We start from the raw sequence: 40551 nt of genomic DNA on the forward strand, positions 1-40551 counted from the left end.
TGAAAGGCACGCCGCTTACTTATAATAAAGATATGCAGGAAGATAAAGAAGGCATGTTTGACACCCTTCAAACGATTGTAGGTTCTTTGAAAATCTTTGAAGGTATGGTCCGCACGATGACAGTCAATACGGAGCGCTTAAATCAAGCTGTGCATAGCGACTTCTCCAATGCGACAGAACTGGCCGATTATCTTGCCACAAAAGGCATGCCGTTTAGAAAAGCCCATGAAGTGACAGGAAAATTGGTGTTTAAATGCATTCAAAAAGGCATCTTCCTGCAAGATTTAACATTGGATGAAATGAAAGAAGAAAGCGAATTGATCGAAGAAGATGTGTATGCTGTGTTGAAACCTGAAAACGCGGTGGCCCGTCGTCTTTCCCAAGGCGGCACGGGATTTGAACAAGTGAAAAAACAAATTGAAAAAGCAAAAGCTTGCTTGCAATAAACTTGACATGGAACTGCCAAATGACGGCAGTTCTTTTTTGTTGGAATAACCTCCTTTCCATTGAAAAAACTAAATTGAAAGGAGGTTGCGACATTGAGATTATTTGTGTCCTTTGTTTTAATTGCTTCCACGATTTTTATTGGAACTTTCATGTCTGATGCTTCGGAATCCCGCGCCCAACAGCAATCGGCCCCTGCCTATGCCAAATGGGGAAGAATCGCCATGGAGAAGGTGAAAGAGAGATATCAAACCGCGGATATTATTGATTATCTCCATATCGGAAGAAGTGTGGGAAACAAAACTTCCACGGAAAAATTCAAACTTTGGCTGAAGGAAGGGAATCGCGAATTCGGCGTTTTTGTGGACATTACGTTTGATAATGAAACAGAAGAAATTGTGAATATCGAATTTAAGGAAACAGACCGTTAAGAATCCAGGAAATGTGGCTGGAAAAGCCTTGGGATGGTGAGCGAGCATTCGGACATGCAGGGAAGGGATCAGTTTGAATGATCGGCATTAAAAAACCTATCAATACTTTTTTCTGTATTGATAGGTTTTTTTTACTATTATTACCCTCTGATTTGGCCATTCCCGCGGATGTAGTATTTCGTCGATGTTAATGCAGGGAGTCCCATTGGACCTCTTGCATGAAGTTTTTGTGTGCTGATGCCGATTTCGGCCCCATAGCCAAACTCAAAACCATCCGTAAAACGGGTGGAAGCATTCACATAGACGCTTGTCGCATCGACACGATTTAAAAATTTCTCCGCATTCCGCTCATCATTGGTAATGATGGCTTCTGAATGTTTCGTGCCAAAATGATTGATATGGTCAATCGCTTCATCTACATCTTTTACGATTTTCACGCTGATTGTCAAACTTAAAAATTCCGTTGCATAATCTTCTTCTGTTGCAGGAGAAGCGCCTGGAAGCACTTTGCAAACCTTTTCGTCCCCAATGATTTTGACCCCTGCGTCTTGTAAACTTTCCAATAACTTTTTCCCATGTTCATTGAACCAATCTTCCTGGATCAATAAGCTTTCAGCCGCATTGCATACGGATGGTCTTTGGGTTTTTGCATTGATGACCACTTTATCAGCAATATCATAGTCTGCAGATTGGTCGACATAGACGTGGCAGTTTCCTGCTCCCGTTTCAAGTACCGGAACAGAAGCTTCCCGTACGACCAAATCGATCAATTTTTTTCCACCCCGAGGAATCAATACGTCAATATATTCTTTTAGATGAAATAGTTCGGATGCTGTTTCATGGCTTGTGTCTTCTATCAGCTGTACCGCATCGACAGGCAATGAAGTCTTTTCCAGTGCCCGGTGGATACAGGAAACAAGGGCAATATTGGATTCTTTTGCCGATGAGCTTCCGCGTAAGATCACCGCATTACCGGTTTTTAAACAGAGGGTGGCGGCATCAACTGTCACATTTGGGCGGGCTTCATAAATCATGCATACTACACCGAGCGGTACACGTCTTTTTTCGATTTGTAAACCATTTTCTTTCGTAAAGCTTTCAAGCACCTCTCCAACTGGATCCGGCAGTTCTATCAATTGATGAATGGCATCCACCATCGCTTGGATGCGTTGTTCGTTCAACATGATCCGGTCAAGGATAGCATCCGATAAGCCTTGTTTTTTCCCGTTTTCCAAATCTTTTTTATTTGCTTCGATGATCTCTTCCTTTTCGAGAAGCAGCTGTTCTGCAATTTTTGCCAGTGCTTCGTTCTTTTCTTCCGTTGTCTTCAAATTCATTAAATAGCTTGAGAACTTGGCCAATTTTCCTTTTGTTTGCACTTCTGAGCCGGCAATATGTTGTTTCATAAGAATACCTCCTGCTATGAAATAGAATTTATATTTTCACCCATTTATCCCGGTGGATGACCTCGATAAAACCGTCATGGAGCTCATCGGTTTTTTTCCCGCAGGCATAAGCGATTTCGTCACTGGAGTATAGCACTTCTCCCCGACCGATGAGGCCGGATTCCCCGTATACTTCAACCACATCTCCCCGTTCAAAAACGCCTTCCACTTTATAAATCCCTGCAGGCAACAAGCTTTTGCCTCTCCGCAGCAATGCATCTTCCGCCCCTTTATCAATGAACAATTTCCCTTTGGCTTCCGTAAAGGAAATCCATTGTTTTTGGCTTGGGAGCACCGGCAGTTCGTCACGTTCAATATAAGTTCCATCACCCCGGCCTTCCAAAATGTCCATGAGTTTTTCCGGTCCGCTGCCTTTTCCGATGAACACTTTCACCCCGGCTTTTAATGCTGTGCGGGCGGCAAGGAGCTTCGATTGCATTCCGCCGGTGCCGACTTTTGAACCTGCGCCTTGTGCCAGCTGGAGCATGTCATCGGTGATTTCCGTTAAACGGCTAATCCGCTTGGCGTTCGGATTTTTCTGAGGATTATCATCATAGAAGCCGTTGATATCCGTTAAAATGATCAGCTGGTCTGCATGCACCAATCCGCTGACTAGTGCGGAAAGCATGTCATTGTCGCCAAAGGTGAGTTCTGTCACTGAGACGGTGTCATTTTCATTGATGATTGGCAAAATGGAGCGTTCCAGCAATTCGCTGAAAGTGGCAAAGGCATTTTTATAGCGCTCTTTGTTGGAGAAATCGGTACGGGTTAACAGCACTTGGGCTGTAGTGATGTTGTATTTGGCAAATTGTTCCGCGTACAATTGAATGAGCAGGCTTTGACCGACAGCAGCAGCAGCTTGTTTTCCTTTCAATGTGACCGGGCGGGTAGGGTAGCCGAGTTTCCGGAATCCCGCCGCCACAGCGCCGGAAGAAACAAGCAGCACCTCATGTCCTTGTTCCACGACTTTCGCAATGGCTTCCACATGATCCTGCAATTTTTCAAAGTCGATTTCGCCTTTTGAATTTGTTAGTGAACTTGAACCAATTTTAACGACAATTCGTTTCTTCTCCATCGATAACCATCCTTAAACGTTGTTTATAAAAAAAACCTTTTCCACCCTGGTTTTAGGGCGAAAAAGGTTTCCGCGGTACCACCTAAATTGGATTAATTATAATCCCACTTTATCCCAATAACGCTTGGGATGCGTCCAGTTTTGGCTGGAAGCTGACGAAGCAGGTTCAGCAGCTCTTGTTTGTACGATGTCTTTCAGCCCATGGACATCGCTCTCTTTCCAACAGTGTGCCGCTTACTGGTCTTCGCTGCGCCGATGTCGATATGTCCGACACTTGTTCTATCAATTAAAAATATGCATGATATTTTGAAAAGTGTCAACAATTCGGCATGAATTAATAATCAGTAAACTCTGGTGAATAAGGTGTATGTTTAGCTCTATAATATAAAATAGTTTAGAAAAAATAAAGGGGTATATAATCATGTTCATAAATATAGACAAAGGAGTAGACATAGTAGGAGATATACATGCCTGTTTCGATGAATGGCTCGAAATGCTCGATCGATTGGGTTATCAAAAAAATGAACAGGGGCTTTATGTGCATCCGAAGGGGAGAAAAATGGTTTCTCCTGGGGATGTGATGAGCCGGGGGCCAAAATCCATTGAAACGATGGTATTTTTTTTAAAACATCGGCATTTAATGTATATGATCGATAGCAATCATGGCTGGAAAATTGCCCGATGGCTTGATGGAAGAAAAGTTCAGCTGAAACACGGGGATGAAAAAGTGGAGGAAGAATTTATTGAATTCGAAAGGGAAAAATGGAAAAGAAAAAACCGTACAGTTAAAAAAAGAATTGAGAGACATGTTGATTAATTTACCCTCCCACTATATACTTTCTGAAAAAGGGCAGCCGAAGCTTGTTTGCGTTCATGCGGGAATCCGTGAAGAATTTATTGGCAAAGAATCGGAAAGAATCAAAAATTTTTGCCGCTATGGCGATGTAGCAGGGGTTGATCAACAGGGAAAGCCGATACGCCGGGACTGGTATAAGCAATATAAAGGCGATTTGCTTGTTGTATGGGGACACGATCCAAAGCCGGAGCCGCTGATGGTGAATAATACCATCAACATTGACCAGGGAGTTGTATTTGGAGGGAAACTGACGGCCTACCGTTATCCGGAAAACGAATTCGTATTTGTGGACGCAAAAAAAGATTATGCGGGAGTGAAAGATAATCCGTTGAAAAGATAAAAAAATAATACCCGTCAAACCTTGTGCCACAAGGTTTTGAGGGTATTTCATCCAACCATTTCAGGAAAAGATCAGGAGATCGATTGGCAGAGTTATGCCGCTTCTTTAGTATATTTATTGAGCAGATGGTCCAACTGTTGGCTGCAATTTACAACTTCCGGATGTGTGAAACCAAGTTCTTGTGCTTTCCGGTACATATCTTTTCTTTTTATTTCTATCACAACTTTTAACATTTTTTTGTATAGTGTGTTAAACATTTTTACTCCTCCAGTAAATTTGTTCATGATATTTTTTGTTTATTGCTGTAGAAGCTCCTTCATTGTATACCATTTTTTTTGAAAAAAATGTCGGATTGTGGAGGAAACTATATATTTTCACAAATTTGTCACAATTTAATAGGATTAATTAATAGAAAAAATGGGTATATATTTTTGTTGTTTGTAAATAATAGGGCAAAATCAGTTGATAGAATAGAAAAAATAAAGCATTTCGAGAAGAAAAAAACGAGAGGGTAAATGGAATGTAAGCGCTTTGAAAATGGCGGTTGCATAGCTGATTCCAATACAATATCGGGGTAAAAGTTTAAAAAAAATTATCATCCAAGGCCGGATGATAATTTTTTTATGGATGGGGAACAAGCGGTACTCTTATTTTGTGAAAGATAAGATGGCATTGTTTTTGTAAGTTTGCAACGCACGGACAGCTTCTTCTTTTGTATCGTATTCAAAGCAGCGGAAAGTGCCCGTTTCAAAAACTGTAACAACCCACATTCAGAATTCCTCCTTCATGTTTTTTTCACCGAAAACTTTTATATCTATCGCCACTGTTTTTCATTTCAATTATTTTGTAAAGGACAAAAATGCGGATTTACCGAATTTTTGAAGTGCCATTGTAGCTTCGCTTTTTTCCACAAATTCAAAGATTCGATAAGAATTTTTTTCAAATACAGTAAGTACCCACATCGAGGGATCAAACTCCTTCAATATAATTTTGTTATATAACAATTCCTTTGGTTTTTGTTATCCAAGAAATTGTTATATATCAATTTCAAGTTCATTGTACACCCTGAAAACCAAAAAGAAAATAGTTAGTGAAACTTTTCACATTTTGTTCAAGATGATTGCGTTTTCAAATTCAACAAATCTTCACAACTGTTTTTTATTATTTTTATAAAATATATATAAAGGGGAAAATCCAGCGAAAAAATTTGTTTTCGCTGGATTTTTCGTTTATTCGATTAAATGTTTATAATGATGTTTTGGAAATTCGATTCCGATTTGTTCAAATTCTTTTTCCGCTTCTTCAAGGAGTTGCTTCACTTTTTCTTTCGTTTCATCATTTAATTCTTGTCTCTTTGGCAATTCGATCCCCAATTCTTTGAATTTTTCATCGGCTTTTTCCCGGGTGATGGCACCACTTTTCAGTTCTTTCATAATTTCTTTTCCCTTTTCTTTTGTTTCATCATCAAGATTTTCAAAGATTTTACAATTTTCTTTTTTAGGCAGCACCCCTAATTGTTCGAGTTTTTTATCCGCTTCTTCTGATGTGATTTTGCCTTCATCCAAATCTTTGATAATGGCTTTGACCTGTTGTTGTGTCTCTTCATCTAACCTTGAAATGATTTCATGAACATTCGGATGATCAATTTTTACTCCCAATTTTTCAAGTTCTTCATGTAAATGATTTAAAATTTGATCCACTTGTTGTTTCTTTTCATCATCCAACTGTTCGTATTCTTTAATAAAGGATGAATGATAGTGCGCTTCGATTTCGGAAGGCACAAGGACAAATCCAAAGGCGAATAAGCATATGAAAAAGGAGAACAGTTTTTTCATCAATATCACCTCATCCAATGTGTTTTTCACTAATTCTTATACTTCCCAAAAATCACGAAGAAAAAAGTGAAGAATATTGGCAGTTCCGACAGAAAAATCTAGTGAAATCAAAAAAAATAAGGAGCAATAAATGCTCCTTGAATGTATGGCCAAAAGTCTGTTTGAAAGGGGGTTAAGCAACCAAAGTCAAGTTTGTGTAAGAAAGGATGGCTGGCAGTTGTATTTCTTCCATTACTTTCATTGCTTCTTCTTTCGTTTCGAACTCATAAATCCGGAATGTTTCGCCATCAAAAACTGTTAGCACCCACATGGTTTACGCCTCCTAATTCCATAAATTTGTTATATAACACCGCAATCGGTCATTTCCATTGTTATATATCAATCTTTTCAATTACATTGTACGCTTAATGTTGAAAAAAAGAAAGAGTTAGTGAATTTTTTCACATTTTATTCAAAAACTTTTTTGCAAAAAGTTTATAGAAATGTCACGGAAAGTTATTTTTTAAAACGATCAATGGGTATGACCTTATCCGAAACAGGTTGCGCTGTTTCAAGTTCTTTAAAAAAATCTTGATCTCCTTTGTTGCCGATGTACAAATTAAAATTTTTGTGGGTGCGGTTCAGAAAAATGACTTGTTTTTTATTCATTGGATTACCTCCAAAAAAACGGGGATTCAATGAAAAGGTTAAGCATCCTTGTTGGATTTTTGGTTTTTATCATGATTCGTTTTATTGTTCTTGTTTTTTGCTTTTGAATCAAACTCCTCCGAAATTTCCGCGGTATTGTCTTCCGGATTATTCTTGTTGCTTGTCGTATTTTGGTGCAAATGTTTATATGTTTCAAATGGGTTGTGGGTACGTTCATTCAAAGTTTTCTTATTATTTTTGCTCAAAATTCTCACCTCCTGCCCTCCATGTGCACTTATTATTCTCAAAAGCCTTCCGCAAATTACGTAAAAAAAACAGCCAAATATATAAATGGACGCTCATTTCATCCACCAAAGGAAGAAATGAACTTTTATATATCCGGGCATAAAAACAGCTGAAAGGAAAATACCTAAGGTGATGAAGAATAACCATTTTTCATTTTTTCTCTTCGCTTTTCATTTTTAGTTTGCGAAAAGAAGGGTTTTTTATCCGACAGGAAACATTCGGATCTTCATAGGATTCCGCTTTTTGGACAATCTAAAATGAAAAGGGGGGAGAGAACCATGATGATTGAAAAATCCTCCGGCTGGAAGGAAGAATTTGCGCGACGATTAAATGAAGGCGGTCCATGGGATGATTGGACATTATACAAAATGGCCTATGATGTCGTGAAAGACCAATTGATTACCGATTTTTCAGGATTGCAGGCGCCAAAGTTTTTGACTAATATTCAATTTCTTGACCATCAAATTGACGCTGCCCGGACGGTCATTGAAAAAATGAACGGAAAGGCGATTTTGGCGGATGAAGTGGGTCTCGGTAAAACCATTGAAGCCGGTTTGATTTTGAAGGAATACATTTTAAGGGGGCTTGTAAAAAAGGCATTAATATTGGTGCCGGCATCTTTGCTTACCCAGTGGGTCGATGAATTGAACGGGAAATTTTCCATTCCTGCCATTGGATGCCGGAAAAAGAACGTGCCTTTTGAACAATATGATTTTGTCGTGATGAGCATGGATATGGCAAAACGCAGTCTATATCGGGAAAAAATTTATGAACAGGATTATGATATGATTATTATTGATGAGGCCCATAAATTAAAAAACAACAAAACCCAAACGTACCAATTTGTACAGGGATTAAAAAAGAAGTTTTGCCTGCTGTTGACGGCAACCCCAATTCAAAATAATATTTTCGAGATTTTCTATCTTGTATCCTTGTTAAAACCTGGGCATTTAGGAAACATCGAAAGTTTCCAGGCCTATTTTAGAAAAGGGAAAAACGGTTTACAGGAAGACGAATATTTAAAAGAACTGGTGAATCAGGTGATGATCCGGAACCGCAGACAAGATACGGGCATTGAATGGGTGGGCAGACATGTCGAAACGATTCCGATTCAATTGACGGAAGAGGAACAAGAGGTCTACGGAATGATCGAGCATCTAAAAGAACGGATAAATCTATACAGCAATTCCTTTGTCATGACCACCTTATTAAAAGAAATGTGTTCCAGCAAAGAAGCGGCTTATTTAACATTGATCAAACTGAAAGAAAAAGTGCAGTCGCGGGAAGAAAGGGAATATATTGATGAAATCATAGAGAAAATGTCCCAATTGGATGTCAATTCAAAGGCGGAAAAAACTTACGAAATCATTCAAAAAGCAAAAGAGAAGGTCATTATCTTCACCGAATATCGTGCCACCCAACTTTATTTGCAATGGTATTTATATCAAAAAGGGATCAAAAGTGTCCTGTTTAATGGAAAATTCAGCAAAAATAAGCGGGATTGGATGAGAAAATTGTTCCAGGATTATGCGGATGTGCTCATCGCAACGGAATCAGGCGGGGAAGGGATCAACCTGCAATTTTGCCATCATGTCATCAATTTTGATTTGCCATGGAATCCGATGAAAATTGAGCAGCGAATCGGCCGTGTGCACCGATTTGGCCAACAATCGGATGTATATATTTATAATCTTGCCATTCAAAACACGATAGAAGACCGGATCATCGATTTATTGACGAACAAAATCGATGTATTTGAAAAAATTGTAGGGGACTTGGACGATATTTTAACGAACAAAGTGGAAGAACGAATATACAATTCTCCTAACTTTGTATCAAATTTCCATTTCGAGGATTATGGCTTGGAAGACCAGCTCGGATTCACCTGAACCATCATCTTGAAAGGGGCTGAAAGATGTTAGCAGAGCAAATCCATGACTATTTGCGGACTTTTTTTAGTGTAACAGATTGCGAAATTTTGGAGGATACACCCAATCATCTGACGGTACAGTTAACCTCCGACATCGATAAGCGAATCATGAATCGCCCTTTTTATTGGCAATTTGTTGAAAGCACAAATGCACAACCCAACCCTTTAAAGGTGACCTTCATAACGAAAAGGCCGGAAAATCAAGAGATCCGTGGCGAATATATTCATTATGGTTCGACGAGGATGCATCAAATATTTCAGGCGACAAAAGATTTGGGTTCCTTTGTCCAACTGTATGAAAATGAAGAAGGGGCCAGCTTATTTCCATGGATTGGCGCAAATTTTAAAGTTTCTTATCATACGGATCAGACAAAGGAAATGCTATTTTCTTTGGGGATCAATTTGATTCATGGAAGCGTCAAAAGCAATTTTCAAGACTTATTGATTGGACTGAAGTTGACGAATGAACTCCCGAGAAACGCCTATTGCCTTCCTTATATCGTTTCGCCGATGAGAGCGATTGAAAGATTGGAGACAGCCATTGAAAACTATATTGCCAATGATGATATGACGTGGGCGGATGAGGCGAAAAAACGATGGGAAAGGGAACAAGAAATTTTGGATCACTTTTATGTCGGTGTTGAAGAAAAACCTGAAATTTATGAGCTTGAGAAAAAAGCGTTGGAAGAACGGTTTCAGCCGAGAATCAAAATTGAAATCGTCAGCGGGGGGCTGTTTTATCTGAAATAGTCGTATCAATATAGATACGGCTTTTTTATTGATAAATTTTTTCAATACTTGATAAAATATATAGATTGTTGTACGGTAAAATATAGTGCAATACAATAAATGTTACCTATTGGTCAGTGGTTGGGAAAGAGGAGATGCACAAGGGTGAAGGATAGAACATTAGGGAAATTGGGAACGCGTTTGTTGCATTCCATCATTGTAACAGCAAGCATTATTTTTATTATTATATTACTGGCGATTATCTCGATTCGCCTGTTTTTAAATGAAAATATTAAAGGGCAACGTTCATTGGATGCGATCGATGAAACCGCCACTCAAATTTATCAGGCAGTCAATGATCAAATCATCGGGCAAAGGGGATATTGTATAACGGGCGACACATATTATTTGGATACATATGATCTTGGAGTGGAAAAATATAAAAAGAATGCGGAAGACATTCGGATGCAAACGAAGATTTTTCCTCTATTGGTACATAAAACGGATGAATTCGTGAAAAAGGGACAATACATACAAGATGAGCTGATCGCCCCGCTCATTTTTTTGACAGATAAAGATCAAGGGGTCAACACGGCATTGCTGCAACAAAGCGAAAAAGCATTGGAAGAATTTCGGCAAATGTACAGCGAGTATTATTGGTTGGTGGAAGAACAAAGAACCATTGTAAGAAACACAATGAGAAGAAAGATCAATACAATCCTGATTTCCGTCGTCATTGCCGTTTTCTTCACCATTGTTGTTGCTGTCATCATCGAAATTAAAATATTAAAAAAGGTCATCCAACCGATCATTCAATTAAGCAACAGTGTGAAAGCTTATACGGAGCATGATTTTACAAAAAATGTCCCCGCATATAAAAAACGGGATGAATTATCCGAATTAATTGGAAACATTGATATTATGCGCAGCCAACTGGCCAATAACATACAATCTTTGGAATATATAGCCAATATGGATGCATTAACGGGACTATATAACAGGAGATACTTCAATCAACATATAGAGGAGCAATGGAAAAGGGCGATAGCGCGTTCAGAGCCGATTTCCCTTATTCTCTTGGATATTGACCATTACAAAAAGTTTAATGATACATATGGTCATGTCAAGGGGGATGAATGCTTGCAAAAAATAGCCGACTGTTTGAAACAGCATAATCAGTTTCCGGATAAAATTGTATGCAGATATGGAGGAGAGGAATTTTGTCTGCTCTTGAATTCCTCCAATGAACATGAAGCGGAAAAACTTTCGGAGGAAATTCGGAAGGATGTTCTCGGATTAAAGCTGCCCCATGAATCATCTCCTACCCATGAATTTGTTACGGTGAGTGTCGGTGTAGCCACTGTCGTACCGAAGAAAGGATCCAATCCAAACGATCTCATTTTAATGGCGGATGAAGCATTGTATCATTCAAAAAATAATGGACGAAATCAAGTCACTTTATATAAAAACGAAGGTGTTGGTGAGTAAACCAGCACTTTTTTATTGAAAAGTAAAAGGTTGGAAGTATAAAAAAGGAAAGATTCTGGTTAAGTTAAATAACAAAAAATGAAAGGAAATCCCGATGAAAATCAGACATTTAATCCTCCTTTTGACGTTCTTTTCATTTTTAAGCGCAACGGCGTATTTTTCTCATCAAATGACGTCGCCAAAACAACTGACTGGAAACCATGAAGAAACAATCACCAAAAAGGAAGTATCCTATTTCGAAGATGAAACGGTATACGCTGAGGAAAAAGCCTGTGAAAAGGGGACGATGCAATCGCCAATCCAAATTGAATCGGCTGATGTCGTCCGCAAACAAGCTCCAAGCATCCGATTTTCTTATGGCGAGGAACAGCTGGGGCTGGTAAAACAAAAGCATACGTTGGAAGCTGTTTCAAAATCCAATTTGAATTTTATTACGATCGACAACGAGCAATACAAATTCGAATCATTCCATTTCCACCAGCCAAGCGAGCATCAGATAGAAGGTCAAAGCCATGACATGGAATTGCATCTAGTCCATAAAAATGAAAAAGGGGAACTGGCAGTCGTAGCGGTTTTTATTCAATCGGGCAAAGAAAACGATATGATAAAAGAAGTATGGAAATTTTTAAAGGATGAAACATTGAAAGAAAAAGAATATGAAGCCTTCAATCTTTTGCAATTCATCCCCGAAGAAAAAACAGCTTATTATTATGAGGGGTCATTGACGACTCCGCCATGTACAGAGGGGGTCCGGTGGATTATATTTGAAAATCCTATTGAATTTTCCAAGGATCAGATCGCCTTATTCAGCAAATTTTATGGCAATAATAACCGCCCGCTTCAACCGGCAAATGGCAGGGAGATTATCAAGATTTCTGTAAAGTGATATATACACGAACTTCATCCGTTCAATTCCAAAATGAAAAAGCTTGAGCCTGAAATGTCTCTCAGGCCCAAGCTTTTTCTTATTGCAAATTGACAATTTTTAGATTTTGTTGTTTTAAATAATCGATAATGGTTGGTAACGCCTCAACGACTTGTGCCGATTCATGAAAAGTAATAATCGAAGAGGATGTCGGTTCACTTTTTATCTTTTCCACAATTTCTTCCGCTTTTTCCGATTCCCAATCCCTTGGATCAAGATTCCATAAAATGATTTGGGTTTGTTCTTTTTCCGCCGCCGCTTGGGTCGTTTCGTTGATTAAACCGTTTGGCGGTCTGAAAAATTTTACCGGCTGGCCGATGATTTCTTCTATGACTTTTTTGGATTCGCTGATTTCATATTGTTGTTCCTCCAACGTTTGCTCATTCATGGCTGCGTGAGTCATTGAATGGCTGCCGATGGAAAACCCGTTGGTATGAACATACTCAACAATGTCCGGATGTTTTTGGACATTGTAACCAATGAAGAAAAATGTTCCGCCCACTTCTTTTTCCTTTAATACATCCACAATCGCCTGTGTATATTTAGTTGGACCGTCGTTAAACGTCAATGCAACATTACCATCCGGAATACTGAAAGTCAAAAAGTCATCAATCTGAAGTGAAGGTATGCCACCCTCTGATGGATCGGTACTTTCATCGGCGGTACTTGAATTGTCTTCGCTAATTGTGGATGAAGAATCGGCATTTTCAACGGTTTTGGATTTTGGACTGGATAAAACGTCAAAAATAATAATAAAAACAATCAATAAGATCGCGCATATTAATGAAGCGGTCAATAGATGTTGGGGGAATCCTTTATTGGAACGGAATCGCCTTTTCAATTGCGGCAGCTTCGAAAATATGTATGTATGGGCAACAGAATCAGACTTCTGTTCTTTTGCCGGTTCATTCACCGAATCCTTTTCAGGTATGTTATCTTGAACACCGGAATCTTCAATCTTTTCTTCCGGATCGACTGAAATTTTTTCCTCTTCTTCCGTAAGAATTTCCGATTCAACCGTTTCCTCTTTGATTTCGGTTTCATTCTGAATATCATTTGAATCAGCGATTGCTTCGATTGTTTCCTCAACAAGGGCAGTTTCCTCAACATCGGAGGCAGTCCCGGTTGAATCATGGATATCCTCTTCGACATTTTCCAGCACATTGAGGGTTTCTTCCTTCGGCAAATTCGGGAATAAAAAATCAAAAGACAATAAACTTGTAATACTTTGGCAATTTTTTATTCTTTCCAGCTGCCGATGGAACTTGGCTGAACAGTGGAAGTTCATTTTTTGGCTCGAATCGCGGTAGGTTTTTGTCACAAAACTGGTATACCGTTGCGTTTGGGCATTGAAAGAGGTCTGCAAAGATAAACGGTAGCGCTCGGCACCACGGAATTTGCAAATCTCTTGCAAGGCATTGCCGGTTTCATGATCGATAAGCCAGTAAAGTTCCATTTGATCTTTGAAAGAAAAGACTTTCAATTTAAGCAAGCTATATCCGTTAACTTCATGAATCGACAACAATTCGAGAATTTTAACATTATGGACAGACATTCCTTACTCCTTTCTCCTGGGAAAAAGTAAATAGGGCATTTAATCGTTTTGTTTTGGTGAAAAGGAGAAAGACATTCTTTCTGTAAAATCTGAGATTGTTTTCATTAGTTGCGCCTTTTCTTCAACAATTTTTTCATATTGTTCCAAATATCTTTGATTTTCAATCTCTAGTGTACGGATGCGCTCTTCCAGTTCATTAATTTTTTGTACTTGTTGTGATTGGATTCTTGCAGATTCTTCAAAGAGTTTATTGTATTTCGCTTTTTCGGTTTCCAGCTGGTTCGTCAATTTGTCATATTCCAAATTGTGTTTCAGCTGATATTCTTTATAGTCTTCAAGCAATTGATCATAGCTCATTTGCTTATTGGTCAAGCTGATTTCCAAGTCCCGAATTTCCTTTGTTTTTTCCTGGATGATTTGATCTTTTTTCAATTGATCGCGCTTTAGGCGATTGATGATTTGGTTCGCATTTTCCAATTGTTCTACCAGCGCATTATATTTATAGGAAAGCAATTGGCGGTCTTTAATGATATTTTCAATTGAAACAATGACATCCATTGCCACTTTGTCTTGCTGATCCCTTGAAAAAATGAAAGACTCTTCTTCAGCTTTAATCGGTTGAACCGTTTCTTGTTCTTCCACTTTTTCATTTTCTGCAGGCAAATCTTCTACAACCATTTCGGGAGATTCTTCCCGTTGTTCCATCTCACTCTGATTCGATAAAGGATTTTTAAACCATCCCAATCTCTTTTTTTCCATTTCATTAGCCAAAATATCATCTCCTAATATCTTGTAAAAAAAAATAAACGAAATTTCCTATTAATATAGAAAAAGGGTTACAATTATATACAAATTCCTACTTTCATTTTATATCTAAGTCGAAGAATGTCAATAACTCGTTGGTGAACATATGAAGGCGGGGAAAGGATATTTCGTATCTTTGTCGTCCAATTGAAAATACTATTGTAGAAAATAGGGAAAAGGAAGGGGTCTTTTTGAAAATCACAATCGAATGGACGTATCACCACAAGGGTGTGGAAACGGTTTTTCGTTCGGAAGAAATGCCTCCAGCCCACGCCCTTTCCGTCGCGGAAGAGCTGATGAAAACCGGAAGAACAAAAAACATTCTTTTTTTGGATGAACATGATTCGACTTGGACATTGAAAGAAATAAAAAAATATATAAAAGAGATGGAAACGGAACCTTCGAATGTGACGGTTTATTTTGATGGCGGATTTAATCTTGAAAGCCGCATATCCGGGTTGGGTTGTGTCATTTATTTTGAGCAAAACGGAAAGAAATATCGGTTGCGGAAAAATTTGACTTTGAATGGTCTTTCTTCCAATAATGAAGCGGAATACGCAGCGCTTCATTTTTCTGTCCAAGAATTGGAGTCTCTTGGCGTCCATCACCAAACGGTCCGATTTATCGGCGATTCGCAAGTGGTGATCAATCAAATGAGCGGTGAATGGCCGGTTTATGAAAAAGAGTTGATGAATTGGGCGGATCGAATTGATGAATCTTTGAACCGGCTTGGCATCAAACCCGAATTTGAACCGGTTTCCCGAAAAGAAAATGAAGAAGCGGACCGGTTGGCAAACCAAGCTTTGGATGATATCGAAATAGACGGGAAAATCGAACTGCAATGAATAAATGAATCGAAATAACCAAGTTTGTTAGTTTTATAAAATCATGTAAAATTGAAAAATCCATATGGTATAATGTAGGAAACAACAGAATTATTATGTTTTTTTGCAGGGGTGGCCGAGTGCCTGAGAAGGTGAAAACACCTAACCCTTTGAACTTGATGCAGCCAGTACTGCCGTAGGGAGCAATCCATGAATTCATAGATGGATATTGTGAATTTTTTGCTCTCCAATTACTGGAGAGCTTTTTAATTACATAGGGAATTTTGGAAATTGCAGGGGTGGCCTGGTGCCTGAGAAGGTGGAAACACCTAACCCTTTGAACCTGATGCAGTTAGCACTGCCGTAGGGAGCAATTGAAGATACTTGCAGTCTTTTCAATGCTCTTTTGCGCCGTGCAAAAGAGCATTTTTAAGTTTCAAAAGATTAATCCGGATTGAAAGGAGAAAACAAATGAGCTTATACAAAATCAGACAAAAGAATCCATTGATTCATTGCATTACCAATACCGTGGTGACAAATTTTACAGCAAACGGCTTGCTTGCCATTGGCGCTTCACCTGTCATGTCGGATGAGCCATTGGATGTTGAAGATATGACATCGATTTCCGATGCATTGTTAATCAATATTGGCACATTGAATAAAAATTCAGTGGAAGCCATGTTTTTAGCCGGAAAAAAAGCGAATGAATTGAATATTCCTGTTGTATTGGATCCGGTGGGGGCAGGTGCCACGAAATATCGTAAAGAAGTGTCTGAAAATCTGTTGAGAGAAATCAAGTTTGATTTAATCCGTTGCAATGCCGGTGAATTGGCTGCAATCGCCGGAATCGATTGGCAGGCAAAAGGTGTGGACAGCGGAGAAGGGGAGATGGATATTGTCCTTGTGGCAAAGGATACGGCCAAGAAATTTGGAACAATGGTTGCGGTTTCAGGAAAAGAAGATGTTGTAACGGATGGGGAATGGATTCTTTTTGTCCGCGGCGGCCATGAGTGGATGACGCAGGTGACGGGGACGGGCTGTTTATTGAGCGCCATTTGCGCGGGAGCATTATGTTTGGAAGGGGACAGACTCGAAAATATCCGGAACGTGTTGGCCGATTATAAAAAAGTGGCCGAATTTGCTTCGAAAGAAAAATACCTTGGTTCATTCCAAGTGGAAATCATAAACGGTCTACATCAAATTTCAAGAGGTGAATTATAATGAATATCGTTATGACGATTGCAGGCTCGGACAGCGGTGGAGGCGCCGGCATTCAGGCGGATTTGAAAACATTCCAGGAGCTGAAGGTTTTTGGCACATCCGTCATTACGGCATTGACGGCCCAAAATACGTTGGGTGTGGAAGGGATTTATCCAACAACTCCTGATTTTGTCGAACTTCAAATGAAGGCGGTTTTCGAAGATTTTGATGTAAAAGCCTTGAAAACGGGAATGTTGTTTTCTGCGGATATTATTCAAAGAATCGCGAAAAGCTTGAGGGATCAAGAAGTTCAAATCGTTGTCGATCCGGTTATGATTGCGAAGGGCGGACAAGCGTTGCTGCAAGAAGATGCCGTGCGGGCCATGAAAAAGGAATTGCTGCCGATTGCGAACATTGTCACCCCAAACATCCCGGAAGCGGAAACCATCACCGGCATGAACATTCATACTGCGGAAGAGATCCGGGAAGCGGCGGAGAAGATTTTGCAGCTTGGAGTTGATTGCGTCGTCATGAAAGGGGGGCATTTGGACGGGCCATCCGCGGTTGATACGGTGTTTTTCAAAGACGGGTCTTCATTCAAAATGAGATCAAAAAGAATCAATACGAAACATACCCATGGGACAGGATGCACTTTTTCGGCAGCCATTACCGCCCATTTGGGAAGAGGGCTGTCTTTGAAGGAAGCCATTATTGAAGCGAAAAAATTTGTCCAAGGGGCTATCGAAAATCCGCTCAATATCGGCCATGGCCATGGACCGACGAATCACTTTGCCCATCGGTTGGGATATGAAGCGGAGGTGGAAATCATTGAATAGAAAAGAGTTGGCGGTTTATTTCATTATGGGAACGGAAAATTGCAAGAGCGAACATCCCCTTGAAGTATTGAAAGATGCATTGCAAGCGGGAATTACTTTTTTTCAACTGAGAGAAAAAGGGAAACAACCGTTAACCGGTGGGGAGCTTGAACAATTTGCCAGGGAATGCCAATCCTTATGCAAACAGTATCAGGTGCCATTTATCATTAACGATGATGTGGAACTTGCGTTAAAAATTGATGCCGATGGTGTTCATGTGGGACAAGACGATACACCGATCCAAGAAATTCGGGAAAAGTTTCAAAATAAAGTTATCGGTGTTTCCGTCCACAATGAAGAAGAATTGGTGAAAGCCGTCCAAAGCGGCGCCGATTATGTGGGCATCGGTCCAATCTATGAAACGAAATCAAAGCCGGATGCAAAAAAGCCTGCGGGAGTGACATTTTTAAGGAAGGCTCGTGAAATGTATCCGAATTTCCCCATTGTGGCAATTGGCGGCATCACACCAGCGAACGCACAAAAAGTGAAAGAAGCCGGAGCGGATGGGGTGGCGGTGATTTCCGCCATTTGCGAAAGCGATGATCGGCATAAAACTGTGCAATTATTGAAAGGGAAATAAAGGAATTTTAAATAAACTGAAAAAAAGGAATTTACACAATAATAAAATTCGATTATAATTGAATTCGTAATTAAATAGGGAGCGGAAACATGGTGGAGTCTGTCAAAAGGGCTCCACCATGTCTTTTTTTGGCTTCCTTTCATAGAAAATTGACAACAGGGGGTTACAAAGGTGGATGTTTTTGACTTTATTTTACAGATTGTTCTCGTGCTACTTGTTGCCAAAATAGCGGGTCAAATCAGCCTTCGCTTTGGTCAACCGTCCGTCCTCGGAAAAATCATTGCCGGGATTATCCTGGGTCCAGCTGTTCTCGGTTGGATTGAGCAAACGGAACTGATTCATGTTTTCAGTGAAATCGGCGTTTTATTATTGATGTTCCTCGCCGGACTTGAAACGGATTTGGAGAGTTTGAACAAAAATATGAAGGCGGCAACCCTTGTAGCCGTTTTAGGGGTGGTTATGCCGATCATCATGGGATGGGCTGCATCTCCTCTATTCCATATCCCTACATCCGAGGGTGTATTCTTAGGGTTATTGCTCGCTGCAACTAGCGTAAGTATATCCGTTCAAACATTGCGGGAAATCGGCTGGTTGAACAGCAGGGAAGGTGCGACTCTGCTTGGGGCAGCGGTATTGGATGATGTCATCGTTGTCATTCTCATCGCGGTTGCCATCGGCTTCTTTATGGGGACGGATACAAATATCGCATGGGTCGTTGCCCAACAAATTATTTTCTTTATCATCATTTACATTGTTGGAAAATATATTGTTCCAAAATTCATGCATCTGTTTGGAGGCATGCAGATTACAGAACCGGTTGTTACAGCCGGATTGATTTTATTATTCGCTGCGGCGTATTTCGCTGATTTCCTCGGTGTATCAGGAATCATTGGTACATATTTCATGGGGGTTGCCATCAGCAGAACAAAATATGCAAAAGAAATTGAACACGGAATTTCCCCGATTGCCTATGGCATATTTGTTCCGTTCTTCTTTATCAACATCGGATTGCCTATGAGCTTTGATGGTATAGGGGATCAAATCGTATTTATCATTGCCTTCTCATTGATTGCTGTGCTTTCCAAATTTATTGGCTGCGGACTTGGGGCAAAAGTTTGCGGATTTGGATGGAAATCCTCTGCGGGCATTGGCGCAGGAATGATTTCCCGCGGGGAAGTGGCGTTAATTTTGGCTTCCATCGGACTGTCTGGCGGCATATTATCCCATGAGTTCTATGGAGCCATGATTGTCGTCATCATCATTACTACTTTGGTTACTCCGCCGTTATTGAAGCTGATCTTCGGCAAACGCTTGGAAACTCAAGAAGATGCATAAATGATTTGGAAACAATGAATGGGCCGACTGGATTCCAGTCAGCCCATTTTTTTGATTAAATTTTAAATTTGCTTACGGTTTCCGATAACTCTTTGCTTAAATGGTTCAGTTCTTCGGAAGCTTCAGCCACTGAATGGATGGCATTTAGCTGCTCGTCGCTTGCCGCGCTCACTTCTTCGCAAGCTGCAGCCGTTGATTGAGCCGTCATGGACATTTCTTCAATCGTTTGAACGACACGGTCTTTGTATTTGATAATGCCGTCTATTTCTTCAATCACGTTTTTGAATGTATTTTCCATATTTTGAATCAACGTTGAAAGGTTCTGGAATAGGTTTCCTGTATCTTCAACCACTTTTTCCTGATCTTTGAAAGTCTCTTGCATTTCATTCATTTCATCGACAACCGTATTTGCTTCCTGTTGCAATTGTTGGATGGTCGATTTGACGTGTTCTGTCGCTTTTGCGGATTGTTCCGCAAGTTTCCGGACTTCATCGGCCACAACGGCAAATCCTTTACCGTGTTCCCCTGCACGGGCCGCCTCAATGCTCGCATTTAAAGCGAGAAGATTTGTTTGTTCAGAGATTTCAGAGATGGTATCCATAATCGATTCAATGGCTTCGATTTTTCCTTCTAGGGAAGTTACGGCGCGGGCCATATTCTCCAATTCCGCTTTCGAGTTTTCAAAGGAATTCAATAAGCTATACATTTTATCTTGCCCTTCTTGATTCAGATCGTTGGCTTCATTTGTAATTCCTTTGAGCGCTTTTGATTGTTCCGTCATTTGGTTGATTTTTTCTCCCAATTTTGCTGAGGATACTGTAACTTGATCCGCATTTTCACTTGATTGAGTTGCTCCGATGGCAATGTCTCTTACCGCTTTTGTCACTTCAACACTGGATGCATTCGTTTCTTCCGCAAGGGCGCTCAAATGATGGGAACGGTCTTCGACTTGCCGGGATGAGTCTTGAACAACCCCGATGATTTTTTTCATTTCTTTTAGCATTTTATTGAAATGCTGGGCTAATTGGCCGATTTCATCATTTCTTTTCGTATCGATATGTACAGTTAAATCGCCTTGTGCAACCTTTTCCATGGAAGAGCTCAATGTATGTAGCGGTTTAATCGTTTTTGTGATTGTGAAATACAGAATGATCGCAGTTGCCACAAGTATCATCAAAGCAAACAAAATAATCATATGCTGTATGCTTTTGGCGGTGCTATGCAATTGGTCCACATTATAAACGGCGCCGACAGTCCAGCCTAATGAAGGAATTTTTTCATAAACGACAACAGATTGTTGATCTCCTATTTTCGTTTTTATTGCATCTTTTTGTTTTTCATCCTTCAGAATTTCTTCCACATATCCCACAGAGCTCAAATCATCGCCTGTTTGTGTCGGGTGGACGATTGCCATGCCGGAAGAATCCAACACAATCGGATATCCTTCAAACCCCAAATCTATTTTTGAAATTTCCTCTGTTAAACTGGATAATAATATGTCAACTCCCAAAACGCCGATGACTTCATTTCCTTCTTTCACCGCTTTTGACCCGGCAATGGCATATTCTCCCGATTGGGCATCCACATACGGTGGTGACCATAACACTTCATCCGGATTTTTTCTTGCTTCCGTATACCATGCGCGGGAATTCACATCCAAATCAAAAATTTCGTCAAAATGAGGCTCCGTAATAATTTTATTGCCATCAGTAAAGTAAATGTTTGCGGCGGAATCATAAATGTCCAAATATTTTTTCAATTGTTGACGGAATGCCTGATCCCCTTCATCATTATAGGTTGTTGAATGATGATAGTAATCTTTGACATCCTGGTCTGAAGTGATTTTTAAAATGCTTTTTTCATAACCATCAATAAAATTTGAGATTGAATTGGTCAACTCACTGACAAGGTTCTCACTTTGATCAATGACCGTTTCTTCTGTTTTCGATGAAATTAGGATGGAACTGGCGGTGGATAGGGCACCAAGTCCTATCATGATAATCAGGAGCACTACCACAATAATTTTCCATCGTATGGAAACTTTCATTTTGCAACCTCCATTTTATTATTTTCAACAAACTTAATATTAGTAAAAAAAGGGGAGGTTGTCTAATTTCTCAGTAAACTTTGAGTATTAATAAAAGAATGGATTTTAGGATTTTTGAAATATTTTTTCCGAATTATTTTCTATCATAATAGATGGATTATGGAAGGAGATATCAAAAAAATATCAATTTTCGATTGATTTATAATAATTTTTTTTGAGAAATTTATTACATTACTCTATTTTTTTTGAAAATTCTTTCGGGTTATATCCCTTATTATTTATGGGATATGACCTTCATTAGGAGCATTTGCCGCAAATATCAACGGAACAATTATATGTAAATTTTTATATAGGAATTGTATTTATTGCTTGAATTTGGTACATTATATTAGAAATAGATATTCGTATACAAAACAATCCAAAGTGTGAATGGAATAAATAGCATTCGCTGAGAGCTATATCGCCACCGGAAACCATGAATATTAATTGATGGTCAAAATGATTCCATATGCCTTTTTGGTGGTTACACGACTATTCAGCGTAAAGGCGTCCAAAGAAGGGCATCTTTACGCTATTTTGTTGCGAGGAGGATGACTATGTCACAACAAACGAATGATTTTACAAAGTGGTATATTGACACAATTCAAAAAGCGGATTTGATGGATTACACGCCAGTGCGCGGCTGTATCGCATTCAAACCGGATGGATATGAAATTTGGGAACATATTCAGTCGGAAATGGACCGGCGTTTCAAGGAAACAGGGCATCGCAATGCATATTTCCCAATGCTGATTCCTGAGTCTTTCTTCCAAAAAGAAAAAGAACACGTGGAAGGATTTTCTCCGGAGCTTCCATGGGTGACGGAAGCGGCAGGGGAAAAATTGGAAGAACGTTTGGCGCTCCGTCCTACTTCCGAAACAATGATTGGTTATTTATATTCCAACTGGATCAAATCTTATCGTGATCTCCCTGTACTGATCAACCAGTGGGCAAACGTATTCCGTTGGGAAAAGAAAACTCTTCCATTTATCCGCACTTCCGAGTTTTTGTGGCAAGAAGGGCACACAGCTCATGAAAATGAAGAAGATGCACGAAAAGAAACGATGCAAATGCTCAATATCTATAAAGATGTGGTAGAAAACGTATTGGCGATTCCGGTGTATGATGGACAAAAAACGCCATCTGAACGCTTCGCCGGCGCTGTGGATACTTACTCCATCGAAGCGATGATGAAAGACGGAAAAGCCGTACAAGCCGGGACAAGCCACTATTTAGGTACAAAATTCGCAGAAGCGTTCAACATTAAATATTTGAACCGTGAAAACAAACACGTTCATGTTCATACAACTTCATGGGGTACGTCAACACGTTTGATCGGTTCGGTCATTATGGTGCATGGGGATGAAAAAGGATTGGTTCTTCCTCCAAAAATTGCACCGACACAAGTGATCTTAATTCCTGTCGGCCCATGGAAAAAAACGCCTGCCATCATCGAAAAATTGGAAGAAATCCAAAAAGCTTTAAAAGAAAAAGGAATTCGTGTACGCATCGACGATTCAGACCAATCTCCAGGATTTAAATTCAATGAATGGGAATTAAAAGGAGTGCCAGTCCGTATTGAACTTGGACCTCGCGATTTGGAAAACAATCAAGTCATCTTGAAAGCCCGCGATGAAGATGAAAAAATCACTGTTTCCATTGAATCCGTTGTGGAAGCGGTGGAAAAAGAATTGGAAACAATGCAACAACGTCTATATGAAAAAGCAAAAGCATTCCGCGATGCAAACTCTCATACAGATATTGATACATTAGACCAATTAAAAGAACATATCGCAAATTGTGAGAAAAACGGTACGATCCCAGGTTGGATTCTTGGCGGTTGGTGCGGCGACGATGCATGTGAAGCGAAAGTGAAGGAAGAAACGAAATTCACATCGCGCAATATTCCGTTTAATCCGCCAACAACGAAACATACTTGCATCACATGCGGAAAAGAAGCAAAACATACTGTTTGGTTCGGTAGAGCTTATTAATTAATCTAACAAACTTCAACAAAGAAAAGACTGTTGGAAAATATATCCAACAGTCTTTTTCATTTTTCATCTTATTATGAAGGATTCATAAAGCGCACTTGCATGTGAATTTTCACAAATACTTTGCAAAATAAATTTGTCTATTATATATTCTAATTAAACATGGTTCTAATTAAACCACCATCTTGGTCAAAAAATTCTCGCGCCATGTATTTTCATAAAAACCTATCAATCCACGTACAGCACTTAAGGAGTTGTAAATGAATGAGGAAGAATACCTTCATCATAAAACAGCGGGCTTTTTTGAAACTGTACATGCTTCATGAAGCAGAGAAGGGAAGGCTGTATGGTCTTCAAATTCTTGAAAATCTGCAAAATTATTTTAAAGATCTTGGTTATAAACCGACCAAATCGGAAGTGTATAAATCCCTTCATGAGTTGCTGAAAGATGGATATGTCACGAGGGAACCGATAATTAAAGAAGGTGCAGAGATGCAAACATTGTATATCTATCGAATTGGTGACCGGGAGAAAGTGAAAGCTTATAAAGATACGGTGAAAGCGGATCTTGACCGTTCGATTGCATTGCTTCAGCGAGCCCTTAAAGATAACTATTCCCAAAAGAGGGGATAAAATTTTCTTTTTTTAACATTTCAGGTTCTGATTGGTTTGCCGATTCGATAAAAAAGAGGCATCAATCATTGATGCCCCTTTGTCATTCTTTTATTGATGTTTCTTTTGGAAATCGTACATGAAATCTCTTAAAGCGATGCAAGCTTCCACAGGCACAGCGTTGTAAGTTGAAGCACGGCATCCTCCAACGGAACGGTGGCCGTTTAGTCCTACGAAACCAGCCGCTTTTGCTTCAGCCAGGAATTGTTTTTCCAATTCTTCATCAGCCAAACGGAATGTGATGTTCATAAGTGAACGGCTGTTTGGTTCTGCATGTCCTTTGTAGAATCCGTTGCTTTCATCGATCACATCATAAATATATTTCGCTTTCTCCACATTGCGTTGTTGAATGGCTTCAAGGCCGCCTTGTTCTTCAACCCAACGCAACACTTCGCCCAACATATAAATGCCGAATGTTGGAGGAGTATTGTATAAAGAGTTTTTAACTGCATGTGTTTTATATTTTAACATTGTCGGAATATCTGTATTTGCTTTTTCAATCAAGTCTTTGCGGATGATGACTACAGTAACCCCGGATGGTCCAAGATTTTTTTGGGCTCCAGCATAAATGATGCCGAACTGGTTTACATCGATTGGGCGGGATAAAATGTCACTGGACATATCTGCAACCAATGGAACATCTCCGGTATTAGGGAATTCTTTCCATTCAGTGCCGTAAATAGTATTATTGGAAGTAATATGAACATACGCATCGTCCGCATTGAATTGAATTTCATCCAGGTTCGGAATATTGCGATATTCATTTTCTTTCGTGCTTGCTGCTACCACTGCATTACCAAAAAGTTTTGCTTCTTTATGAGCTTTTTCTGACCAAGAACCAGTCAACACATAGCTTGCTGTTTTGTCTTTTGTCAAAAAGTTCATTGGCACCATTGCAAATTGCAAGCTTGCCCCGCCTTGCAAGAAGAGCACGTCATAGTTGTCTGGAACGGATAAGATTTTTTTCAATCGGTTGATTGCATTGTTATGAACTTCATCATAGTCTTTGCTGCGGTGGCTCATTTCCATAATGGACATGCCTGATCCATTAAAGTCTACCAATTCTTTTTGAGCTCTTTCCAATACTTCAAGAGGTAATGCGGATGGTCCTGCATTAAAATTGTATGCACGTTTATTTGTACTCACTTCAAACACTCCTTGAATATTTCAATATATTTTGATTATATACTCTTTTTTTGAAAATCGAACAATATTTTTAAAAGAAATAGTGAAAATTTCCGAATTCCATAAAATTCGTGCCGATTTCACTGAAAAACTTACGGTTTTTACAAATGCCACATTTTATTTATTAGGATAACAAACGATTTGTAAAGGGGAATAGTATGGCCAGTTATTACGAAAAAAATAAAGAACATGGGATGAAGTATTTAAGAGAATTGGTACCGGAACCATTCAAAGCATTTGCCCAATTCGACAGAAAGGTGTTTAAACCGGGAGCTTTGACGAAGAAGGAAAAGGAAATACTTGCTGTCGCCATTGCCCACGCAACAAAGTGTCCTTATTGCATTGATGTTCATACAAAAAAAGCGAAAAGAGCAGGTGCAAGCCTGGAAGAACTGGTGGAAGCCGTGTTTGTGGTTTCCGCAATGGAAGCGGGAGTTGCCGCAAATTCCAATGAGATGAGAGACAATGGATTTTCTCAAGGATATACCGATTTTTCCCATAGTGTCCTGGAAGCGGGGCATTTAAGCCGGGCTTATAAAGAGTTAATTGCAGCTGCAGTGGCATTTGCAATCCAATGTCCCGGTTTGGCCGATCGCCATATGAAAAATGCTATGGAACTTGGAATCACCAATGAACAATTGGATGAAGCGATTTCCGTTGCCTCCGCCTTAAAGGCGGGAAGCGCTTATGCACATTTGTTGCAAGTACTGGACAGCTATATGGAGTAAGCATGTAATAATGGATGTCATTCACAACAGTTCCATGCGAAGACAAGTGATGGAATGGGGCACCGGACACCCCTGTTCCTCTTCCAAACAAATTATTTGGAATAAAATAGGGATGGATTATTGAAAAATTTAACAACTTTATCTTCATACTTTCTACAAAAAAAGAAACCATCCGCCTATGATCGTTAAATGGAACTGTATTCGCATATAAAGAAATATAGTAGCATCGATCAGTTTATATAAAAAGTGTGCCGCACGAAGTATATAAAAAATGGAAATGGGGGAAGTGCAATGTCAATATTCGTATCCGTTTTGTTCTATGTCGTTCCAGCTTTGATGATCATTTGGTTTATGGTGAGTGTGGTTTCCGCATTAAGAAGAAAAAATAAAATTTTGGAAGCGATCTTGGAAGAAATGAAGAAGAAAAATTGAACCGGACTGCTATCATTCTTCTTTGGGAAATGGGACCAGCGATGATAAACTATTGATAGAAATAATGAAAAAAGGGTTGGGAGTATGTGTTTAATTCATTTTCAATATGGGGAACATCCAATATTTCAATTAATCGTTGTAGCAAATCGGGATGAAATTTATGACCGTCCGGCGGAACCTGCCCATTTTTGGGAGGATGAACCGGAGATTCTGGCGGGAAGGGACCTGCTTGAAATGGGCACGTGGCTGGGAATATCAAAAAACGGACGATTCGCAGCCTTAACGAATTTCCGCGATCCGTCTTTACCAAAAAGACCGCGTTCCCGTGGGGAAATTGTGAGAAATTTTTTGAAAGAATCCGTTCATCCAAGCGAGTTTATTGATGAATTGGCAAAAATGAAAGATTGTTATGGAGGATTTAACGTAATCGTCGGAGATCAAAACCGTTTAATGCATTATAATAATATTTTTGATGAAAAAAATGAGATTTTCCCCGGCGTCCATAGTGTCAGCAATCATACATTAAATACTCCATGGCCGAAAGTGGTGAAAGGGAAAAAACGCATGGTTGAATATTTGAAAAATAATCCTGGACAAGTGGATATTGATGAATTATTTGAAATTGTCATGGATCGTGAAATCGCACCGGATGAAGAGTTGCCAGATACAGGTGTCGGTTTGGAAATGGAGAGAAATTTATCCCCGGCGTTTATTCAATTGCCACACTACGGCACCCGTTGTTCAACAGTATTGTTGATTGATAGGGTAGGGAACGTCACTTTTGTAGAAAGAACTTTTAATAGCGGGCATTTTAAGTTTGAAAAAAGTTTTCGATTCAAAATACAAAAATGATAAAAATTATAGAAATTATGCTATTGTCCTGACACCCTCCTTTATAAAAGCATACACTAGAGTACCATCAATGAGGGAGGGATTATTCATGGGCTATGGCTATGGAGGATACAGCTATTGCGGAAATAGCTTTGCGTTAATCGTTGTATTGTTCATCCTTTTAATCATTGTAGGTACACATTTTAAATATTCGTGTTAATTCACCATGTAAGAGCCTGGGACATAAACAAAAAATTAAAGGGACAGTTGAAAGAGTTTTGATAACAAATTGATATAACTAAAAAATGATTAGAGTGACGTGGCGACTCCTGCGGGAACAGCTCGTGTCTAGAGAACCCGCAGGAGCGAAGGAGTGAGATCCAAGGAGGCTCGTTCCGGGCCCGCGGAAAGCGTCCCCGGAACGGAAATCAATTATTAATAACAAATCAAAAAAACATCATTTTTTCCAAGAAGAAAATGATGTTTTTTTGATTTGTCCCAACCTCTTATTTTTTTTGATGCGAACAGATTCTAAAGCGCATCGTGCAAGAATAAATAGAATTGAACCTTTGAATATGAATCATTGACAAATTCATTGAAGGGATTCTATTTTTCATGGACAATATTCATAAAAAAGTAAAGGAGAAGAATGAATGGATTTGGGTTTGCAAGATAAAGTTGCTCTCATCACCGGGGCAAGTAAAGGAATTGGGTTACATACGGCCCTCCAACTTGCCAAGGAGGGGGCAAAAGTGGCCATTTGCGGCCGCAATAAGGATTCATTGAAAGAAGCAAAGGAATGGATTCAGGGCCAAACCGGTAAGGAGATTCTTACGGTTGCAGCGGATGTGACAAAAGAAGAGGATTGCAAACGGTTGATTGAGGAGACGGTATCCCACTACGGAAGATTAGATATTCTGGTGAACAATGCCGGCACATCCTCTGCCCATTCTTTTGAAGAAGTGGATTCCGAATTATGGCATGCGGATTTGAATTTAAAATTATTCGGTGCCATCCATTGCTCAAAATATGCACTTCCGCATTTAAAAGAGAGTGGAGGTGGAGCAATCGTCAATGTGACTGCTTCCATTGCAAAAACACCGGGTGAAAACAGCCTTCCGACAACGGTGAGCCGCTCTGCCGGTATGGCACTCACAAAAGCGATGAGCAAAGATTTAGGAAAATATAATATTCGAGTAAATACTGTATGTATTGGACTAATCCGAAGCAGACAAATCGAAGCGAAATGGAAGAGGGAAATGCCGGCTTCCACTTGGGAAGAATATTCGAGAGAAGTCGGAAAAAAGATTCCCCTTGGAAGAATCGGGGAAACGGATGAAGCGGCAAAAGTCATCACTTTTCTCGTTTCCGATGCCGCCTCTTACGTTACGGGCACTTCCATAAACATTGACGGTGGTTCAGCCGGAACATTGTAAGACCGCTTTTTATCTTTTTCCTCACGCTGTTCTAAAATATTATCCTTCATTCATATAAAATAATATGAGAAAATTGATAGAAAAGTGGGGAAGAATGATGGGTATGTATGATGAACAATGGTCTTATTTGGAAAAGCCGAAACTAGAAGAAATTCCGTCTGAGCTGCAAGCGTATTTTGAGGAAAACGTCCGTAAACAGGAAGAAAAATTGGGGGTTGTAAACACCTTATTCAATATTTTGCCTTTGAACCCCATCCAATTCAAAGCTTTCCTCGACTTCATGTATTCCTTGTTTAATACGAAAAACACGTACTTGGATTTGGTTGACAAAGAAATGATCGGTCTTGTTGTGTCTTCTGTGAATTGCTGCAATTATTGTTTGACCACTCATAGTGATACATTGAGAAGACTTACAGGAGATCCGGTATGGGTCGATACATTGACGTATAACTACAGAAGTGCAGAATTGACAAAAAAACAGCGGGCACTATGCGACTATGCATTCCGTGCGACAAAGTATCCGGATGAACTTACAACAAAAGAAGTGGATTTGCTGAGGGAAGCGGGGTTCAATGATCATGAAATCCTGGAAGCTGCCTTTGTTGTCGGTTTCTTTAATTACACGAATCGTTGGGTCAGCACAATTGGGGCGATACCAAATCCGAAACATAATCAAAATCATCGTTAAACCGTTTCTGTTTAAAATGTCCACGTTCGATGGGAACGTGGTCTTTTTTATCTGCCTAAGTTTTATGTTGTGGAAAGGATTTTTTCATGGGTAAAAATTGAAACTTTCTTTATCAATCAATCGTATGCTAACTATCGAAATTAGTGTAAACTATAAACAATAAATGACGCATGAAGAACGGAGGATTGCCATGTCAGAAACGAAAAACCCGTTGTTTGAAGATTTGGATGCAAAATTGAATGAAGAAAAACATGAAATTGTTGAAGCGCCTCCACAACTTGTAACGGAAGAAGAGATGTCTCAATTGCGTAAGCGGCAATTGGAATTGAAAAAAGATCCGGCTGTCCTCGCGCTTGCCGAAAAAATAGACGTCAAAAATCAAATCGCCGTTTTGGAATTCGGGAAGGAAACCGCAAATTCGATTTCCAAGTTTTCCGACCGGATGTTATCTTCCATAAAACAAAGCAAATTGGAAAAATCGAGCGAGTTGATCAATCATTTAAATAAAATCATGGCCCGCTTCGATCCGGAAGATTTTAAAGAAGAAAAGAAAGGATTTTTGGCGCGTCTTTTTGGAAAAGGAAAAGAGCAGCTTCAGAAGATTTTATCGAAATACGAATCGATGAATAAAGAGATCGATGCCATCTATCAAGAGATTACAAAATACGAGCAGGAAATGAAGAAAAATACGGTCGAACTTGAACAAATGTACGATCAAAATCTTGAATATTTCAAAACATTGAGTGAATATATCGCTGCGATCGAAGTAAAAGTGGAGGAGCTGAAACCGGAACTTGCCAATTTGGAAGCCCGTGCCAACGAAGGGGATCAGGAAGCGCTGATGGAACTGGAATCATTGCAGCGGGCAATCGAATTGCTGGAACAGCGCCGCTACGATTTGGAAATGGCGCAACAAGTATCCTTCCAGGCAGCACCGCAAATCCGGTTAATGCAGCAGGGGAACAACCACTTGATTGCCAAAATCAATTCCGCTTTTGTAACGACAATCCCTATTTTTAAACAGGGACTAATTCATGCCGTGACGATTCAACGTCAAAAATTGATTTCTGATTCGATGCAGGAATTGGATAAACGGACGAACGAAATGTTGATGAGAAACGCAGAAAATATCCGCCGCAACAGTGTGGATATCGCCCGCACGGCAAGTCAGCCGGGCATCAAGATTGAAACCCTTGAAAATACTTGGAGAACCATTTTGGCAGGCATTGAAGAAACAAAACAAATCCAGGCGGAAACCGTTCGAAACCGGGAAGAAGGAAGAAAGCGGCTTGAACAACTGCAAATTGAATATGAAAAATTGAAAAAAATGTAAAAAAACAACTGCACCACGTTCAACAAAATGGTGGTGCAGTTGTTTTTTAATTAAAATCCGAATCTTCTTTGTTGCATTGGGAAACATTGCGGATTTGGATTTCGTTGATCGCCGCATTGCTGGGACATTTGGTAATATTCATTCACTTCGGAATACGTTCTAGGAAAATAGTGTTGATGGTGATAGATATGCCGGTTGACAGTAGTTGTATGCACTGGATGAAAGTGTGGAACAATTGTATTGAAAACGTTTGTTTTAACCACTTCTTGCGTTGGTGAAACTTGTGCAGGTGCAATCTGTGTTGGCATAATATTCGGTGGACAACAAATAGGTCTTGGTCTCATTTGATGATGTTTTCTACCATACATTTATTTTCACCTCCTTGCAAATCACTGTTCATCAATAGCATATGGGAGATTGAAATGCTCGATTAGATAAACACCTAGTGAAAAAAAAATAAAACGGAACGGTTAGAAAAGAGTTTTGGGGTTCTATTATTTCTAAGGATTGAAAGATATGACCGAACGCCGGTCTTTGAGGGAGATAGATGGGGTTTTTACTTTTATGAGGAAGTTTCTAAATTTCAAATTCCATCTTTTGAAATTTTAGAGCGCCATCAAGGCTTTTCATATAAAGTTGTTTATTTGGAAAGTTTTTTGTTGAAAGTGGGGCTCGTTAGGTATACAATTAAAACATAGTAAACGAATAAGAATTATAAGAAAAGGGATGATCCTCAATGTCCTATTTATTGTCCAATACAATCGAATATTTAAAAGAAGCGAATCAACAACCCCCTTTATATACAATGGATCCAGCCGAAGAAAGAAATAGAAGGGAAATTGCTTTAAAATTGAAAACCAAAACCCGTTCCAGTTTTATAAAGAAGAAAGACCAATTGATTCCTGTCAGAGATGGAAGCAAGATAAAGGTTCGCATATATACGCCGAAAGGAAATGGCCCATTTCCCATCATCATCTATTATCATGGCGGTGGCTGGGTATTGAACAGTATTGAAACCTGCGATGAGTCGTGTCAGTTGTTGGCAGAGTCAACGAACTCCGTTGTCGTTTCTGTAAATTACCGTTTGGCTCCTGAATACAAATTCCCGACACCGGTTTATGATGCATATGATGCGTTCCTATGGACAGTGAAAAACAACAATCGATTAAACGGCAACAAGAAAATTATTGTGGCGGGAGACAGCGCAGGCGGCAATTTGGCTACAGTTGTAACATTGTTAAACCGGGACTTGCAAGGGCCTGAAATCCATGCGCAAATTTTGTTATATCCCGTAACCGATTTAACTTTCAGTACGCCATCTTATGAAGAATTCGCAGTCGGATTTGGCCTGTTGAAAGAAGACATGGCGTGGTTTAGAAAACACTATTTGAACAATGTGAATGAAACTTTCCACCAATATGCTTCCCCTTTATTGGCGGACGATTTGTCGAATCTGCCTCCTGCATTCATTGTTGTTGCGGAAAATGATGTATTAAGGGATGAAGGAATCCGTTACGCAAACAAATTGATTGAATTTGGAGGAAAGGTTGAATTGACCGTTGCCCGTGGACTTGTTCATAGCTATTTCACAAAAAATCAATTCTTCGATGAAAATATCAAGGATACTATTTTTCAAATTCGCGCTTTTTTATCAACAATCACTACTAAAGGAGAAATCAACGCTTCTTGATGGCCGACTTTTCAAAGTTGGCCATTTTTTTGTCTCTGTTATAGCCTTTCTTGATCATTTAATTGATAGAAGGTTAAGTGGATTAAGCTATGAGCCCTTCTCCGATTTTGGATGCAACGTACTATAAAGTGTAAGATTTTTTAATAAGTCTTTATATGTTTGGAGGTGAAATCATGAGTTCTATTGCAATCAGTCCAGGGCATTTCGGCGTTGGCAGTGGTGCAAGAGATATCATAGATGAAGTGACGGAAGCAAGAAAAGTGGTAGATCGGGTTGCCTATTTATTGCAGCAGGAAGGAATAACGGTCCACAAAATTGTGGATGATCGTTCGAAAAAGCAGAGTGACAACCTGAATTATTTGATACGTGAACATAACTCCAAAAACAGGAAGCTGGATGTGAGTATTCATTTCAACTCTTCCGGCAAAAGAACAGACCAGCCATTGGGCACAGAAGTTTTGTATCTTAATGATTCACTTCAGGCCTTTGCGGCGAGAATGAGTCAGGCCATTGCCAAAGCAAGCGGATTAAAAAATAGAGGTGCCAAAAAAAGAAGTGAGCTCGCTTTTTTGAAAGGGACAAATCAACCTGCCGTTCTCATTGAAGTATGTTTCGTTAACTCAGTGCAAGATGTGAAAATCTATCAATCGAAATTCAATGAAATCTGCGAGGCGATTGCAAAAGAGTGCATTGCGTATGTTGCACCAAACCCGGCCAATAAAGAAAGCGATCTGGAAAACGTTGAGGGCGAAATTCAAAAGACGTTGCCTTCCGTTGGTACAAAAGGAGAATTTACTAGTCCGGAATTAAAAAAACGGCTTGATGCGATATTAAAAGACCAAAAAATGATTGAAGCCATTGTCCGAAAAGGGATTGATGAACAGGCCATCCATGGGGTTTGGCTCGAAAAACTGCGCGATGGCACGTTATCTTCCGCTGATTTGTTGGGTATCAGCACTTTAATTATCGAGCATCAGATAAAAAATGCGGGTAAAAAGTGAGCTGAGACAATGGCCACTTTTATAAAAAAATAACGTTTTAATTTTTTTTGCGCTCTTTCGAAAGGGGATTTATGTTACTTTTGGAAAATCATTCTAAATGATCGTTTGGTTTTTACATTTACTTCCCTATTTTCCATCGTTATAATTTTTATAATATCTTATATTTCAAAAATGATTGAAAGGCATGGTTAAAATTTTATGACTGAAGAGAAAAAAGGCATGCTTAATGCCATTCTAGCTTATACCATCTGGGGATTCTTTCCCGTTTATTGGAAAGTTCTCGAACATGTAAATAGCATGGAAATATTGTTAAACCGGATTATTTGGTCTTTTGTATTTACAACCCTTTTTATATTAATCATTGGCCAAAAGAATAAATTGGCCGCTGACTTGAAATATCTTTGGCACAATAAAAAGATCTTTTTCTCATTGATGCTGGCTTCTTTTGTCATCTCATGCAATTGGTTTTTGTACATATGGGCGGTAACGAATGATCATGTGGTGGAGACAAGCCTTGGGTACTATATTAACCCGTTGATCACCGTATTGTTTGGCGTATTTCTATTCAAAGAACAATTGTCGAAAGCCCAAATCCTTTCCGTGATACTTGCATTTTGTGGAGTCGCATTGATGGCGGTGCGTTACGGGAAAATCCCATGGGTCGCATTGTGCATCGCCCTGTCATTTGCCATCTATGGCGCATTAAAGAAAAAAATTCAACTGGATGCCACCAGGGGGTTGGCAATTGAAACATTGTTCATTTTGCCTGTTGCAATAGTTTATTATATTTTTCTTATGTCAACTACTGATATTTCATTTTTACATATTGATTGGAAAACGGATCTGTTTCTTATTTTAGGAGGCTTAGTGACAGCATATCCTTTAATTTTATTCGCAAAGGGAGCGAAAGCTTTGCCCCAATCCATTTTAGGCTTTATCCAATATGTTTCCCCGACGATTCTATTGATTTTGGGGGCTGCGGTTTACGGTGAACCGTTTACAAGTGTGGAATTGATTTCTTTTGGTTTCATATGGATGGCCATCATCATATTCAGTTTATCCGCCATTTTGGAAAATCGGAAAAAACGTACCCTGACATAAAAGGATTTTTTAAAATTTTATAGAAATATCAAAAATTGTGATATTTTCTATCTCTTTCTTGAATATCCGATTTTTTAGATGAGTGGAGGGGGAGTGTTCATGTATGTGAAAATGAATGGTAAGGAGTTCCATTTCCATCGGGTTCGAATTGATCTTTTGGAAACGGATATACGTGAACCATTTCGTTTCTTTGATAAGAAAACGATTCGCGATCTTCTCCGGCATAACCGTTACCAACATCTGAGAGAGAAGGTGATGAATGAATATGAAGAAATTTTGGATGTGCCTGCTGGTCCCGCCCTTTATAACTTGAAAAAAAAGAACGACCCATTTTACAAAGAATTTCTGAATAATTACGGTGATTTGGCTTATTGCCAATTCGTCGTAAAGGGCAATGAGACATTACTAAATAAAAAGGGCGTATATACGATTATCATGAACGATAAAATTGTATTTGCAGGAATTTGCAATAATAAATTCAAGTTGAGATTTAATCAGCATATCGGAAATGTCTCTCCAAAGTCATGTTTCCGTGATGGCACCGCGACCCACTGTCATATCAATTCAAAAATAGCCCGGCACATCTTGGATTCAAATATCTATTTCCAAGTGTGTCCATTGAATGATTTGGAGGAAATGAAATCAGTAAAAAACTGGCTCATTGACCGTTTTGAACCATTGTGGAATTTAAGATTTGGAAGCGATGTCATTTATACGTATAATTAATGGGGAAATCAATTTCGGGAGCTTTTGGAATTCTCATTTGTTATGAATCCTTCAATTTTATTTCACTATTTTCTAACAAATCTTTGATATGATAGTAACAATAAGGACTTAAGGAGAGATAGAAATGGGTTCAAATATTAACGTATTATTCGCTTTTGGGGCAGGGTTTTTAAGCTTCATTTCCCCGTGTACATTGCCGCTCTATCCGGCTTTTCTTTCGTACATAACCGGAATGAGCTACGATGAAATAAAAAATGATAAAGGGATGCTGCAAAAAAGGGCCATTTTGCATACGCTCTTTTTCTTGATAGGGTTCTCGATTATTTTTATCGTCCTCGGTTTTGGCGCAAGATTGTTGTCCATTGAGAACTTCTTCCTGAATTATCAGGATTTGATCCGTCAAATCGGGGCCATTTTGATTGTCGCCTTTGGATTGATGATTGTCGGTTGGTTAAAAATCGACTTTTTAATGAAAGATCATAAATTCCAATTTAAGAGCAGACCTTCAGGTTATTTCGGATCATCATTGATCGGCCTTGCATTTGCGGCGGGTTGGACGCCGTGCACCGGTCCGATTTTGGCAGCGATCATCGCCCTGGCCATGACAAATCCCAATTCCGCAATGGGGTACATGATTGCTTACGTATTAGGTTTTTCCATCCCTTTCTTTATATTGTCTTTCTTTATTTCCAGAATGGGATGGCTTCGGAAATACAGCCAGAAAATTGTAAAAATCGGCGGGTATATCATGATTGCCATGGGAGTTTTGCTGTTCTTTGACGGCATGAATTATATCATCCGGGTGTTGTCACCAATCTTTGGAGGTTTTACCGGTTTCTAATTGTATTGGATGTTAGGACCTTGAAATTTCATGTCAATCATTCTAGGTGTATTGAAAAATGAATATTTCAAGGTTCTTAGATACATATGAATAAAACATTATGGTATATTATTAAGGAGCGCTGCCTGCAAACAGGCAGTTTTTTTAAGCCTATGAGGAGGGATAACATGTTTGAAAATATACCTTCTCGCTATATCATTATTGCGAGTACGTTGATGGCTATATTGATGGGTACCTTCATCATGATGATGAGATTGCGATCTCAAAAGAAACCGGTGAATGCAAAAAAAATACTGATACCGCCCATCGCCATGTCCACAGGGGCGTTGATGTTTGTATTTGAGGAGTTTCGGGTTCCGCCGTTACAAATATTAGAAGCCATTGTTGTCGGAGTCATTTTTTCTTTTGTATTGATTGCCACATCCAAATTTGAAATTCGGGACAACGAAATTTACATGAAACGTTCCAAAGCGTTTTTTATCATTTTAGTCAGCTTGTTATTGATACGGACTCTCGGAAAAGTGGTGTTAACCGATTCTTTTGATCCCGGTGAATTAGCCGGCATGTTCTGGCTATTGGCATTTGCCATGCTTTGGCCATGGCGCATCGCAATGCTCATTCAATATAAAAAAATTGAGAAATCCCATTTGATTGATTCGCTGGAAAAAGGGAACTTGTGAGTGGCGGCTTTCACGAAGGGGATAATGAATAAATAAAAAAATGATCATGCAATCCAAAAGATGATTGTATGATCATTTTTTTGTCTTTTATTTTTGGCTCTCGGCAAAATATTTTTCGTAAGGTGTAACATCAATGTTCATTTCGGCCAATTTTTTCCGCAAAAATTTATGGTCCCTTTTCGGCGTGGCAACGATGTAGCCTCTAATGATCAGTTCTTCTGTAATGCTTTTGGCTTTTTCTTTTACGGCAAGCTCGCTGATTTTTCCTGCAATGGACTCTTTGGCTTGCTGTCTGAATAATTCGGGTACGGGGCTGACCAGTTCATTCAATAGCTGTTTTGCTTCATCATTCCATAAATGCAAAGTCTTATTGATATAGTAATTTTGCCAATCCAACTCCGATTTTCCATCTTCTTTTGGCAATGATTTCAAAAACTTCCGGAACATAAAAAACCCGCCAATGGCCATCAAAATAACCATTATAAAACTCCAAACAACGAGTAACCACATTACCCAACCTACCAATTTGCTCACCTCTTTTTCTCTCTCTAAATCATTATAACAAGGAAGAAAAAATTTTCATTAACGTTGTCTCTATTTTTTCAACAAATTGATATATAGGTAGATGAAAGGGGGGAGAAGAAGATGGCCAACTTGACGTTCGAGCAAGGGACACTAAAACTCGTTTATGAAACGGGCGTTGATGAATCCGGCAATACGATTTTGGCGTCCAGAACTTACAGAAATGTGCGCAACAATGTGACAGCCGAGCAACTAGCCGGGGTGGTACAAGCATTCATCCAACTTTCCGGTCACCCGGTGGTCCAGGCTTCAGTGTCAAAAACGGAAAAAATCGAACTTTAATCTGTTAGGGGGGATAGTGAATGGCTAAGGTACTCGAAATGAAATTTGAAGCTGCCAACGGAAAGAATTTCACCATTTCAATCAATGATCCAAAACCGGATCTGACTCCATCAGATGTATCAAGCGCAATGGAAACCATCATGAATCAGGATGTGTTTCATGTAAATGGATCGGCGCTTGTTTCCATCAAACAGGCCCGCATGATTGATAAAACCATTGAAAATCTATTTTAATCTTTTGGAATCGGCAAAATCCTGAATGGATTTTGTCGATTTTCTAATCAATTGAAATTCGGCATGGTGTCCAATCGAAAGGGGAGATGCAAATGGAACAATGGATTACGCTCATTCAGGAAATCGGTTTTCCGATTGTCATTTCGTTTTATTTGCTGCATCGGATTGAAGTTAAGCTGGAAGCAATCTATTCGGTGCTTGCATCCATGAAAAGTATGAATGGAGAAAAAGTATTTGAATGAGAAGCAAGAAGTGAAATTTTTTTCACAAATTTGTTAAAAATCTTTCATGAGAAAAAGTTTTACTAAAATACGCCTTTCATTTATGATTAACATAGTATTCCAAGGGAGTTGAATCGTAATGAAGAAAAAGAAATTAATCATCATCACCTTGTTGCTGATTGTCGGGGTCCTATTATCTTCTTGCAGCAATTATAATTTTAAACCGACAATCGAGTATAAGATACAAGACTTTACTATGATTGATCATCGGGGAGAAACGGTTACTTTAGATGACTTAAAAGGGCAACCTTGGATTGCTATGTTTATTTTTACAAACTGCAAAACGATTTGCCAGCCAATGACGTTAAACATGTCGATAGTGCAAGAAAAATTGGTTGAAAAAGGTCTCGAAGATTACAAAATCGTCGGGTTTTCAGTAGACCCGGAAAATGATACGCCGGAAGCGTTATCCAAGTATTTGGACTACTTTACAGTTCCTGATGAATCGAAATGGCATCTGCTTACAGGCTATGATCAAAAATTCATCGAACAATTTGCACTTCAATCATTTAAAGCGCTTGTAAAAAAACCGGAAGATGATGATCAAGTGATTCATGGTTCCTCATTCTATCTCGTTGATGAAAATGGGGTTGCCGTAAAATATTATTCAGGTTATTCCGAAGAGGAAAATTCAGCTAAAGCTGTACCATATGATGAAATTGCATTGGATATGGAAACATTAATCAATAATATGAAGAAGAAATAAAAAATGCTTGGGGTTTCCCAAGCATTCAGCTTGTAGACAAAGTCCCTAACTAGTGGCCAAATCTACAGGCTTTTTTTGTATAATAGGGATAGAATTCTTGGTTAACGGGGGAAATTTAGGATGTTATCGAAGCGTACAGACAATAATCGAAATNAGCGCACATTCCTTTAAGAAATGTGCGCTCAGCTTGTAGACAAAGTCCCTAACTAGTGGCCAAATCTACAGGCTTTTTTTGTATAATAGGGATAGAATTCTTGGTTAACGGGGGAAATTTAGGATGTTATCGAAGCGTACAGACAATAATCGAAATCAATTGGAAATGGTGGCTCTTGATCAATTGGTTCCAGAAAATCATTTGGTAAGGAAGATTGAACAAGCCATAGACTTTGATTTTATTTACGATCTTGTCAAAGATACCTATTGCCTAGATAACGGAAGGCCTAGTATTGATCCTGTTGTGCTCATTAAAATGGTCTTTGTGCAGTATTTATTTGGTATTCGTTCCATGCGTCAAACGATCAAAGAAATTGAAACCAACGTGGCGTATCGATGGTTCTTAGGATATGGTTTCACAGAGAAAATTCCTCATTTTTCAACGTTCGGCAAGAATTATGTTCGTCGCTTTCAAGGTACTGATTTATTTGAACAGATTTTTTATCGTATCTTAGAAGAAGCGATGAATAAAGGGTTAGTAGACCCTTCTGTTGCCTTTATTGATTCTACACATGTCAAAGCAAGCGCCAATAAAAAGAAGTTCGATAAGAAAATTGTCCGGGTAGAAACAAAAAGCTATCAAGCGCAATTAGAGTTAGAGATTAACCAAGACCGCGAAAACCATGGAAAAAAGCCCTTTCCCCCGAAAGAGAAGGAAGAAGCCAAGGAAATAAAGGTCAGTAAAACAGATCCTGATAGTGGCTATTACGTAAAAGATGAACGGGAAAAGATGTTTGCCTATTCATTTCATACCGCATGTGACGCAAAAGGCTTTGTCTTAGCTACCAAGGTAACGGGAGCGAATATTCATGATAGTCAGGTGTTTGGTCAATTACTCGAACAAGTCATCGAAAAAGTAGGCAAACCAACTGCAGTAGCCGTAGATGCCGGATACAAAACCCCAGCGAATGCGAAAAGTCTGTTGGACAAAGAGATTCGTCCCGTTATGCCATATACAAGACCAAGAACAAAAGACGGTTTCTTTAAAAAGTATGAGTATGTATACGATGAACATTATGATTGTTATATCTGCCCAAACAACCAAATTCTTGAATACCGAACCACGACAAGAGAAGGTTATCGACAGTACGCTTCTAATCCGGAAATATGTAAAACGTGCCCGTTCTTAGAAAAGTGTACCCAAAGTAAAGATCACACTAAATTTATTCATCGCCACATTTGGGAGCACTATGTGGAAGAAGTCGACCACTTAAGACATACAGAAA

46 protein-coding genes, 1 pseudogene and 2 riboswitches (1 of these 49 cut by a window edge) are annotated in these 40551 nt (G+C 39.3%); of the genes and pseudogenes, 33 read left to right on the forward strand and 14 right to left on the reverse strand.

Translation table 11 applies throughout. The features are described from left to right. Both argH and ACFPOH_RS00860 read left to right on the forward strand, forming a co-directional pair. Positions 1-446: the 3' end of an argininosuccinate lyase gene (gene argH / locus ACFPOH_RS00855; RefSeq protein WP_390308582.1), read on the forward strand. 928 nt of this gene lie to the left of the window's left edge; only the last 446 of its 1374 coding nucleotides appear in the window; the start codon falls outside the window, past its left edge; its stop codon occupies positions 444-446. A 93-nt stretch (positions 447-539) separates the two neighbouring features. Next, entirely contained in the window at positions 540-875 is a 336-nt protein-coding gene (locus ACFPOH_RS00860) for a DUF3889 domain-containing protein (RefSeq protein WP_342469474.1), read from the forward strand. A gap of 140 nt (positions 876-1015) precedes the next feature. Here the strand turns inward: ACFPOH_RS00860 and ACFPOH_RS00865 are convergent, their stop codons facing one another. Both ACFPOH_RS00865 and proB read right to left on the reverse strand, forming a co-directional pair. Next, positions 1016-2281: a glutamate-5-semialdehyde dehydrogenase gene (locus ACFPOH_RS00865; RefSeq protein ID WP_390308584.1), complete on the reverse strand. Its 1266-nt coding sequence runs from the start codon at positions 2279-2281 to the stop codon at positions 1016-1018. A gap of 28 nt (positions 2282-2309) precedes the next feature. After that, on the reverse strand, positions 2310-3395 hold the full coding sequence (gene proB / locus ACFPOH_RS00870; RefSeq protein WP_342581377.1) for a glutamate 5-kinase: 1086 nt from the start codon (positions 3393-3395) through the stop codon (positions 2310-2312). Positions 3396-3816: 421 nt separating this feature from the next. Between proB and ACFPOH_RS00875 the strand changes: the two genes are divergently transcribed. Beyond that, complete coding sequence (locus ACFPOH_RS00875; RefSeq protein WP_390308585.1) at positions 3817-4212, forward strand: metallophosphoesterase family protein; 396 nt, start codon at positions 3817-3819, stop codon at positions 4210-4212. Next, positions 4139-4591, forward strand: a complete 453-nt coding sequence (locus tag ACFPOH_RS00880; protein WP_390308586.1) for a metallophosphoesterase family protein — start codon at positions 4139-4141, stop codon at positions 4589-4591. The genes ACFPOH_RS00875 and ACFPOH_RS00880 overlap by 74 nt, the downstream gene beginning before the upstream one ends. A gap of 92 nt (positions 4592-4683) precedes the next feature. Here ACFPOH_RS00880 and ACFPOH_RS00885 read toward each other — a convergent pair whose 3' ends face one another. The 6 genes from ACFPOH_RS00885 to ACFPOH_RS00910 form a co-directional block, all read right to left on the reverse strand. Then, positions 4684-4848, reverse strand: a complete 165-nt coding sequence (locus ACFPOH_RS00885) for an aspartyl-phosphate phosphatase Spo0E family protein (RefSeq protein WP_342469469.1) — start codon at positions 4846-4848, stop codon at positions 4684-4686. A 390-nt stretch (positions 4849-5238) separates the two neighbouring features. Then, positions 5239-5361: a hypothetical protein gene (locus ACFPOH_RS00890; RefSeq protein WP_342469468.1), complete on the reverse strand. Its 123-nt coding sequence runs from the start codon at positions 5359-5361 to the stop codon at positions 5239-5241. A gap of 459 nt (positions 5362-5820) precedes the next feature. Next, a complete protein-coding gene (locus ACFPOH_RS00895; RefSeq protein WP_390308587.1) occupies positions 5821-6426 on the reverse strand; it encodes a hypothetical protein in 606 nt (201 codons plus the stop codon). A 172-nt stretch (positions 6427-6598) separates the two neighbouring features. After that, positions 6599-6736 (reverse strand): hypothetical protein, encoded by a 138-nt coding sequence (locus ACFPOH_RS00900; protein ID WP_342469466.1) that lies wholly within the window; start codon positions 6734-6736, stop codon positions 6599-6601. A gap of 185 nt (positions 6737-6921) precedes the next feature. Further along, positions 6922-7074 carry a hypothetical protein gene (locus tag ACFPOH_RS00905; RefSeq protein ID WP_390308588.1) on the reverse strand — a complete coding sequence of 51 codons (153 nt, stop codon included), beginning with the start codon at positions 7072-7074 and terminating at the stop codon, positions 6922-6924. Positions 7075-7112: 38 nt separating this feature from the next. Then, positions 7113-7319, reverse strand: coding sequence for a hypothetical protein (locus tag ACFPOH_RS00910; RefSeq protein WP_342469464.1), 207 nt, complete (start codon positions 7317-7319; stop codon positions 7113-7115). A 318-nt stretch (positions 7320-7637) separates the two neighbouring features. On the opposite strand from ACFPOH_RS00910, the gene ACFPOH_RS00915 reads away from it, so the two are divergent. The 4 genes from ACFPOH_RS00915 to ACFPOH_RS00930 all read left to right on the forward strand — a co-directional run bounded on the left by ACFPOH_RS00915 (position 7638) and on the right by ACFPOH_RS00930 (position 12392). After that, a complete protein-coding gene (locus tag ACFPOH_RS00915) occupies positions 7638-9248 on the forward strand; it encodes a DEAD/DEAH box helicase (protein ID WP_390308589.1) in 1611 nt (536 codons plus the stop codon). A 26-nt stretch (positions 9249-9274) separates the two neighbouring features. Beyond that, entirely contained in the window at positions 9275-10039 is a 765-nt protein-coding gene (locus ACFPOH_RS00920; protein WP_390308591.1) for a YqhG family protein, read from the forward strand. Positions 10040-10183: 144 nt separating this feature from the next. Next, positions 10184-11506: a diguanylate cyclase domain-containing protein gene (locus ACFPOH_RS00925; RefSeq protein ID WP_390308592.1), complete on the forward strand. Its 1323-nt coding sequence runs from the start codon at positions 10184-10186 to the stop codon at positions 11504-11506. 94 nt (positions 11507-11600) lie between these two features. Then, the gene (locus tag ACFPOH_RS00930) at positions 11601-12392 is read left to right on the forward strand and encodes a carbonic anhydrase (protein WP_342469460.1); all 792 of its coding nucleotides are present in this window, start codon (positions 11601-11603) and stop codon (positions 12390-12392) included. A gap of 79 nt (positions 12393-12471) precedes the next feature. Here ACFPOH_RS00930 and ACFPOH_RS00935 read toward each other — a convergent pair whose 3' ends face one another. Continuing rightward, positions 12472-13986, reverse strand: coding sequence for a polysaccharide deacetylase family protein (locus ACFPOH_RS00935; RefSeq protein ID WP_342469459.1), 1515 nt, complete (start codon positions 13984-13986; stop codon positions 12472-12474). 39 nt (positions 13987-14025) lie between these two features. Beyond that, complete coding sequence (locus ACFPOH_RS00940) at positions 14026-14757, reverse strand: hypothetical protein (RefSeq protein WP_342469458.1); 732 nt, start codon at positions 14755-14757, stop codon at positions 14026-14028. Between the two features lie 224 nt (positions 14758-14981). On the opposite strand from ACFPOH_RS00940, the gene ACFPOH_RS00945 reads away from it, so the two are divergent. The 5 genes from ACFPOH_RS00945 (at position 14982) to ACFPOH_RS00965 (ending at position 19604) form a co-directional block, all read left to right on the forward strand. After that, complete coding sequence (locus ACFPOH_RS00945) at positions 14982-15635, forward strand: reverse transcriptase-like protein (protein ID WP_390308593.1); 654 nt, start codon at positions 14982-14984, stop codon at positions 15633-15635. Between the two features lie 97 nt (positions 15636-15732). Then, positions 15733-15834, forward strand: a riboswitch (TPP riboswitch). A gap of 65 nt (positions 15835-15899) precedes the next feature. Beyond that, positions 15900-16001: riboswitch (TPP riboswitch) on the forward strand. A gap of 84 nt (positions 16002-16085) precedes the next feature. Beyond that, the gene (gene thiM / locus ACFPOH_RS00950) at positions 16086-16835 is read left to right on the forward strand and encodes a hydroxyethylthiazole kinase (protein WP_390308594.1); all 750 of its coding nucleotides are present in this window, start codon (positions 16086-16088) and stop codon (positions 16833-16835) included. Then, positions 16835-17650 carry a bifunctional hydroxymethylpyrimidine kinase/phosphomethylpyrimidine kinase gene (gene thiD / locus ACFPOH_RS00955; RefSeq protein WP_342581385.1) on the forward strand — a complete coding sequence of 272 codons (816 nt, stop codon included), beginning with the start codon at positions 16835-16837 and terminating at the stop codon, positions 17648-17650. Before thiM ends, thiD begins: the two co-directional genes overlap by 1 nt. Next, a complete protein-coding gene (thiE, locus tag ACFPOH_RS00960) occupies positions 17643-18269 on the forward strand; it encodes a thiamine phosphate synthase (RefSeq protein ID WP_390308595.1) in 627 nt (208 codons plus the stop codon). Before thiD ends, thiE begins: the two co-directional genes overlap by 8 nt. A 171-nt stretch (positions 18270-18440) precedes the next feature. Next, complete coding sequence (locus tag ACFPOH_RS00965) at positions 18441-19604, forward strand: cation:proton antiporter (RefSeq protein ID WP_342469453.1); 1164 nt, start codon at positions 18441-18443, stop codon at positions 19602-19604. A gap of 55 nt (positions 19605-19659) precedes the next feature. On the opposite strand, the gene ACFPOH_RS00970 is transcribed toward ACFPOH_RS00965, so the two are convergent. Further along, complete coding sequence (locus ACFPOH_RS00970) at positions 19660-21651, reverse strand: methyl-accepting chemotaxis protein (RefSeq protein ID WP_342469452.1); 1992 nt, start codon at positions 21649-21651, stop codon at positions 19660-19662. A 596-nt stretch (positions 21652-22247) separates the two neighbouring features. Here ACFPOH_RS00970 and proS point away from each other — a divergent pair. Further along, complete coding sequence (proS, locus tag ACFPOH_RS00975) at positions 22248-23684, forward strand: proline--tRNA ligase (RefSeq protein WP_390308597.1); 1437 nt, start codon at positions 22248-22250, stop codon at positions 23682-23684. A gap of 264 nt (positions 23685-23948) precedes the next feature. Then, the gene (locus ACFPOH_RS00980; protein WP_342581390.1) at positions 23949-24317 is read left to right on the forward strand and encodes a Replication termination protein; all 369 of its coding nucleotides are present in this window, start codon (positions 23949-23951) and stop codon (positions 24315-24317) included. Positions 24318-24407: 90 nt separating this feature from the next. On the opposite strand, the gene serC is transcribed toward ACFPOH_RS00980, so the two are convergent. Continuing rightward, positions 24408-25502 (reverse strand): 3-phosphoserine/phosphohydroxythreonine transaminase, encoded by a 1095-nt coding sequence (gene serC, locus ACFPOH_RS00985; protein ID WP_342469449.1) that lies wholly within the window; start codon positions 25500-25502, stop codon positions 24408-24410. 197 nt (positions 25503-25699) lie between these two features. Between serC and ACFPOH_RS00990 the strand changes: the two genes are divergently transcribed. The 7 genes and pseudogenes from ACFPOH_RS00990 (at position 25700) to ACFPOH_RS01020 (ending at position 30989) form a co-directional block, all read left to right on the forward strand. Next, a complete protein-coding gene (locus ACFPOH_RS00990; protein WP_342469448.1) occupies positions 25700-26269 on the forward strand; it encodes a carboxymuconolactone decarboxylase family protein in 570 nt (189 codons plus the stop codon). Between the two features lie 291 nt (positions 26270-26560). Beyond that, positions 26561-26701, forward strand: a complete 141-nt coding sequence (locus tag ACFPOH_RS00995; RefSeq protein ID WP_342469447.1) for a hypothetical protein — start codon at positions 26561-26563, stop codon at positions 26699-26701. Between the two features lie 84 nt (positions 26702-26785). Beyond that, complete coding sequence (locus ACFPOH_RS01000) at positions 26786-27553, forward strand: NRDE family protein (protein WP_390308600.1); 768 nt, start codon at positions 26786-26788, stop codon at positions 27551-27553. Between the two features lie 121 nt (positions 27554-27674). After that, a pseudogene (locus ACFPOH_RS01005) lies at positions 27675-27752 on the forward strand (YjcZ family sporulation protein); the annotation flags it as partial. 433 nt (positions 27753-28185) lie between these two features. Then, positions 28186-28968 carry an SDR family NAD(P)-dependent oxidoreductase gene (locus tag ACFPOH_RS01010; RefSeq protein ID WP_390308602.1) on the forward strand — a complete coding sequence of 261 codons (783 nt, stop codon included), beginning with the start codon at positions 28186-28188 and terminating at the stop codon, positions 28966-28968. Positions 28969-29062: 94 nt separating this feature from the next. Continuing rightward, positions 29063-29656, forward strand: a complete 594-nt coding sequence (locus tag ACFPOH_RS01015; protein ID WP_342581395.1) for a peroxidase-related enzyme — start codon at positions 29063-29065, stop codon at positions 29654-29656. Between the two features lie 190 nt (positions 29657-29846). Further along, on the forward strand, positions 29847-30989 hold the full coding sequence (locus tag ACFPOH_RS01020) for a toxic anion resistance protein (RefSeq protein WP_342469442.1): 1143 nt from the start codon (positions 29847-29849) through the stop codon (positions 30987-30989). Positions 30990-31039: 50 nt separating this feature from the next. Here ACFPOH_RS01020 and ACFPOH_RS01025 read toward each other — a convergent pair whose 3' ends face one another. Continuing rightward, positions 31040-31357 (reverse strand): CotD family spore coat protein, encoded by a 318-nt coding sequence (locus ACFPOH_RS01025; RefSeq protein WP_390308604.1) that lies wholly within the window; start codon positions 31355-31357, stop codon positions 31040-31042. 368 nt (positions 31358-31725) lie between these two features. On the opposite strand from ACFPOH_RS01025, the gene ACFPOH_RS01030 reads away from it, so the two are divergent. From ACFPOH_RS01030 to ACFPOH_RS01055, 6 genes are all read left to right on the forward strand, one after another. Beyond that, positions 31726-32679: an alpha/beta hydrolase gene (locus tag ACFPOH_RS01030; protein WP_390308605.1), complete on the forward strand. Its 954-nt coding sequence runs from the start codon at positions 31726-31728 to the stop codon at positions 32677-32679. 173 nt (positions 32680-32852) lie between these two features. Beyond that, the gene (locus ACFPOH_RS01035; protein ID WP_342581398.1) at positions 32853-33680 is read left to right on the forward strand and encodes an N-acetylmuramoyl-L-alanine amidase; all 828 of its coding nucleotides are present in this window, start codon (positions 32853-32855) and stop codon (positions 33678-33680) included. Between the two features lie 198 nt (positions 33681-33878). Further along, the gene (gene rarD / locus ACFPOH_RS01040; RefSeq protein ID WP_342469438.1) at positions 33879-34781 is read left to right on the forward strand and encodes an EamA family transporter RarD; all 903 of its coding nucleotides are present in this window, start codon (positions 33879-33881) and stop codon (positions 34779-34781) included. 99 nt (positions 34782-34880) lie between these two features. Further along, positions 34881-35507 carry a GIY-YIG nuclease family protein gene (locus ACFPOH_RS01045; protein ID WP_342469437.1) on the forward strand — a complete coding sequence of 209 codons (627 nt, stop codon included), beginning with the start codon at positions 34881-34883 and terminating at the stop codon, positions 35505-35507. Between the two features lie 124 nt (positions 35508-35631). Next, positions 35632-36348 (forward strand): cytochrome c biogenesis CcdA family protein, encoded by a 717-nt coding sequence (locus ACFPOH_RS01050; protein WP_342469436.1) that lies wholly within the window; start codon positions 35632-35634, stop codon positions 36346-36348. A gap of 167 nt (positions 36349-36515) precedes the next feature. After that, entirely contained in the window at positions 36516-37028 is a 513-nt protein-coding gene (locus ACFPOH_RS01055; RefSeq protein ID WP_342581399.1) for a CcdC family protein, read from the forward strand. 87 nt (positions 37029-37115) lie between these two features. Here the strand turns inward: ACFPOH_RS01055 and ACFPOH_RS01060 are convergent, their stop codons facing one another. Beyond that, a complete protein-coding gene (locus tag ACFPOH_RS01060; RefSeq protein WP_342471302.1) occupies positions 37116-37538 on the reverse strand; it encodes a DUF2621 domain-containing protein in 423 nt (140 codons plus the stop codon). Between the two features lie 135 nt (positions 37539-37673). Here ACFPOH_RS01060 and ACFPOH_RS01065 point away from each other — a divergent pair, with 135 nt between their 5' ends. The 5 genes from ACFPOH_RS01065 to ACFPOH_RS01085 all read left to right on the forward strand — a co-directional run. Next, positions 37674-37892: a DUF1659 domain-containing protein gene (locus ACFPOH_RS01065; RefSeq protein WP_342469434.1), complete on the forward strand. Its 219-nt coding sequence runs from the start codon at positions 37674-37676 to the stop codon at positions 37890-37892. A gap of 20 nt (positions 37893-37912) precedes the next feature. Continuing rightward, on the forward strand, positions 37913-38125 hold the full coding sequence (locus ACFPOH_RS01070) for a DUF2922 domain-containing protein (protein ID WP_342469433.1): 213 nt from the start codon (positions 37913-37915) through the stop codon (positions 38123-38125). Between the two features lie 92 nt (positions 38126-38217). Then, complete coding sequence (locus ACFPOH_RS01075) at positions 38218-38367, forward strand: YvrJ family protein (protein ID WP_342469432.1); 150 nt, start codon at positions 38218-38220, stop codon at positions 38365-38367. Between the two features lie 118 nt (positions 38368-38485). After that, positions 38486-39112, forward strand: coding sequence for an SCO family protein (locus ACFPOH_RS01080; RefSeq protein WP_342581400.1), 627 nt, complete (start codon positions 38486-38488; stop codon positions 39110-39112). Between the two features lie 277 nt (positions 39113-39389). Then, the coding region (locus tag ACFPOH_RS01085) for an IS1182 family transposase (protein ID WP_390308607.1) at positions 39390-40551 on the forward strand (1162 nt) is incomplete at its 3' end.

This window comes from Ureibacillus suwonensis (assembly GCF_042655065.1).
GTDB classification, from domain to species: Bacteria; Bacillota; Bacilli; order Bacillales_A; family Planococcaceae; genus Ureibacillus; species Ureibacillus suwonensis.

Excerpts from the sequence above, each read along its gene's own strand:
- ACFPOH_RS00865 (WP_390308584.1), bottom strand. The coding sequence starts at position 2,281 with ATGAAACAACATATTGCCGGCTCAGAAGTGCAAACAAAAGGAAAATTG.
- proB (WP_342581377.1), bottom strand. The coding sequence starts at position 3,395 with ATGGAGAAGAAACGAATTGTCGTTAAAATTGGTTCAAGTTCACTAACA.
- ACFPOH_RS00875 (WP_390308585.1), top strand. The coding sequence starts at position 3,817 with ATGTTCATAAATATAGACAAAGGAGTAGACATAGTAGGAGATATACAT.
- ACFPOH_RS00885 (WP_342469469.1), bottom strand. The coding sequence starts at position 4,848 with ATGTTTAACACACTATACAAAAAAATGTTAAAAGTTGTGATAGAAATA.
- ACFPOH_RS00890 (WP_342469468.1), bottom strand. The coding sequence starts at position 5,361 with ATGTGGGTTGTTACAGTTTTTGAAACGGGCACTTTCCGCTGCTTTGAA.
- ACFPOH_RS00895 (WP_390308587.1), bottom strand. The coding sequence starts at position 6,426 with ATGAAAAAACTGTTCTCCTTTTTCATATGCTTATTCGCCTTTGGATTT.
- ACFPOH_RS00900 (WP_342469466.1), bottom strand. The coding sequence starts at position 6,736 with ATGTGGGTGCTAACAGTTTTTGATGGCGAAACATTCCGGATTTATGAG.
- ACFPOH_RS00905 (WP_390308588.1), bottom strand. The coding sequence starts at position 7,074 with ATGAATAAAAAACAAGTCATTTTTCTGAACCGCACCCACAAAAATTTT.
- ACFPOH_RS00915 (WP_390308589.1), top strand. The coding sequence starts at position 7,638 with ATGATGATTGAAAAATCCTCCGGCTGGAAGGAAGAATTTGCGCGACGA.
- ACFPOH_RS00920 (WP_390308591.1), top strand. The coding sequence starts at position 9,275 with ATGTTAGCAGAGCAAATCCATGACTATTTGCGGACTTTTTTTAGTGTA.
- ACFPOH_RS00930 (WP_342469460.1), top strand. The coding sequence starts at position 11,601 with ATGAAAATCAGACATTTAATCCTCCTTTTGACGTTCTTTTCATTTTTA.
- ACFPOH_RS00935 (WP_342469459.1), bottom strand. The coding sequence starts at position 13,986 with ATGTCTGTCCATAATGTTAAAATTCTCGAATTGTTGTCGATTCATGAA.
- thiM (WP_390308594.1), top strand. The coding sequence starts at position 16,086 with ATGAGCTTATACAAAATCAGACAAAAGAATCCATTGATTCATTGCATT.
- thiD (WP_342581385.1), top strand. The coding sequence starts at position 16,835 with ATGAATATCGTTATGACGATTGCAGGCTCGGACAGCGGTGGAGGCGCC.
- ACFPOH_RS00970 (WP_342469452.1), bottom strand. The coding sequence starts at position 21,651 with ATGAAAGTTTCCATACGATGGAAAATTATTGTGGTAGTGCTCCTGATT.
- proS (WP_390308597.1), top strand. The coding sequence starts at position 22,248 with ATGTCACAACAAACGAATGATTTTACAAAGTGGTATATTGACACAATT.
- ACFPOH_RS00980 (WP_342581390.1), top strand. The coding sequence starts at position 23,949 with ATGAGGAAGAATACCTTCATCATAAAACAGCGGGCTTTTTTGAAACTG.
- ACFPOH_RS00990 (WP_342469448.1), top strand. The coding sequence starts at position 25,700 with ATGGCCAGTTATTACGAAAAAAATAAAGAACATGGGATGAAGTATTTA.
- ACFPOH_RS00995 (WP_342469447.1), top strand. The coding sequence starts at position 26,561 with ATGTCAATATTCGTATCCGTTTTGTTCTATGTCGTTCCAGCTTTGATG.
- ACFPOH_RS01000 (WP_390308600.1), top strand. The coding sequence starts at position 26,786 with ATGTGTTTAATTCATTTTCAATATGGGGAACATCCAATATTTCAATTA.
- ACFPOH_RS01010 (WP_390308602.1), top strand. The coding sequence starts at position 28,186 with ATGGATTTGGGTTTGCAAGATAAAGTTGCTCTCATCACCGGGGCAAGT.
- ACFPOH_RS01015 (WP_342581395.1), top strand. The coding sequence starts at position 29,063 with ATGATGGGTATGTATGATGAACAATGGTCTTATTTGGAAAAGCCGAAA.
- ACFPOH_RS01020 (WP_342469442.1), top strand. The coding sequence starts at position 29,847 with ATGTCAGAAACGAAAAACCCGTTGTTTGAAGATTTGGATGCAAAATTG.
- ACFPOH_RS01025 (WP_390308604.1), bottom strand. The coding sequence starts at position 31,357 with ATGTATGGTAGAAAACATCATCAAATGAGACCAAGACCTATTTGTTGT.
- ACFPOH_RS01030 (WP_390308605.1), top strand. The coding sequence starts at position 31,726 with ATGTCCTATTTATTGTCCAATACAATCGAATATTTAAAAGAAGCGAAT.
- ACFPOH_RS01035 (WP_342581398.1), top strand. The coding sequence starts at position 32,853 with ATGAGTTCTATTGCAATCAGTCCAGGGCATTTCGGCGTTGGCAGTGGT.
- rarD (WP_342469438.1), top strand. The coding sequence starts at position 33,879 with ATGACTGAAGAGAAAAAAGGCATGCTTAATGCCATTCTAGCTTATACC.
- ACFPOH_RS01045 (WP_342469437.1), top strand. The coding sequence starts at position 34,881 with ATGTATGTGAAAATGAATGGTAAGGAGTTCCATTTCCATCGGGTTCGA.
- ACFPOH_RS01050 (WP_342469436.1), top strand. The coding sequence starts at position 35,632 with ATGGGTTCAAATATTAACGTATTATTCGCTTTTGGGGCAGGGTTTTTA.
- ACFPOH_RS01055 (WP_342581399.1), top strand. The coding sequence starts at position 36,516 with ATGTTTGAAAATATACCTTCTCGCTATATCATTATTGCGAGTACGTTG.
- ACFPOH_RS01060 (WP_342471302.1), bottom strand. The coding sequence starts at position 37,538 with ATGTGGTTACTCGTTGTTTGGAGTTTTATAATGGTTATTTTGATGGCC.
- ACFPOH_RS01065 (WP_342469434.1), top strand. The coding sequence starts at position 37,674 with ATGGCCAACTTGACGTTCGAGCAAGGGACACTAAAACTCGTTTATGAA.
- ACFPOH_RS01070 (WP_342469433.1), top strand. The coding sequence starts at position 37,913 with ATGGCTAAGGTACTCGAAATGAAATTTGAAGCTGCCAACGGAAAGAAT.
- ACFPOH_RS01075 (WP_342469432.1), top strand. The coding sequence starts at position 38,218 with ATGGAACAATGGATTACGCTCATTCAGGAAATCGGTTTTCCGATTGTC.
- ACFPOH_RS01080 (WP_342581400.1), top strand. The coding sequence starts at position 38,486 with ATGAAGAAAAAGAAATTAATCATCATCACCTTGTTGCTGATTGTCGGG.